Raw genomic sequence first — 53,192 nt, 5'->3', positions numbered from 1 at the left:
CTACCCCGATTCGACGCACTTCAGCCATTCGATCCGCCAGGTCTACGGGCTCAAGCCGAGCGACATCCTGGCCGGCTCGCGCCGCCTGGCGCTGCACGACGCGGCCGGCGGCTTCAGGCACTAGACATACAGAGAGACAGAAGCCGCATGCAGACTCTCCAGCTCCTTCTGTCAGGCATTGCGCAGGGCTGCATCTATGGCCTGATCGCGCTGGGGTTTGTGCTGATCTACAAGGCAACCGAAACCGTGAGCTTTGCGCAGGGCGACTTGATGATGCTCGGCGCCTTTGGTGCATTTGCCGGCATGTCGCTGTTCGGCCTGCCGTTCTGGCTCGCGGCCATCCTCGCGGTGGTGGCCATGGCGGCCTTTGGCGTGCTGCTCGAGCTGGTGGTGATCCGTCCGATCCTCGGGCAGCCGCAGTTCTCGATCGTGATGCTGACCATCGGCATTGCCTACGTGGCGCGCGGGCTCATCACGATGGTGCCGGGCATCGGCACCGACACCCACACGCTGGCCGTGCCCTACAAGGACCAGATCTGGAAGCTGGGCGGGTTGGTGGTCAACCTCGAGCAACTGGCCATCATCATCGCCACCGCCATTCTCTGCGGGCTGCTGTTCGCGATGTTCCGCTATAGCAAGCTCGGCATCGCCATGCAGGCCTCTTCGCAGAATCAGCTAGCCGCCTACTACATGGGCATTCCGGTGAAGCGGCTCAACGGGCTGGTGTGGGGCCTGGCGGCAGCGGTCGCGGCCATTGCGGGCATGCTGCTCGCGCCCATCACCTTCGTGCACGCGAACATGGGCTTCATCGGGCTCAAGGCCTTTCCGGCCGCAGTGGTGGGCGGCTTCGGCAGCCTGCCGGGCGCCATCGTCGGCGGACTGGTGATCGGCATCGTCGAATCGTTTGCGGGGTTTTATCTGCCCGACGGCTTCAAGGACACTGCGCCCTACATCGTGGTGCTCTTGATGCTGATGATCAAACCCAATGGCCTGTTCGGCGAAAAGCTGCGCAAGAAGGTTTAGTCCGATATGCGCTTCATCTTCAAGACCAGCTACGACCAGGACATCCGCCTTGCGCGGCACGGCGGCCATGTGTTCTGGTATGGGCTCCTGGTCGCGTTTCTCATCGTCGCGCCATGGGTGATCGACGAATACTGGCTCGCGCAACTGACCTTCGTGCTGATCTACGGCATCGTCGGTCTGGGGTTGATGCTGCTGGCGGGCTTCACGGGGCAGTTCTCCATCGGCCATGCGGCGTTCCTTGGCGCGGGCGCCTATACGCAGGGCGTGCTGACCAACCTGGGCGTGCCGTTTCCGATCGCGCTGATCGCGGCCGCGGCGCTCTCGGCGGCGGTGGGCGTGGTGGTGGCCTTGCCGGCCTTGCGCGTGAAGGGCATCTACCTCGGCATCGCGACGCTGTCGTTCGGCTTCATCGTCGAGGAAGTGTTCGCGCGCTGGGATAGCGTCACGGGCGGCAATTCGGGGCTGCACGTGAAGTCGCCCCAGCTCTTCGGCTGGTCGCTGGGGTCGGGCAACGGCTTCTACTTTCTGTGCCTGGTGGTGGCGGTGCTCAGCACGCTGGGCATCCTGAACCTGCTGCGCTCGCCGACGGGGCGAGCCTTCGTCGCCATCCGCGATTCGGAAATCTCCGCGCAGAGCATGGGCATTCACCTGGCGCGCTACAAGACGATGTCGTTCGCGATTTCGGCCGCGCTCGCGGGGCTGGGCGGCGCGCTGTATGCGCACAAGCTCAGCTTCATCTCGCCGGACCAGTTCAACATCCTGCAGTCGATCGACCTGCTGCTGATGGTGGTGATCGGCGGGCTGGGTTCGGTGCACGGCGCGTTCCTGGGTGCGATCTTCCTGATCGCGATGCCGCAGTTGATCTCCATGGGCAAGGACTGGCTGCCGCCCGTGATCGGACAGGCACCGGGCCTGCAAGGGCTGGTGTACGGCCTGGTGCTGATCGCCTTCGTGCTGTTCGAGCCGCTGGGGCTTTATGGCCGTTGGCTCAAGATCCGCACCTGGCTGCAGCTCTTCCCGTTCTACCGCAAGGGTTTGTTCAAGCGGCAGAAGTCATTCACCAAGTCGGATCGGCTGAGATGAGCAGCAGCGGCGACATTCTTCTTTCGGCGAAAGACCTGAGCGTGCGCTTCGGCGGCGTGCTCGCGGTCAACAAGGTGAGCTTCGACGTGCGGCGCGGCGAGGTCTTCACGCTGATCGGCCCCAACGGCGCGGGCAAGACGACGGTGTTCAACCTCATCAGCCGCATCTACACGCCGACCATGGGCGAGATCACGTGGCACGGCGAAGCGGCCGGTCCGCTGGCCTTGACGCACCAGGCGCCTCATGCGATTGCCGCGCTCGGCATTGCGCGCACCTTCCAGAACATCGAGCTCTTCGAGCACGCCACCGTGTTGCACAACCTGCTGATCGGCCGCCACACGCACCGGCAGACGGGTTTCTGGAGCGAGGTGTTCTTCACGCCCGCCACGCGGCGCGCCGAAATCGCGGCGCGCGAGAAGGCGGAGCAGGTGATCGAACTGCTCGACCTGCAGCATCACCGCGATTCGATGGTGGCGGGCTTGCCGTATGGCGTTCGCAAGGTGGTGGAGCTTGCTCGGGCCTTGTGCACCGAGCCCAAGCTGCTGCTGCTCGACGAGCCATCGTCGGGCCTCAATGTCGAGGAGACGGCCGACATGGCGTTCTGGATCCAGGACATCCAGCAAGAACTGGGCGTGTCGGTGCTGATGGTCGAGCACGACATGTCGCTGGTGTCGAAGGTGTCCGACCGCGTGCTGGCGATGAACATGGGCGAGGTGCTGGCCACCGGCACGCCGCGTGAAGTGCAGGCGGATGCGCGGGTGATCGAGGCTTATCTCGGGACCGTGGATGACGTGAGCAGCTTGAGGAGGGTGGCGGCATGAACGTCATGTCCGCTGCTTCGTTGGAGGCGCCCGGTGTGCGGCACGGCGCGTTCGCCCCCACTACGCCGGCCCTTCGGGCTCCCTTCCGGTGCTCGCTTTCCGCGGGGTCTCGCCCAAACTCGCTTCGCTCAAACAAGGGCGAGCCCTTATCCGCGGAAAGCTGCGCTCCTCAGCGGCGCAGAGGGGGCGCCCACCCCGCACCGCACACCGGGCTCAAGGAGTGGGGGAAACACCCTGAGCGTATCCACGGCGTTGGGGCCCCTGCCCCGGGCGGGCCGTTGAGGCGCCGCCGAGCAGCGGAGCGACAGGCGGATCAGGGCTCGCAGCTGTTTGAGCGAAGCGAGTTCTGCGAGACCCCGCTTGTCGTGAGCAGCGCAGGGAAGCCCGAAGGGCCGGTGACGTCGGCCCGCCCGGGGCAGGGGCCCCAACGCCGTTCCCCGCCCGGAGCAAGAGGGACAACGCCATGACCGACGTCGTCCTCCAACTGCTCAACGTCGAAAGCGCCTACGGCCCCATCAAGGCCATCCGCGGCGTGAGCCTGAAAGTCAGGCAGGGCGAGATCGTGACGGTCCTGGGCTCCAACGGCGCGGGCAAGACAACCATCCTCAAGACCATCTCGGGAATCATCGACCCCCGAAAAGGCAGCATCGAATTCCAGGGCCGAGACATCACCGCCAAGGACCCGGCCTACATCGTGCAGCAGGGCCTGAGCCACGTGCCCGAAGGCCGCGAAGTGTTTCCGTTGCTCTCGGTGCGGGAAAACCTGCTCATGGGTGCCTACACCCGCAAGGACCGCGACGGCGTGGCGCGGGACATGGAGAGCGTCTACAGCTACTTTCCCATCCTGCGCGAGCGTGCCACGCAGGACGCCGGTTTGCTCTCGGGCGGCCAGCAGCAGATGCTTGCGATTTCGCGCGCCATCATGGCCGCGCCGCATCTCATCCTGCTCGACGAGCCCAGCCTCGGCCTCAGTCCCAAGCTGACGAAAGAGATCTTCGAGATCGTCGTGCGCATCAACCGCGAACGCGGCACCACCATCCTGCTTGTGGAGCAGAACGCCAACATGGCGCTCAACGCTTCGGACCACGGCTACGTGCTCGAGAACGGCCGCATCGTCATGGAAGACACCTGCGAACGCCTGCGCGAGAAGGAAGACATCAAGGAGTTCTACCTCGGCGTCAAGGACGATGGCGTGCGCGGCGAGCGGCGCTGGAAAAAGAAGAAGACCTGGAGATGAGCGAGATGAGCACCACCACCACCGCCTTGCGCCCGCCCGCCGGCCTGTGGGACCTGGCGCACCTGCAGCCTACCCCCGGCGTCGTCGTGCCCGGCGACACCATTCCGGCCGTGTTCTGGAAGGCCGTGGAACTGCGCGCCGACAAGGTCTGGATGCGGCAGAAGGAATTCGGCATCTGGCGCGCCTGGACCTGGCGCCAAACCGCCGAGGCCGTGCGCGAGATTGCGGGCGGCCTGCTGGCGCTCGGCTTCGGGCCGGGCGAATGCGCCTCGATTCTGGCCAACACCGTCATCGAGTGGGTGCTGTGCGACATCGCAGTGCTCAGCTGCGGCGGCGTATCGAACGGCATCTACCCGACCGATGCGGCCTCGCAAGTGCACTATCTTTGCGAGGACTCGCGCACCACCGTGCTCTTCGTCGAGGACGACGAGCAGCTCGACAAGGCGCTCGAAGTGCGCGCCCGACTGCCACTGCTGCGCAAGGTCGTCGTGTTCGACATGGAGGGCCTGCGCGAGCTCGACGACCCCGGCGTCATCAGCCTGGACGCACTGCGCGCGCTCGGCCGGGCGCATCTGCAGGACCATCCGCAGGCGCTGGAGCAGCGCATTGCCGCCTGCCGGCCCGAGGACCTTGCCATCCTCGTCTACACCTCGGGCACCACCGGCAAACCCAAGGGTGCGATGCACAGCCACCGCGGGCTGGTGTACACCATGCGCGGCTACAACTCCCTGCTGTCGCAAGGCGAGGGCGACGAGCGCATGTGTTTTTTGCCGCTGTGCCACATCGCCGAGCGCATGGGCGGCGAATACTTCGCGATGTACACCGGCTCGATCCTCAACTTCGTCGAGAACCCCGAGACGGTGCCCGAGAACGTGCGCGAGATTTCGCCCACGGTGTTCACCGCCGTGCCGCGCGTGTGGGAAAAGTTCTATTCCGGCGTGATGATCGCGCTGAAGGAGGCGAGCCGGCTGCAGCAGGCCGCCTACGGCTGGAGCATCGGCGTGGGCCGGCAGATTGCCGAACGCGTGCTCCAGGGCCAGCCGGTGGGTGCGGGGCTGCGGTTCAAGTTTCGCCTGGCGCGCTGGCTGGCGCTGGACAACGTGCGCAAGCTCATTGGGATCCACCGTGCGCGCTTTCTCGTGACCGGCGCGGCGCCGATCTCGCCCGACCTCGTGCGCTGGTACCTGGCGCTGGGCGTGCCCATGCTCGAGGTGTGGGGCATGACCGAATCGTGCGGCGCCTCCACCGGCGTGCCGCCGTCGCGCATCATGCCGGGCTCCATAGGCCCGGCCACCAGCTACAACGAGGTTCGGCTCGATCCGCAAACCGGCGAGATCCTGGTGCGCGGCCCCAATGTCTTCATGGGGTATCTCAACCTGCCCGAAAAAACCGCCGAGACCATCGACGCCGACGGCTGGCTGCACACCGGCGACGTGGGGACGGTCGACGCGGGAGGGTATTTCCGCATCACCGACCGCATGAAGGACATCATCATCACGGCAGGTGGAAAGAACATCACGCCGAGCGAACTGGAGAACGAGCTCAAGTTCAGCCCCTACATCACCGATGCGGTGGTGATCGGCGACAAGAAACCGTACCTGACGGTGATCGTCATGATCGACCAGGAGAACGTCGAAAAATTTGCGCAGGACCACGATGTGCCTTTCAGCAACTACGAAAGCCTCACGCGCGCGCAAGAGGTGCTGGACCTGATCCAGGGCGAGATCGACCGCGTCAATGCCAAGTTTGCGCGGGTCGAGCAGATCAAGAAATTCTTCCTGCTCGAAACGCAGTTGAGTGCCGAGGACGAAGAGCTCACACCGACGATGAAGCTCAAGCGCAAGCTGGTGCAGACCAAGTATGCCGAGCGCATCGAGGCGATGTACCGCTGACCACCGGCATCGCCGAACCGTTTTTTGTCAACCCGAGGAGACAACGCCATGATGAAGCTCAAGACACTGACGACCTTGGCCGTGCTGGGCCTGATCGTAACGTTCGCGTCCGCGCAGCAGCAACAACAAGGCGTGAGCAAGGACGAGATCCGCATCGGCACGATCCAGGACCTGTCGGGCCCGCTCGCGGGCTTCGGCAAGCAGGCGCGCAACGGCATGCAGCTGCGCGTGGACGAACTCAACGAGCAGGGCAACATCCACGGCCGCAAGCTCAAGCTCTTCGTCGAAGACTCCGGCTACGACCCCAAGAAAGCCGTGCTCGCGGCGCAGAAGCTGGTCAACCAGGAAAAGATCTTCATCATGGCGGGCCACATCGGCACCGCGCAGAACATGGCGGCCATGCCGGTGCAGTTCGAGAAGAACATCGTCAACTTCATGCCGATCACCGCGGCGCGTGAAATGTACGAGCCGCTGAACCGGCTCAAGTACTCGTTCGCGGCCACCTACTATGACCAGATCCGCCTGGCCCTGCCCAAGATGATCAAGGAGAAGGGCGCGAAGAAGGTCTGCACCATCTACCAGGACGACGAGTTCGGGCTCGAAGTGCAGCGCGGTGCCGAGGCCGGCCTGAAGACGGCGGGCCTGGAGCTGGCCGAGAAAACATCTTTCAAGCGCGGCGCCACCGACTTCAGCTCGCAGGTCGCAAAAATGAAGGCCGCCAACTGCGACCTCGTGGTGCTCGGCACCATCATCCGCGAGACCATCGGCACCGTGGGCGAGGCGCGCAAGACCGGCTTCAACCCGACCTTCCTGGGCTCCAGCGCCGCTTATACCGACCTGATCCACAAGCTCGGCGGCAAGGCGATGGACGGCATCTACGCGACCATGACGGTGCAGAACCCCTACACCGACGAGCAGTCGCAGCCGCTGCGCTTCTGGGCCAACAAGTACAAGACCAAGTTCAACGAAGACCCGACGGTGTTCTCGGTGTACGGCTACATCATCATCGATTCGTTCATCAAGGCGGCGCAGAAGGCCGGCCCCAACCTGACGACCGACAGCTTCATCAAGGCGATGGACAGCATGACCTTCGAGCCCGACATGTTCGGCAGCGCCAAGAGCACCTACACCGCCACCAAGCGCCTGGGCAACGACCAGTCGCGCCTGTCGCAAATCAAGGATGGCAAATGGGTCGTGGTTTCTGATTACGTGACGCCGTAAGCAGAGCTCGCCAGTACCGGGGAGGGCGGCTATATTCCCTCGCGAAACTCCTTCGCGAGATTGCCATGCCCCAGTACTGGTTGATGAAATCCGAGCCCGACGAGGTCTCGATCGACGACGCGCTTGCCGCACCCAAGGCCACGGTGGCGTGGACCGGCGTGCGCAACTACCAGGCACGCAACTTCATGCGCGATGGCATGAAGGTCGGGGACGGCGTGCTGTTCTATCACTCGAGTTGCCCCGAGCCGGGCATCGCGGGCATTGCGCGCGTGGCCTCGGGCATCAAGCCCGACCCGACGCAGTTCGATCCCGAATCGCCGTACTACGACCCGGCCTCCAAGGAGGACGATCCGCGCTGGCTGCTGGTCGACGTGCAGGCCGTTCGCAAGACCCGGCTGCTGGCGCTGCCCGAGCTGCGCGCCAGGCCCGAGCTGGCCGACCTCGTCGTGCTGCGCAAGGGCAACCGGCTGTCGATCACGCCGGTCGACCCCACGCACTGGCGGATCATCGAGAAGATGCTGGCCTGAACAGGCGCTAGCCCACGCGCTGCAATATCGGAAACAGCTTGCCCAGGCCGTCTGCCATGACCTCGACCGCGAGCGCCGCGAGGATCAGGCCCATGAGCCGCGTCATGATGTTGATGCCGGTCTTGCCGAGCACGCGCGCAATCGGCTGCGCGAGCGAAAAGGCCAGCGCGGTGGCCAGTGCCACCACCACGCCGTAGCCCACCAGCAGCCCGAGCTCCCACAGGTGCTGCGTCTTGTCGGCGTAGATCACCACGGTTGATATCGTGGCCGGCCCGGTGAGCAGCGGAATGGTGAGCGGCACCACCGCGATGGACGCGCCCATGGAGGCTTTCACCTCGGTCGCGCGCAGCTCCTCCACGTTGGTCTTGCTCTCGGCCGGCTTCGCATTCAGCATGGACAGCGAACTCATGAGCAGCAGCAGGCCGCCGCCCACCTGGAAGCTGGCAATCGAGATGCCGAAGAACGCCAGCAGCTGCAGCCCGATCAGCGCGCTGACCGCAATCACCACGAACGCGCTGAAGGCCGACATGCGCACCGTGTGCCGGCGCTGTGCATCCGAATAGCCCTGCGTGTAGTGGATGAAGAAAGGCACGATGGCCAGCGGGTTGACGATGGCCACCAGCGTGACCAGCGGCTTGATCAGATCCATCGAGGTACTCACTTACCTCCCCCCGGTCACGTCGAGCAGGGCCATGGTGGTGTAGCTGGCCTCTTCGGACAGCAGCCACAGGATGGCGCCGGCAATTTCTTCCGCGCTGCCGGTGCGCTGCATCGGCACGGTGGGCGCCAGCTCGAAGGCGCGGTCGGGCATGCCGCCGGAGGCGTGGATCTCGGTGTCGATCAGGCCGGGGCGCACGGCGTTCACGCGGATGCCCTCGGCGCCGACTTCCTTGGCCAGGCCGATGGTGAAAGTGTCGATGGCGCCCTTGCTGGCCGCGTAGTCGACGTACTGGCCGGGCGAGCCCAGCCGCGCCGCGGCGCTGGAGACATTGACGATGGCGCCGCCCGCGCCGCCGTATCGGGTGCTCATGCGCCGGACGGCTTCGCGCGCGCAGATGAAGCTGCCGATCACGTTGGTGCGGAACATGCGCTCCAGGCGCAGCGCGGTCATTTCATCGACACGGGCCTGCACGTCGACCACTCCGGCGCTGTTGACCAGTGCCGTGAGGCGGCCGAGCCTGGCATCGACTTTCTGGAACATGGCGGTCACCTGCGCCTCGTCGCCCACGTCGGCCTGCACGGCCACGGCGGTGCCGCCGCCCGCGCGGATGGTGCGCACCACCTCGTCCGCGGCGAGCGAGTTGCTCGCGTAGTTGACGGCCACCGCGTAGCCGCGCTTTGCCGCCAGCAAGGCGGTTGCGGCGCCGATGCCGCGGCCGCCACCCGTGATCAAGAGTACCTGGTCCAAATCCGACCTCCTGCACAAAAACTGCGTGTCAGTTAAAACCGTTGGCTTGGATTACATCATCGAGGGCGAGCGCATGAGCCATACGATCGACTATTACTTTGCGCCGCAGAGTCCCTGGACATATCTGGGGCATGCCCGGTTTGCCGCCATCGCGGCCGCGGCGGGCGCCACGGTGCGCGTGCGGCCGGTGGACCTGGGCAGTGTCTATCCGATCTCGGGCGGGCTCCCGCTCGGCAAGCGGGCACCGCAGCGCCAGGCCTACCGGCTGGTGGAACTGGCGCGCTTTTCGCGCCATCTCGATCTGCCACTGAACCTCAAGCCCAAATTCTTTCCGGTCTCGGGCGACGACGCCGCGCGGCTGATCATCGCGGTCGACCTGCACGACGGCACCGACGTGGCCATGCAGGTGTGCAGCGCGGTATTTGCCGCCGTGTGGGTGCAGGAGCGCAACATCGGCGATCCCAAGGTGCTCGAATCGCTGGTCGCCGAATGCGGCCTACCGCCCAAGCGCACGGAACAGTCACTGAGCCAGGCCGTGCAGGAGCGTTACGAGGCTTACACCCAGGAAGCGATCGACATCCAGGTGTTCGGTGCGCCAAGCTATGTCATCGACGGCGAGATATTCTGGGGCCAGGACCGGCTCGATTTCGTCGAGCGCGCGCTGCAGCAAAAACGCTAGCGGCAACCCTTTCATTCGATTCAACTCATTCGCTATCAAGGAGCATGACAACCATGGGTCAATTCATCGATCTCACCGCCAAGGACGGCTTCGTCTTCCCGGCCTACGTGGCCGAACCTGCCGGCAAGCCGCGGGGCGCCGTGGTGGTGGTGCCGGAAATCTTCGGCGTCAACTCGCACATCCGCTCGGTGGCCGACGGCTATGCGGCGGACGGCTACCTGGCCGTCTCTCCCTCGACCTTCCACCGCGTGAAGCCGGGCGTCGAGCTCGGCTACAGCGACGAGGACATGAAGGCCGGCTTCGCCCTGAAGACCGCGGTCGAGGCGCTGCCCGCGCCCGGCGTGCTGCAGGACGTCGAGGCCGCCGTGGCCTACGCGGCCAAGGCCGGCAAGGTGGGCATCGTGGGCTATTGCTGGGGCGGCCTGCTGGTGTGGCGCGCCGCGAGCCTGGTTCCGGGCATTGCCGCCGCGGCGCCTTACTACGGCGGCGGCATGACGACGCCGGAAGAAACCGCGCGCCAGCCCAAGGTGCCGGTGCTGGCGCATTTCGGCAACCAGGACCACTGGATTCCGCTGGACACCATCGAGGCCTTCAAGAAGGCGCATCCCGAGGTTCAGGTGCATGTCTATGAATCGGGCCATGGCTTCAACTGCGACCAGCGCGGTTCGTACAACGCCGAGGCCGCCAAGCTCGCGCGCTCGCGCACGCTCGAGTTTTTTGCCAAGCACGTCGGCTGAACGAGCCTGCGCCAAGCTAAGAAAGCCCGGCCCGCGCCGGGCTTTTCTATTTCTTCTGGGAGCCGGGCCCCTTGCCGACGCGGGTCTGGAGAAAGTCGAGCAGCGCACGCAACGCGGCGCTGTTGTGGCGCCGCTGCAGATAGGCGGCCGAGAGCCACATGTCCTTGCGCGCATAGTCCTGCAGCACCGGCACCAGTTCGCCGTGGTCGATGTGCGACTGCACGAGGATCGACGGCAGGTAGATCACGCCGAAGCCGCGCATTGCGACCCGGATCAGCGGCGCGCCCTCGGTGCAGTCCATGCGGCTCTTCACCGGTACGTCCAGCGGCTGGCCGCCATCGTCGAAGCGCCAGACCGGTTGGGCGCCCAGCAACGAATGCGTGAGCGCCTCGTGACCGGCAAGGTCGCGCGGATGCTCGGGCTTGCCGTGCTTCTTCCAGTAGACCGGCGATGCGCAGACCACCATCTCCATGAGCATCAGCTTGCGCACGATCAGGTTGGCATCCGCGACCGGGCCGCTGCGGATGTCGACGTCGATGCCTTCTTCCGCCAGATCGACCGTGCGGTTGGTCAGCTGCAGGCTGATGCTCACGTCCGGGTAGTAGCGCATGAAGTCGGCCAAAAGGCTCGGAAATTCGCCATTGCCCATGCCGTGCGGAGCCGAAATCCGCAGGCGTCCGCCGGGCTGCCTGGCGCGCTCCTGCAACTCGGCCTGCGTGAGTTCGACCATCTCGAGCACGGGAGTGCTGCGTTCGAGCAGCAATTGGCCGGCGTCGGTCAGGCTCACCGACCGCGTGGAGCGGTTGAGAAGGCGCACGCCGAAGCGCGTTTCGAGTTCCGCCACGTATTTGCTGACGGTGGCTTTCGACATGTCGAGCTTCTTGGCCGCATTCGAAAAGCTGCCCTGCGAAGCAACCTCCCGGAAGGTTCTGATCAGATCGAGACTGTCCATGTCAAAGTGCCCATTGTTTCCGTTCCGGGACCGGCGTGCCTTGATTTTCCGGGAAAGCGGCTTTTGCAGCCGCGAAGCGCTCACTCAATCGGGTGCATGCCTTTGGGTTGTCATTGTTTCAATAGAGGAAACACGGTGTCTCTGTTCCACGTGTTTTGCGGGGCTCTTTCAGCTGGAAACTCGCCGCACAGGTGAGCGAACGAGCGAGCCTGGTGGACGAACCATCCAACCAACACAAGGAACTGAAAATGAAGACCTCGCACATCCTCGCTGCCGCCGCCCTGACCCTGCTGGCCGCCACTGGCGCCCAAGCTGAAAGCTACGATGGCGTGAACACCGCCGTCTCGACCAAGAGCCGTGACGAAGTGAACGCCGAAGCCGTGCGCACCGCAGCGGCTCCGAACCAGAACGTGACCCGCGGTTCGCGCGGCCCGGAAACGGTTGCCGTGTCGAAGGACCGTGCCATCGTGGAAGCCGAAGCGATTCGCACCGCCTACGCACCGGACCAGAACGTGACCGGCGGCTCGCGCGTCAACAGCAAGGTCATCTCGACGATGCCCCACCCGATGGACGCACGCGTTCAAGCCCAGCAAGGCTCGGGCGCCGTCGCCAAGTAAGCCGGCAAGGCAAGCGGGCCCTTCGGGGCTGCTTGAAGAAAGAAAAGCCACGCGAAAGCGTGGCTTTTTTTGTTGGGGCGGGTGGTCAGCGTGTTCGCGCGAGATAGCGCTTGCGCCAGAAAATCACGACCAGCAGCACCGCGATGGTCAACATTGCGCCCATCGCGATCCAGAAACCGTCCGCCTTGTGCACCAGCGGAATGAACTCGAAGTTCATGCCGAAGATGCCGGCAATGAGGTTGAGCGGCAGGAAGATGGCGGTCAGCACGGTGAGCACCCGCATGATGTCGTTGGCGCGGTGGCCCTGGACGCTGAAATGCATCTGCACCGCGGTTTCCGCGTTCTGCTCGAGCCGGCGCACGTGATGCACCACGCGCTCGATGTGCTCGAGCACGTCGCGGCTTCGCACCATGATCAGTTCCCGCTCGCGCTGCTCTGCCTCGCCTTTCGGCGACGGCAAGGTTTCGAGCAAATCGATCCAGTCCTGTATGGCGGCGCGCTGGTCCTCGCAGATTTCGTCCAGGTGGTGCAGCGACTGCCGGGTTTCCATCAGCGCGCCCCAGTTGGTGAAGCGGCTGCGCGGATCGATCAGCTCGGTCTGCCAATGGTCGAGCTGGCGGGTGAGCTCGCGGCGCATGTCCAGGTAACCGTCGACGATCTGGTTGATGACCCGAAGCATCAGGTCGGCAGTGCCGGTCGGCACCCGGGCCGAGGTGGCGCGCACGTCGAGCGCCGGGGCGCCCAGGCCGTCGGGCGACCCGGCCGCCAGCAGCCGGGCGGCAAAGGCGTCGCGCACCGCGCCGTCCTCGGGGTGCACCGAGAGCAGCACGCGGTCGAACACGGCGAAACCCACCGGGCGGGTGTCGACCCGGCGCAGCACCGGCGGGCCGCGGCGCCCGGCAAGGGGCGGCTCGCCGCTGACCGTCCCCTTGCCGTTGCCCGGCGCCGTCTGGCCTGGGCCGCTCGAGAGGCGCCGGAACACCAGCACGTCGTATTTCGAGGTGTAGTCGAAGTGCGAAGGCAACTGGTCGTTGAGCAGGTCGGCCACATGCAGGTCGACCAGTTGGGTGAGGCAGAGCGACTGCAGGATCTGCTGAACTTCCGGCAGCGAGGCGCGAAACTCCTCCCGCGTCAGCGAAATCCAGAGATAGCCTTGCGCGCCGCAGGCGCCCGGCACCGTGAGCGGCGCCAGCGCCTGGTGCTCGCTCACCTGCGAGCGGTTGATTTCAATGATGCGCATGGACCGCCTTGTTGCTCTCTTTCATTGCCGTTCGGGCCCGCCTCCGCGGATCCAGAAGGTGGTGAGCTATTGTTTTTGTAGCAAACGTGCAGCGTCAAGTGCGAAGTAGGTGAGCACGCCGTCGGCGCCGGCGCGCTTGAAAGCGAGCAGGCTTTCGAGCACCACCGCGTCGTGGTCGAGCCAGCCGTTCTGCGCAGCGGCCTTGAGCATCGCGTATTCGCCGCTCACCTGATAGGCGAAGGTGGGCACGTGGAATTCGTCTTTCACGCGGCGCACGATGTCCAGGTAGGGCATGCCGGGCTTCACCATCACCATGTCGGCGCCCTCGGCGATGTCGAGGCCGACTTCGCGCAGCGCCTCGTCGCTGTTGCCCGGGTCCATCTGGTAGACCTTCTTGTTGCTCTTGCCGAGCGTCGCGGCCGAGCCCACGGCATCGCGGAACGGGCCGTAGAAAGCGCTGGCGTACTTGGCGCTGTAAGCCATGATGCGGGTGTGAACGTCGCCGCGGGCTTCCAGCGCGCTGCGGATGGCGCCGATGCGGCCGTCCATCATGTCGCTGGGCGCCACGATGTCCACGCCGGCTTGCGATTGCGCGAGCGCCTGCTTCACCAGGACTTCGACGGTGGCGTCGTTCAGGATGTAGCCGGTCTCATCGAGCAGGCCGTCCTGCCCATGGCTGGTGTAGGGGTCGAGCGCCACGTCGGTCATCACGCCGAGCTCCGGAAAGCGCGACTTGAGCGCCGCGACCACCCGGGGAATCAACCCGTCGGGGTTGAAGGCTTCGTCGCCCGACGGTGTCTTGAGGCTGGCGTCGATGACCGGAAAAAGCGCCATCACCGGAATGCCGGCTTCCACGCACTGCTCCGCCAGCGGCAGCAGCAGGTCGAGGCTCAGGCGGTCCACGCCGGGCATCGAAGACACGGCATCGCGCTTTTTCTCGCCTTCCTGCACGAACACGGGGTAGATCAAATCGTGCGCCGTCAGCGCATGCTCCCTGACCAGGTTGCGGGTGAAGGCATCGCGGCGCAGGCGGCGCGGCCGGCCGGCGGGGTACATGGCAAAGGAGGAGAAGGAGGAGGGCGTCATAAGCGGAAAATTGTGCCTGAAGCGCCAATCCACGTATGAGCCGTCCTGCGAGAAGGCGCTCTGATCACCCCTCGAATCGGTAGCCCGAAGGTTCTCTTTTTTTGCGTGGAAATGTCAAAGAAAGTGGCCGTTTCGCTTGAAACCTTGTTTCGTCTTTGTTAAATTCTAAAGCGGGCGGCTTGCCGCTCCCCGCTTTTCCTCCCTGAGCGGGTGCCTTGATGTGTGACAGCAAAAGGGCTTCCCAGCCCGACGTGCAGACGTCGGGCTTTTTTTTGCCCGCTGCGCCCGTTCCGGCGGGCAAAGGCCGGAAGGGCGCAGCCGACCACTAAACTGCCGGCATGCTCTGGGTCAAATCTTTTCACATCGTCTTCATTGCGAGCTGGTTCGCGGGGTTGTTCTATCTGCCGCGGATATTCGTCAATCTGGCGATGGTGCCGCCGGAGTCCGTTGCCGAACGTGAGCGCTTGCTGCTGATGGCGCGCAAGCTGTTGCGGTTTACGACTTTCCTGGCCATTCCGGCCTTGGGTTTCGGTCTTTGGCTCTGGCTGGGCTACGGCATCGGACGCGGACCGGGCAACGGCTGGATGCATGCCAAGCTGGCGCTGGTCCTGGCCGCCGTCGGTTATCACCATGGCTGCGGCGTGCTGCTGCGCCGCTTCGTGGCCGGAGGCCAGCAGCGCAGCCATCGCTGGTACCGCTGGTTCAACGAACTGCCCGTCCTGCTGCTGCTTTGCATCGTGGTGCTGGTGGTCGTCAAGCCGTTCTGAGCCGCCAAGGTGGAGACGCAGCACAAGACCGCCGCGCTGCCCCTTGCGCTCGCCTATGCGGCGTTGATCGTCTATGCCAGCCTTTATCCGTTTGCCGACTGGCGCGACCAGGGCATTGCACCCTGGGCCTATTTGTCGGCGTCGTGGCCCAAGTACTGGACGGGCTTCGATTTCGCGGTCAATGTCGGCGGCTACGTGCCCTTCGGCTTTCTTTGCGCGCTGGCCGTGCTGCGCACGCGACGCGACGCGAGCGTCTGGCGCGCCATGCTGCGCGCCACGGTGGCCGGCGCAGCGGTGGCCTTTGCGATGGAGACGCTGCAGAGCTATTTGCCGGCGCGCATTCCTTCCAATGTCGACCTGGGGCTGAACACCTCCGGCGCCCTTCTGGGGGCCATGCTGGCGGTGGGCCTGGAGCGCCTTGGCGCGGTGGCGCACTGGAGCCGCACGCGCTCGCAATGGTTCGTCGAAGAGTCTCGCGGCGCGCTGGTGCTGCTGGCGCTGTGGCCCATCGCGCTTTTGTTTCCGGCGGCCGTGACCTTCGGGCTCGGCCAGGTGTTCGAGCGGCTCGAGGTCGCAATCTCGGAGTGGCTGCTCGACACGCCTTTCATCGACTGGATGCCGCTTCGACAGTTCGAGCTCGAGCCGCTGGTGCCCGCCGCCGAACTGCTGTGCGTGATGCTCGGGGCCCTGGTGCCTTGCCTGCTGGCCTTCCTGGTGACGCGCACGGTGGCCCGTCGTGCCGTGCTGCTGCCGCTCACGCTGCTGGCCGGCATTGGCGCCTCGGCGCTGTCGGCGGCCATGAGTTACGGGCCGGAACATGCATGGGCCTGGCTGGGCCTGCCGGTGCAGGTCGGCATTGCGAGCGCCTTGTTCGCAGGCATGCTGCTGCTGGGAGCTCCGCGCCGGCTGTGCGCGGCCTTGCTGCTGGTGGGCCTGGTGATCCAGCTGAGCCTTTTGAACCAGGCGCCCGAGAGCGCGTATTTCGCCCAGACCCTGGCCACCTGGGAGCAGGGGCGCTTCATCCGCTTTCACGGCCTGGCGCAGTGGCTGGGTTGGGTGTGGCCGTTTGCGGTACTGGCCTATGTGGTGGCCGCCCTGTCGCGCCGCGGCCGCCAAGCCGGTTGAGAGGGTGATCGATGGCGCATGGCGGGCGTCACTAAAATCGATGGATGCCCAGTTCCACTCCCGCCGCGCCGCACGGCTACTACGGCCGCCACATCTTCTTCTGCCTCAACGAGCGCAAGAACGGTGAAGACTGCTGCGCCCTGCACAACGCCCAGCAAGGCTTCGACCGCTGCAAGGCAAAGGTAAAGGAAGCGGGGTTGGCCGGCCCGGGCAAAGTCAGGGTCAACAAGGCCGGCTGTCTCGATCGGTGCGCCGGCGGGCCCGTGGCGGTGGTCTACCCCGAGGCGGTCTGGTACACCTTCGTCGATGCCGAAGACATCGACGAAATCGTCGAGTCGCATCTGAAGAACGGCAAGGTCGTCGAGCGCCTCGTGCTGCCTCCCGATGTCGGCCGCTGAACTTTTCCGGAAGTCCCGCGCTCGTACCGTCCACCCAGCCCGCCGCCGCCGGGCCGTTCCATTCCCAGCCCCATGAACTCCCAGACCGAAAAGATCCGCCTCCAGGGCGCCGCCGGCGTCATCGAGGTGCAGCGCGACCAGCCGTCCGCGGCCGACGGCGCGCGCGGCATCGCGGTCATCGCCCATCCGCATCCGTTGTTCGGCGGCACCATGGACAACAAGGTGGTGCAGACCCTGGCGCGTGCATTCGTCGCCTGCGGCTGGACCGCGGTGCGCTTCAACTTTAGAGGCGTGGGCGCGAGCGAGGGCGTGCACGACGAAGGCCGCGGTGAGCGCGAAGACATGCTGAACGTCGTCGAACGGCTCGCCCCCGAGGGCCCGCTGGCCATCGCCGGGTTTTCGTTCGGCGCCTTCGTGGCGAGCTGCGCGGCCGAAAAGCTCTGGGCGTCTCGTGACATTCGGCAGCTCGTGCTCGTTGGAACGGCGGCCTCGCGCTTTTCCGTGGCCACGCTGCCGGCCGAAGCACATGAGCGCACGCTGGTGGTCCACGGCGAAGCCGACGACACGGTGCCGCTGTCGGCTGTCATGGACTGGGCGCGGCCGCAGTCACTTCCTGTCACGGTTGTCCCCGGGGGCGGCCATTTCTTTCACGGACAATTGCCGCTGCTCAAAAGTCTGGTCGTCCGCCATCTGCGCGCGGGCATCGCATGAAAGCCCTGCGGGCTTGTTTTCGTTTTCTCCCAATCTCTCCCATGAATCGTTTTCTTGCCGCGTTTCGCGCCCTGGTGCTGGGCGCCGCCGCTTCGGTCTGCATGATTGCCGCTGCCCAGGTGCCGGCACCGCCGGAAATTGCCGCGCGCAGCTACCTGCTGCTCGACATCACGGCCAACCAGATCCTCGCCCAGAAGGACATCGACAGCCCGGTCGAGCCGGCCTCACTCACCAAGCTGATGTCGGCCTACATCGTGTTCGACGCGCTGCGCGCCAAGAAGATCACGCTGACCCAGACCTTGCCCGTCAGCCAGCGCGCCTGGAAGATGCCCGGTTCGCGCATGTTCATCGACCCGAAGATGCAGGTGCCGGTCGAAGACCTGATCAAGGGGCTCATCGTCCAGTCGGGCAACGACGCCACGGTGGCGCTGGCCGAAGGCGTGGGCGGCACGGTGGAGCATTTTGTCGAACTCATGAATGCGCAGGCCAAGGCGCTGGGCATGAAGAACACTGCCTACAAGAACCCCGAGGGCCTCACGGCGCCCGGCCACACCACCACGGCGCGCGACCTGAGCATTCTTGCGACGCGCCTGGTGCGAGACTTCCCCGAAGAAGCCAAGTACTACGCCATCAAGAAGTACCGCTACCCCGGCACGCCCTCGACCAACGACACCAACCGCAACCTGCTGCTGTTTCGCGACCCGACCGTCGACGGCCTCAAGACCGGCCATACCGAGGCGGCCGGCTATTGCATGATCGCCACCGCCAAGCGCGACTTCCCCAACCTGACCGGCGGCCGCCGCCTGCTGTCGATCGTGCTGGGCACCTCGGGTGAAACCGTGCGCGCCAACGAGTCGCAAAAGCTGCTGAACTGGGGCTACACCGCCTACGACGCCGTCCGCCTGTTCGACGCCGGCCAGCCGGCCGCCACGCCGGCGGTCTGGAAGGGCAAGGCCAACACGCTCAAGCTGGGCCGTCCGGAAGCGATCGTGGTGGCGGTACCGGCGGGTACCGCCAACAAGATCAAGACCCAGGTGGCGCGCCCCGATCCGCTGGTGGCGCCGTTCACCAAGTACCAGCCCGTGGGCTCGCTCAAGGTGACCCTGGACGACCAGCCTTTGGCCGATGTGCCGCTGGTGGCGCTGGAAGGCGTCGAGCAGGCGGGTATTTTTGGCCGCGCCTGGGATGCCGTCCGGCTCTGGATCAAGTGATGCCAGCGCATAGCAATTGCTGACGGCGGGGTGGACTGCTATACTCGTGGGCTTTTCGGAATTTTCCGAAGGGTTTCACGTTTTCGTTATTCCCGGCTTCCTTGAGTCACGACAAGGGCGGTTCACAGCCAAAGCCGGGTTGTTTTGGGACTAATTCATTCATGCCAACCATCAATCAACTGGTGCGTCAGGGTCGAACGGTCGAAAAGATCAATTCGAAGAGCCCTGCCATGCAGAACTCGCCGCAACGCCGCGGTGTCTGCACCCGCGTCTACACCACGACGCCAAAGAAGCCCAACTCGGCGCTTCGTAAAGTTGCCAAGGTCCGTCTGACCAATGGCTTCGAAGTCATTTCCTACATCGGCGGCGAAGGCCACAACCTGCAGGAACACAGCGTCGTGCTGGTTCGCGGCGGTCGTGTCAAGGACTTGCCCGGTGTTCGCTACCACATCGTGCGCGGCTCGCTCGACCTGCAAGGCGTGAAAGACCGCAAGCAGTCGCGTTCCAAGTACGGCGCGAAGCGTCCCAAGAAGGCGTAAGCCTTCCTGTCGTAAAAAACAAACAAATGGTGTTCGGTTGCCTTGGCGGGCACATCGAACGGAGTGACCCAATGTCGGGTCGAGTAAGTGAGAGTCCGGAATGGCTCTCGCGGTGCCGGAAACGGTGCCAACTGAAGCAAAGAGGTTAGTAACATGCCACGTCGTCGCGAAGTCCCCAAACGTGAAATCCTGCCGGATCCCAAGTACGGCAATGTCGAGCTGTCCAAATTCATGAACGTGATCATGGAAGGCGGCAAGAAGGCTGTTGCCGAGCGCATCATTTACGGTGCCCTCGAATTCATCGAGAAGAAGAACCCGGACAAGGACCCCCTCGAGGCGTTCACCGTTGCCATCAACAACGTGAAGCCGATGGTCGAAGTGAAGTCGCGCCGCGTTGGCGGTGCGAACTATCAAGTGCCGGTCGAAGTCCGTCCCGTCCGTCGCCTCGCCCTGTCGATGCGCTGGATCAAGGAAGCTGCCCGCAAGCGCGGCGAAAAGTCGATGGCCTTGCGTTTGGCCAACGAACTGATGGAAGCCACGGAAGGCCGTGGCGGCGCCATGAAGAAGCGCGACGAAGTGCACCGCATGGCAGAAGCCAACCGGGCGTTCAGCCACTTCCGCTTCTAAGAATCAAACTTCGCTTGGGCGTTGGGCGTTGAGTGTCGGGCGATGTCGCCCGGGCTCAGGGCCCAGCGCTCAACGCATTTAACCCGAAAGTAAATCATGTCCCGCAAGACCCCCATCGAGCGCTACCGCAACATCGGCATCTCCGCGCACATCGACGCCGGCAAGACCACGACGACCGAGCGCATCCTGTTCTACACCGGTGTGAACCACAAGATCGGTGAAGTGCACGATGGCGCCGCCACGATGGACTGGATGGAGCAAGAGCAAGAGCGCGGCATCACGATCACCTCGGCTGCCACCACCTGCTTCTGGAAGGGCATGGCGGGCACGTTCGACGAACACCGCATCAACATCATCGACACCCCCGGCCACGTGGACTTCACCATTGAAGTCGAGCGCTCGATGCGCGTGCTGGACGGCGCTGTCATGGTGTACGACGCGGTCGGCGGCGTGCAGCCCCAGTCCGAAACCGTCTGGCGCCAAGCCAACAAGTACAAGGTTCCGCGCCTCGCGTTCGTCAACAAGATGGACCGCACCGGCGCCGACTTCCTGCGCGTGCGCCAGATGATGGTGGACCGCCTGAAGGCCAACCCCGTCGTGATCCAGATCCCGATCGGCGCCGAAGAGCGCTTCCAGGGCATCGTCGACCTGGTCAAGATGAAGTCGATCATCTGGGACGAAGAAAAGGGCGTGACCTTCAAGTACGGCGAAATCCCGGCCGACCTGGCCGAGGTGTGCGCCGAGTACCGCGAAAAGCTCGTCGAAGCCGCTGCCGAAGCGAGCGAAGAGCTCATGAACAAGTACCTCGAAGGCAATGAGCTGACCGAAGCCGAAATCAAGGCTGCGATCCGCCAACGCACCATCGCTGGCGAAATCCAGCCGATGCTGTGCGGCTCGGCCTTCAAGAACAAGGGCGTGCAAGCCATGCTCGACGCCGTCGTCGAATACATGCCCGCACCGACGGACATCCCGCCGGTCAAGGGCATGGACGAAGACGAAGTGCCGACGACCCGCAAGGCCGACGACGACGAGAAGTTCTCCGCGCTCGCTTTCAAGCTCATGACCGACCCGTTCGTCGGCCAGCTGACTTTCGTTCGCGTCTATTCCGGCGTGCTGACCAAGGGCGACAGCGTCTACAACCCGGTGCGTGGCAAGAAAGAGCGTATCGGCCGGATCGTGCAGATGCACGCCAACAACCGCGTCGAAGTGAGCGAAATCCGCGCCGGCGACATCGCCGCCTGTATTGGCCTGAAGGAAGTGACCACGGGCGAAACCCTGTGCGATCCCGCCGCCATCCTGACGCTCGAGCGCATGGTGTTCCCGGAATCGGTGATCTCCCAGGCCGTCGAGCCCAAGACCAAGGTCGACCAGGAAAAGATGGGCATCGCCCTGCAACGCCTGGCACAGGAAGACCCGTCGTTCCGCGTCAAGACCGACGAAGAATCGGGCCAGACCATCATCGCCGGCATGGGCGAGCTTCACCTCGAAATCATCGTGGACCGCATGAAGCGCGAGTTCGGCGTGGAAGCCAACGTGGGCAAGCCGCAAGTGGCCTACCGCGAAACGATCCGCAAGACGGTCGAAGATGCCGAAGGCAAGTTCGTTCGCCAGTCGGGCGGCAAGGGCCAGTACGGCCACGTCATCCTGAAGCTCGAGCCGCAGGAAGCGGGCAAGGGCTTCGAGTTCGTCGACGCCATCAAGGGCGGTGTGGTTCCTCGCGAATACATCCCCGCAGTGGAAAAGGGCGTTGTGGAAGCGCTGACCCAGGGCGTGCTGGCGGGCTACCCCGTCGTCGACGTCAAGGTCACGCTGCACTTCGGCTCGTACCACGACGTGGACTCGAACGAAATGGCGTTCAAGATGGCCGCCATCTTCGGTTTCAAGGAAGGCGCCCGCAAGGCCAGCCCCGTGATTCTCGAGCCGATGATGGCCGTGGAAGTCGAAACGCCTGAAGACTACGCCGGCAACGTGATGGGCGACCTGTCCTCACGCCGCGGCATGGTGCAGGGCATGGAAGACATGATCGGTGGCGGCAAGGCCATCAAGGCCGAAGTGCCGCTGTCGGAAATGTTCGGCTACTCGACCACGCTGCGTTCGATGTCGCAAGGCCGTGCCACGTACACGATGGAGTTCAAGCACTACGCTGAAGCTCCGCGCAACGTTGCCGAAGCCATCGTGGCAGCTCGCGCTAAGTAATGTCTTTGCGGGACAGACCAGGATTTGCGCAGCAAATTTGCTCTGTCCCCAACTGACTAAAAAGAATGTGGGGTCGCGCAGTGCGCGGCTCTCGTTGTCTGCGATCCGGTGCCGCCGCGTTCCCGTGCGAGGCGAACCAGCAATCGGGTGCAGACATAAAACCAATACACGGGAATGCTCTTTCAAGGATTGAAAAATGGCAAAAGGTAAATTCACCCGCACCAAGCCGCACGTGAACGTGGGCACGATCGGTCACGTCGACCACGGCAAGACCACGCTGACGGCGGCCATCGCCACGGTGCTGTCGGCCAAGTTCGGCGGCGAAGCCAAGGCCTACGACCAGATCGACGCGGCGCCCGAAGAAAAGGCCCGCGGCATCACCATCAACACCGCCCACGTCGAGTACGAAACGGCCAACCGCCACTACGCTCACGTCGACTGCCCCGGCCACGCCGACTACGTCAAGAACATGATCACCGGCGCGGCCCAGATGGACGGCGCCATTCTCGTGTGCTCGGCCGCCGACGGCCCCATGCCCCAGACCCGCGAGCACATCCTGCTGGCCCGTCAGGTCGGTGTGGGCTACATCATCGTGTTCCTGAACAAGTGCGACATGGTCGACGACGCCGAACTGCTCGAACTCGTTGAAATGGAAGTGCGCGAGCTGCTGGACAAGTACGAATTCCCGGGCGACGACACCCCCATCATCCACGGCTCGGCCAAGCTCGCCCTGGAAGGCGACAAGGGCAAGCTGGGTGAAGAAGCCATCATGAAGCTGGCCGAAGCCCTCGATACCTACATCCCGACGCCCGAGCGCGCCGTGGACGGCACCTTCCTGATGCCCGTGGAAGACGTGTTCTCGATCTCCGGCCGCGGCACCGTCGTGACCGGCGCCGTCGAGCGCGGCGTGATCAAGGTCGGCGAGGAAATCGAGATCGTCGGCATCCGCCCGACCGTCAAGACCACCTGCACCGGCGTGGAAATGTTCCGCAAGCTGCTGGACCAAGGCCAGGCGGGCGACAACGTCGGCGTGCTGCTGCGCGGCACCAAGCGCGAAGAAGTCGAGCGCGGCCAAGTGCTGTGCAAGCCCGGCTCGATCAAGCCGCACACCCACTTCACCGCCGAGGTGTACGTGCTGTCCAAGGACGAAGGTGGCCGTCACACGCCGTTCTTCAACAACTACCGTCCGCAGTTCTACTTCCGCACGACGGACGTGACCGGCGCGATCGAGCTGCCCAAGGACAAGGAAATGGTCATGCCTGGCGACAACGTCAGCATCACCGTGAAGCTGATCAACCCGATCGCGATGGAAGAAGGCCTGCGCTTCGCCATCCGCGAAGGCGGCCGTACCGTGGGTTCGGGCGTCGTGGCCAAGATCCTCGACATCTAAGCCGGACGCAAAGGAATCATCATGGCTACCAAGCAAAAAATCCGCATCCGCCTGAAGGCGTTCGACTACAAGCTGATCGACCAGTCGGCAGCCGAAATCGTTGATACCGCCAAGCGCACCGGCGCGATCGTCAAGGGTCCCGTGCCCCTGCCGACCCGCATGAAACGTTTCGACATCCTGCGTTCGCCGCACGTCAACAAGACGTCGCGCGACCAGCTCGAGATCCGCACGCACCAGCGCCTGATGGACATCGTCGATCCGACCGACAAGACCGTGGACGCGCTGATGAAGCTCGACCTGCCGGCCGGCGTGGACGTCGAAATCAAGCTGCAATAAGCACCGCGGCCTCGCGCCGCGTTCTTGATGAAGCCCGACTGCAGAAATGCAGGCGGGCTTTGTTTTTTTGTAGCGCCGATGTGGCATCCTCGCCGGGGCGGCGGCCTCTCCATCCATGGGAAGGCACGGGTCAGTGGAAAGGCAAGAGGCAGCACAGCATGAGACAAGGTATCTCTTTTGCGTCGGGGGTGATGGCGTGCATCACGGCAGCAGCGCTGCTGGCCGGTTGCGGTGGTGGGGGCGGCGGAGGCGGCGGTGGTGGTCTGCCCTTCTTGCCGGTAGCGCCCGGCACGTCGAGCGCGGTGACGCTGAGCGGCACGGCCACCTATGAATCCGTTCCGAACCCGAATGGCACGCTGGTTTATGCCAGCGCCACGCCCAAGCCGGTGCGCGGTGCGCTGCTGGAAGTGCTCGATGCGGCAAGCTCCGTGCAACTGGCCGCGGCGACCACCGACGACAACGGTGCCTACTCGGTGTCCGTGCCCGCAAACACGGCGATCGCGGTGCGCGTCAACGCCCAACTGGCCCGTAGCGGTCCAGGTGCGAGCTGGGATGTCACCGTGCGCGACAACGTCCGGTCCGGCACGCTGTACAGCATGCAGAGCCCCGCTTTCTCATCGGGTGCGGTGGCAATGGTGCGCGACATCCATGCGCCCTCGGGTTGGGGTGGCTCAGGCTATACGGGCGATCGGGTGGCGGGACCTTTTGCCATCCTCGACACGGTCTACGCCGCCATGCAGAAGGTGGTGTCGGTCGCCCCGGCCACGGCGTTTCCGGTGCTGCGCGTGTACTGGAGCATCAACAATGCGCCTTCTCCCGGCAGCGTCGCGGCAGGGCAGATCGGCACCACATTCTTCGTCAACAGAAGCAGCGGCCGCGAAATCTATGTGCTCGGCAAGGAAGACGTGGATACCGACGAATACGACAATTCGGTGATCGCGCATGAATGGGGCCATTACTACCAATCGGCCTTCAGCCGCGACGACTCGATGGGCGGCTCCCATTCGCAGGGCCAGCGCCTCGATCGCCGGCTCGCCTTCTCCGAGGGCTGGGGCAACGCCTGGTCGGGCATCGCGCTCGAGCGCCGGAACTATGTCGACTCGGGCGGCCCCCAGCAGTCGGCGGCGCAGTTCAGCACCAACATCGACCTCGCTGCGGGCCCCCCGACCACGCCGGGCTGGTACCGCGAGCCTTCGATCCAGTCGATTTTCTGGAATCTCAACCAGCAGGTCGGTTTCAAGCCGATCCATGACACGCTGACCGGAAGTCAGTTCAGGAGCGGTACTGCCGTCACGTCGATTCATCCGTTCGCGGCGGCCTTCAATGCGACGGCGCCGACGAGCGCCGCATCGCTGGCAACCCTGCTCGCCGGGCAAGACATCCACGCGACGGGCAACGATCCCTATGGCGGCGCGGAGACGAACGATGGCGGAATCCCGATCACGCTGCCGATGTACAGGCTCGCGGCCGTAGGCGGCGCCCCGACCCAGGCCTGCGTTTCCAGTTCGGCCGGTACCGACAACAAGCTGGGCAGCTTCTCCTACCTTCGCTTCACCGCGCCCGCCAGCCGCAGCTACCAGATCGTGGTCAACGGAGGTCCGGCCGGCTCGAATCCCGATTTCGACCTCTTCAGGGGCGGGTTCATCGCTCGAGAAAGCAACGCAGTCAGCCTGTCGTCCGGCGAATACGTTCTTGCCGTGTCGGACCTCAACAATTCCGGAGCGCTGACATGCTTCAAAGTCTCCATCCAGTAGCAGGAAAGGCAAGAAAGGCCGCCATGAACATCCGTTCGAATTCGATGATGGCCATCGCGTGCCTGGCGCTGGCCACGTTGCCGGCGCCGGCCGCGGCGGACGGCGACCCTGCGGCGCGCAGCGCCAAGCCCAGGCATGCGGGGGCACAGCACCGCACCGCGCCCATGACCACCGCACCGCAAAAGCCCGGAAGTTCCGGCGTCAGGCTCCAATACCGCCTCGACGCCACGCCGCAGGTGGGCCGGGCGACGCCCGTCGTGCTGCAGTTCGATGACGTGACCGAGGCTGAAGGCGCCACGGTGCGCCTGAGTGCCGACCGCGGGCTGACGCTCCAGGGAAGCAGCACGCTGACGCTGCCGTCGGGCAAGCGAACCACGGCCACCGTCGTCGTGGTGAGCGAGGCCGAAGGCCTGGCCTACCTCAATGTGTTCATCACCCAGGGCGGGGCGTCGAGCGCGATTTCCGTCCCCATCCAGACCGGAACAGCAACGCCGGCCCAGAAAACCACGGGTGAGATGAAGCGCACGCCGGGCGGTGACGGCATCATCACGATGCCGGTCAAATAGGTAAAAAGCAGCACTTTTCGGGGCTGAACACGCCCCGGGATCGCTTTACAACGCTGCTTGCACTGCGCATGCATAGCGGGCTATAATCGCTGGCTCTGCCCTTGTTGCGTCTATGCGGACGCCATGGGAGTAGAGATTTATCAACCTTCTTTCGCAGGCCGGTGCCCCCAGGGAATCGGCCAAACGCTGTCGCCAATTGAAGTGGCAGCGGCGAAGGGAGCTTCCATTTTTGGAGAAAACAAATGAGTCTGAGCAACTCCCTCGGGTTGCTGGGCCGCAAGGTGGGGATGATGCGTCTCTTCACCGATGACGGGGACGCAGTTCCTGTCACGGTGGTGGATGTGTCCAACAACCGTGTGACCCAGATCAAGTCGCAAGAGACCGACGGCTACGTCGCACTGCAAGTGACGTTCGGTTCGCGCAAAGCATCGCGCGTGACCAAGCCGCAAGCCGGCCACCTCGCCAAGGCGGGTGTCGAAGCTGGTGAAATCATCCGCGAATTCCGCGTGACCGCCGACACCGCTGACCAGCACAAGGCTGGCGGCGTCATCGCCGCGAGCAGCGTGTTCTCGGTGGGCCAGAAGGTCGACGTGCAAGGCACCTCGATCGGCAAGGGCTTCGCCGGCACCATCAAGCGCCACAACATGAGCTCGCAACGCGCGTCGCACGGTAACAGCCGTTCGCACAACGTTCCCGGCTCGATCGGCATGGCACAAGACCCCGGTCGCGTGTTCCCCGGCAAGCGCATGACGGGCCACCTCGGCGACGTCACCAAGACCACGCAGAACCTCGATGTGTTCCGCATCGACGAAGCGCGTCAACTGTTGCTCATCAAGGGCGCGATCCCGGGCGCAAAGGGTGGCTTCGTCACCGTGCGTCCCGCCATCAAGGCCAAGCCGCAAGCGGCCGAAGGAGCGAAGTAATGCAACTCGAACTCCTGAACGAACAAGGCCAGGCCGCGTCGAAGTACGACGCCCCCGAGACCGTGTTCGGCCGTGACTACAACGAAGACCTGGTTCACCAGATCGTCGTTGCATTCCAGGCCAACGCCCGCCAAGGCACGCGCGCCCAGAAGGACCGCGAACAGGTCAAGCACTCGACCAAGAAGCCTTTCAAGCAAAAGGGAACGGGCCGCGCCCGTGCCGGTATGACGTCCTCGCCGCTGTGGCGCGGGGGTGGCCGGATTTTCCCGAACATGCCTGACGAAAACTTCTCGCAGAAGATCAACAAGAAGATGTACCGCGCCGGCATGGCCGCCATCTTCTCGCAGCTCGCTCGCGAAGGCCGTCTGGCCGTGGTGGATTCGCTGACCGTGGATTCGCCCAAGACGAAGCCGCTGGCAGCCCGTTTCAAGGCAATGAATCTCGAGTCCGTGCTCGTGATCGCCGAAGAAGTCGACGAAAACCTGTACCTTGCCTCGCGCAATCTGGTCAACATTCTCGTGGTCGAACCCCGCTACGCCGATCCGGTGTCGCTGGTCCACTACAAGAAGGTGCTGGTCACCAAGGGTGCCGTCGACAAGCTCAAGGAGATGTTCGCATGAGCCGCGTGAACCCTACCGCCGCTGAACGTACGTTCGAAGAAGGCCGCCTGATGGCGGTGCTGGTCGCCCCGATCGTGTCCGAAAAGGCAACGATGGTCGGCGAGAAGTCGAACGCTGTCACTTTCAAGGTGCTGCAAGACGCCACCAAGCCCGAGATCAAGGCCGCTGTCGAACTGATGTTCAAGGTCGAAGTCCAGGGCGTGTCGGTGCTCAACACCAAGGGCAAGACCAAGCGCTTTGGCAAGTCCATCGGCCGCCGCGACAACGTTCGCAAGGCCTATGTGACCCTGAAGCCCGGTCAAGAGCTCAACCTCGTCGGGGAAGGCGCTTAATCATGGCTGTCATCAAGATGAAACCCACTTCGCCGGGCCAACGCGGCGCGGTGAAGATTTCGCGGGACCACCTGTACAAGGGTGCCCCTCACGCGCCGTTGCTCGAGCCGCAGTTCCAGGCTGCCGGTCGCAACAACAACGGTCACATCACGATTCGCCATCGCGGCGGTGGTCACAAGCATCACTATCGCGTTGTCGACTTCGTGCGCAACAAGGACGGCATCCCGGCCAAGGTCGAACGCATCGAATACGACCCGAACCGCACCGCCCACATTGCCCTGGTCTGCTACGCCGACGGCGAGCGCCGCTACATCATCGCCCCACGCGGTCTTGAAGCCGGTGCAACGCTGCTGAGCGGTTCGGAAGCCCCGATCCGCGCCGGCAACACGCTGCCGATCCGCAACATTCCGGTCGGCTCGACGATCCACTGCATCGAACTGCAACCCGGCAAGGGCGCGCAGATCGCGCGTTCGGCTGGCACGTCGGCCACGCTGCTGGCTCGCGAAGGCGTCTACGCCCAGGTCCGCATGCGTTCGGGTGAGGTGCGCCGCATCCACATCGAATGCCGCGCCACCATCGGTGAAGTCGCAAACGAAGAGCACAGCCTGCGCCAACTCGGCAAGGCCGGTGTGAAGCGTCACATGGGTATTCGCCCGACCGTTCGCGGTGTGGTGATGAACCCGGTCGACCACCCGCACGGTGGTGGCGAAGGCAAGACCGGCGAAGGCCGCCATCCTGTCGACCCATGGGGCAACCTGACCAAGGGCTACCGTACCCGTAACAACAAGCGCACGCAGGTCTTCATCGTGTCGCGCCGCAAGAAGTAAGGGATAGCAAATGACTCGCTCTCTCAAAAAGGGTCCGTTTGTTGACCATCACCTCGTGGCCAAGGCCGACAAGGCTGTGACGACGAAGGACAAGAAGCCGATCAAGACCTGGTCGCGCCGCTCGATGGTTCTGCCCGAGTTCATCGGCCTGACCATTGCCGTGCACAACGGCAAGCAGCACGTGCCTGTCTACATCACCGACCAGATGGTCGGCCACAAGCTCGGCGAATTTGCGCTCACGCGCACGTTCAAGGGGCACCCCGCGGACAAGAAAGTCCAGAAGAAGTAAGGAACGACCATGTCTGAAACACGTGCAGTCCTCCGCGGTGTCCGCCTCTCGGTCGACAAGGGCCGTCTGGTCGCTGACCTGATCCGCGGCAAGAAGGTTGATCAAGCGCTCAACGTTCTGCAATTCACGCAGAAAAAAGCCGCTGTGATCATCAAGAAGGTGCTCGAGTCGGCAATCGCCAACGCCGAGCACAACGATGGCGCCGATATCGACGAACTGAAGGTCAAGACCATCTACGTCGAACAAGGTGCCACGCTCAAGCGCTTCACGGCGCGAGCCAAGGGTCGCGGTAACCGCATCAGCAAGCCCACGTGCCATGTGTACGTGACGGTTGGCAACTAAGAACGCCTGGAAGAAATATGGGACAGAAAATCCATCCGACCGGCTTCCGCCTTGCGGTTACCCGTAATTGGTCCAGCCGCTGGTACGCAAGCGACCGCGATTTCGCGGGCATGCTGGCCGAAGACATCAAGGTTCGCGAATACCTGAAGAAGAAGCTGAAGAACGCTTCGGTGTCGCGCGTCATGATCGAGCGTCCCGCCAAGAACGCACGCATCACGATCTACTCGGCTCGTCCGGGCGTCGTGATCGGCAAGAAGGGCGAAGACATCGAGAACCTCAAGCGCGAACTGGGCAAGCAGCTCGGCGTGCCGGTGGCAGTGAACATCGAAGAAGTGCGCAAGCCTGAAATCGATGCCCAGCTGATCGCCGACAGCATCACGCAGCAGCTCGAAAAGCGGATCATGTTCCGCCGCGCCATGAAGCGCGCCATGCAAAACGCCATGCGTCTGGGTGCCCAAGGCATCAAGATCATGTCGGCTGGCCGCCTGAACGGTATCGAAATCGCTCGTACCGAGTGGTATCGCGAAGGTCGCGTGCCGCTTCACACCCTGCGCGCCGACATCGACTACGGCACCTCGGAAGCCAAGACCACCTACGGCGTCATCGGCGTCAAGGTCTGGGTCTACAAGGGCGACACGCTGGGTCGTAACGACCTGCCGGCCGTCGAAACGCCGCGTCCCGACGATGAGCGTCGTCCGCGTGGTCCCCGCCGTGATGGCCGCCCTGGTGGCGACCGTCCGGGTGGCGACCGTCGTGGTCCCGGCCCGCGCGCCGGTGCCCGTGGCCCGATCGGTGGCAACACCGCCCCGGCCGACGGCAGCGACAAGCCCGCAGAAGCCACTGGCGCAGCTCCCGCTGCTCCGGGTGCAGACTCGAAACCCGCCGTTAAGCGCGTCCGCAAAGCCGCGCCAGCTGCAGCAGCTGACGGTGCCAAGACCGAGTGATCGGTCTTAGAACTACGGAGTATTAAAAATGCTGCAACCTGCACGCAGAAAGTTCCGCAAGGAACAAAAGGGCCGCAACACCGGCGTCGCAACCCGGGGTAACTCGGTTGCCTTCGGTGATTTCGGTCTCAAATGCACCGACCGCGGCCGCCTCACGGCGCGCCAGATCGAAGCCGCTCGTCGCGCGATTTCGCGTCACGTGAAGCGCGGTGGCCGTATCTGGATCCGCGTGTTCCCGGACAAGCCGATCTCTACCAAGCCCGCCGAAGTGCGGATGGGTAACGGTAAGGGCAACCCCGAGTACTACGTCGCTGAAATCCAGCCTGGCAAGATCGTGTTCGAGATCGTCGGCGTGCCCGAAGAACTCGCCCGCGAAGCGTTCCGCCTGGCCGCCGCCAAGCTTCCGCTGCGCACGACGTTCGTCGCTCGCCAGCTCGGCGCCTGAGAGGAGAACATCCATGGCAACACGTAAGAAAAAAGAAACCGTGGCTCCGGCCAAGGTGACCAAGGCTGCAACCCTGCGCACGAAGGACGTCGCAGCGCTGCAAACCGAAGTCAAGGAACTGCAAAAGGCCCATTTCGGCCTGCGCATGCAGAAAGCCACGCAACAGCTGTCGAACACCTCGACGCTGCGCGTGACGCGTCGCGACATCGCGCGCGCCAAGACCATTCTTGCTCAGAAGCAGCAAGAAACCCAAGCCGCCAAGTAAGGAGTGAACATGACGGAAGCTAAAAAATCCCTCAAGCGCACCTTGATTGGCAAGGTGGTCAGCGACAAGCGTGCCAAGACCGTGACCGTGCTGGTCGAGCGCCGTGTGAAGCACGAGCTCTACGGCAAGATCGTGGCCAAGACGAGCAAGTACCACGCCCATGACGAAAAGGGCGAGTACAAGCTGGGCGACACCATCGAAATCACGGAAAGCCGTCCGATCTCGAAGACCAAGAACTGGGTCGTGACCCGTCTGGTCGAGAAGGCCGTGCTGGTCTGATCACTGGTTGATCGACCTCGGGAAGCCTCGTGAAGGCAACCCATCCGGAAACGGCCCACAATGTGGGCCGTTTTTCTTTTTCAGGAGCATTCAGATGATCAAAGTCGGCGACACCCTTCCTTCGGCAACCCTGCAGGAGTATTCCGAGGTCGAGGGCGAAGGCTGCAGCATCGGCCCGAACCCGGTGGACGTGAGCAAGGCCACGGCCGGCAAGACCATTGCGCTGTTCGCGCTGCCCGGCGCCTTCACGCCGACCTGCTCGGCCAAGCATGTGCCCGGCTATGTGCAGCACTTCGACGACTTCAAGGCCGCCGGCGTGGACGAGATCTGGTGCGTGAGCGTGAACGACGCTTTCGTGATGGGTGCCTGGGCGCGCGACCAGAAGACCGGCACCAAGGTGCGCATGCTGGCCGACGGCAGCGCCGATTTCGCCAAGGCGACCGGCCTCACGCTCGACCTGACCGGCCGCGGCATGGGCCTGCGCAGCAATCGCTATTCGATGCTCGTGAAGGACGGCAAGGTGGCCTCGCTCAACGTCGAGGCACCGGGCAAGTTCGAGGTCAGCAACGCAGAGACGCTGCTGGCGCAAGCCCGCGGCTGAGGACTGGCGGCCAAAGGGGCGGCTAAAGCTCCGCCTTGAGGTAGTGCGCGCCCGCAATCGGGTTGTGATAGTAGGGCGGCACTTCCGCGAAGCCCAGGTCTTCGTAGAGCGCGCGGGCCGATTCCATGTCGTCCAGCGTGTCGAGCAGCACGCAGGCATAGCCCGCGCTGCGCGCGGCGTCGAGGATGGCTTCGGCGAGTTGCCGGCCGACACCGAGCCCGCGAAAGCCGGGCCGCACGTACAGCCGCTTCATTTCCGCGCAATTGGCGTAGTCGGCATTGTCGAGCGGGCGCAGGGCGCAGCAGCCCGCCACGTGCGCCAGCGTTCCATCGGATCGCAGGAGGGTCGGCGCCTGTTGTCCGGTGGCCTCCTTGATATGGGCCGGATCGACCAGCGCGAGGAGCAGGGCGCCGCGCGGCTCTGCGTAGTCGCCGGGCAGGCCGGCCACTTCCTCGTCGAAATTCTGGAAGCACAGGTCGATGCCCAGCGAAGCGGCGTAGTCGCGAAAGATCGCGCGCGTTGCATCGATCTCGTGAGCTTCGTCGGGCGTCAAAAGCACGACGGCCGGCGTGTCGGCCAGTGGCAGCGGGCGTGAAACCGAGGAACTCATACGCGCAGCGACGCAATCCAATACGCCACGCCTGCGCACACGGCGAACAGCACCAGCGCAAGCCCGCGCGACACGGCGTCATCGCGGCTTGGCGCCACCTGGCCTGCGGCACCGGTCGCGGCGATCAGCTTGTCGCCCGAAACCATGGGCCGCACCAGGCGATGCCGCTTGACCAGCACGTAGAAGAGCACCGCCAGCACGTGCAGGCTCACCAGCGCAATCACGAGCGTCTTGCCTTGCGATTTGTGCCAGCCGGTGGCAAGGCTCACCACGCCGCTCGAAACGAAGCGCGTCAGCGGCCCCGCGGCCGAGACCTCGTCGTCCGCCACCAGCCCTGTGCCTACCTGCACCGCAAGCACCGCAAGCACGGTGAACACCGAGAGGGCGCCCAGCGGCGTATGGCCGATCACATGATGGGGATGGGCCCGCCCGCGCAGATACGCGACGACGGAGCCCGGGCCATAGAAGAACGAGGCAAAACGCGACCAGCGCCCGCCCACGAAGCCCCAGAACAGGCGGAACAGCAGCAAGGCGAGCACCGTGTAGCCCAGGCGGAAGTGCCACTCCATCACGCCGCCGAGGCCGGTGGCGATCAGGCCGACGACTGCGGCGCTCAGCGCCCAGTGAAAAACCCGCGTGGGCAGGTCCCAGATGCGTGCCCGGACGGGGGGATCGGACGCTGCGGCCGGCATGGAGGCCACGGAAGAGTCGGTCATCGAGAAGGCAAGGTGCGCAAAAACTGCGGAAGGCGCAGATTAGCAAAGTCCGGCGGCTCCATGCTTCGGGTTGTTGCTATGCGCGCTGTAACGGTGCCTCTACACTCGGCGCGGCACCGCTTTCGACGGTGCTCCACTACCTACAAGGACCCCCGATGATTCGACTTGCTTCGTTCGCCCTGGCCGCTGCATGTGCCGCGATTTCCCTGCCGGCCGCAGCCCAGTTCGCCAAGCCCGAGGACGCCATCAAGTACCGCCAGAGCGCGCTGTTCGTGATGGGCCAGCATTTCAGCCGTATCGGTGCCATGGCCAACGGCCGCATCCCTTACGACGCGGCCACGGCTATCGCCAACGCCGATATCGTGGCCGAAGTGGCCAAGTTTCCCTGGGCCGGTTTCGCTGCCGGCACGGAAGGCGGCAAGAGCAAGCCCGAGGTCTGGAAGGAAACCGCGAAGTTCAAGGAACACCAGGACAAGATGATTGCCGAGACCGGCAAGCTGGTAGTCGCGGCCAAGGCGGGCAACATCGACGCGCTCAAGGCCCAGTTCGGCTCGACCGCAGGGAGCTGCAAGGCCTGCCACGACAGCTTCCGCAACCAGTAAGCCGTCGCAAAAAGACAGAAGGCGCTCCGTGGAGCGCCTTCTGGTTCACGCTTCGGCGAGCAATTTCTCGATCAGCTTGTGGAGTTCGGCGAAATCGGGCTCGCCCACGTAGCGCTTCACGATCTCGCCCTTCTTGTTGACCAGGTAAGTGGTGGGGGTGAGCTTCACGTCACCCCAGGCCTGTGCCACGCTGCCGGTGTTGTCGATCGCCACCTTGAACGGCAGCTTGCGGGTTTCGGCAAAGTTGACGACGTAGCTCGGCGGGTCGTAGCTCATGGCCACCGCCAGCGTGTCGTAGCCCTTCGACTTGTACTTGTCGTAGGTGGCGATGACCTTCGGCATCTCGGCCACGCAGGTCACGCAGCTCGTGGCCCAGAAGTTGACCAACGTGACCTTGCCCTTGAGGTCGTCCGTGCTCTTCTTGCTTCCGTCGAGCAGCACGAAGGTCGACGCTGGCGCAGCTGTGGCGCCCGACCCCAGGTACACGCCCACGCCGGCGGCCAATGCAAGCGCGACTGCGGCGACGGCGATGTATTTTTTCATGGCAACTGAGAGAGAGGGGCGTCGGGATTTTAGTTCCGCCGGGCGGAACGTGCCGGGGCGTGCCGTGGGCGGCTCGATAATCGCCCTCCGATGCTGTCGTTCGCTTCCCGCTCCTGGCCTCTGCTGCTCGCCGCCACCACCGCCGTCGCCCTGGCCGCCTGCAGCCCCACCTTCAACTGGCGCGAGGTGCCGATTGCCGACGCGGGCCTGGTCGCCCTGCTGCCCTGCAAGCCAGACCGTGCCAACCGTGCCCTGCCGTTCGGTGCCGAATCGGTGAAGGTCGACATGGCTGGCTGCGAGACCGGGGGCGCAACCTTCGCCGTTGCCCATGCATCCGCCGGCAGCCCCGCGCAGGCCGAGGCCTGGCTCGTCGCGTGGCGCGCGGCCACGCGCAATCAGTTGGGCGGCGCGCAGCTGACCGAAGGCCCCGCCGCATTGCAGCGCGCCACCGCGGCCCCCGCGCCAGTGCGGCTCGATGCGCAGCCAGCCCAAAAGGGCGCCGCGCCCGTCCAGGTGCTCTGGTTCGCCCAATCCCAAAAAGACGGCAGCGTCGCGCTCTACCAGGCCACCGTGCTCGGGCGGCCTTCGTCCCCCGAGGCGGCGAAGACTTTCTTCGAAGGCCTGCGCCTTCCGTGAACACGGTGACTTCCCAGGAGCGGCGGCCCGCCGTTCGGAATGCGCGTGCGCGCTCTCGTTTTGATAGCGGGCCCCGCTGTGAGATGCTGGCGGCGATGGCTTTTTGCTCGACCTCGTGGGATCGTTCCACGCGGCCCTGTCCGTTTTGCTGGCCTGCTGCGTTATGTCGTATACCTACTTCCTTTGGGCGCCCCCGCATAATCGGCGCGTAGTCCTCCGACCCGCATGAACAGCATCCTCATCATCGCCCACTCACCGTTCGCGCAGGCGCTGCGGCGGTGCGCGCTGCATGTGTTCCCCGACTGCGAGCAGGCCGTCGTCGCACTCGACGTGCTGCCCAACGTCTCACCCGAAGAAACCCTGGCCGCCGCCCGGATCACCCTGGAGCAGCAGCTCAATGCGCCGCGCTCGCAGGTGCTGGTGCTGGCCGACGTGTTCGGCGCAACGCCCTGCAACGTGGCCCAGAAGCTGGTGGACGGTGTCCGCTCGCGGCTGGTGGCGGGCGTCAACCTGCCAATGCTGCTGCGCGCGGTCACCTACCGCCACGAGCCGCTCGAAACGCTGGTGCAGCGCGCCATCGCGGGCGGCACGGCCGGTGTCATGCAGGTGGCCGTGGCGGCACCCCAGAATCAGGCGAAGAGAAAGCACAGTGATCAAGAAATCCGTGACCATCAGCAATAAGCTGGGCCTGCATGCACGCGCATCGGCCAAGCTCACCAAAATCGCAGGCAGCTTTCCTTGCGAGGTGTGGCTCTCGCGCGGCGACCGCCGCATCAATGCCAAGAGCATCATGGGCGTCATGATGCTGGCTGCGGGCCTCGGCTCGACCGTCGAGCTGGAGACCAACGGCGAGCAGGAGGAAGAGGCGATGGCCGCCATCATCCAGTTGATGAACGACAAGTTCGGCGAAGGCGAATGACTTTCGCAGTCCACGGCCTCCCCGTTGCCCGTGGCATTGCCATTGGCCGCGCGGTGCTGGTGGTGTCCAGCCGCATCGACGTGGCCCACTACTTCATCAAGCCCGAGGAGGTCGACACCGAAATCGACCGGGTGCGCACGGCGCGCAACGCGGTGGCCGACGAGCTCGCCAAGCTGCAGACGAACGTGGCGCTGATGGGCCCCAACGATGCGCCGCACGAACTCGCGGCGCTGCTCGAAGTGCACCAGATGCTGCTGCAGGACGAGGCGCTCACCGGCGGCGTGAAGCACTGGATCACCGAGCGCCTCTACAACGCCGAATGGGCGCTGACCACGCAGCTCGAAATCATCGCGCGCCAGTTCGACGAGATGGAGGACGAATACCTGCGCGAGCGCAAGGCCGACCTCGAACAGGTGGTCGAGCGGCTGCTGCACCGCATGCAGGGCACGGCCGCGGTGCTCGCTCCCAGCCCGCCGCGCCGCAAGCGCCCCACCTCCGACGACGACGACGACCCCACCGCGGGCGACGGCATCGACGCGCCGCTGGTGCTGATTGCGCACGATCTTTCGCCGGCCGACATGCTCCAGTTCAAGAAGAGCGTGTTCGCCGGCTTCGTGACCGACGTGGGCGGGCGCACCTCGCACACCGCCATCGTCGCGCGCAGCATGGACATTCCCGCCGTGGTGGGCGCGCGCACCGCGAGCCAGCTGGTGCGCCAGGACGACTGGGTCATCATCGACGGCGATGCCGGCGTGGTGATCGTCGATCCCTCGCCCATCATCCTGGCCGAATACGGTTTCAAGCAGCGCCAGGGCGATCTCGAGCGCGGCCGGCTTGCGCGCCTGCGCCACAAGCCCGCGGTGACGCTCGACGGCCAGCGCGTCGAGCTGCTCGCCAACATCGAGATGCCCGAAGACACCGTCGGCGCCGTCAAGGCCGGCGCCGTGGGCGTCGGGCTGTTTCGCAGCGAGTTCCTTTTCATGGGCCGCGAGTCGCAGCGACAGACCCGCCTGCCCGACGAGGAAGAGCAGTACCAGGCCTACAAGCGCGCGGTCGAGGGCATGCAGGGCATGCCGGTCACCATCCGCACCATCGACGTGGGCGCCGACAAGCCCATCGACGGCAAGGCGGCCAGCAAGCAGGAGCACCTGAACCCCGCTCTGGGCCTGCGCGCCATTCGCTGGAGCCTGGCCGATCCGGCCATGTTCCTCACCCAATTGCGCGCCATCTTGCGTGCGGCGGCTCATGGCGAAATCCACCTGCTGATTCCGATGCTCGCGCACGCCAGCGAGATCCGCCAGACGCTCTCGCTGATCGACTTCGCACGCACGGAGCTCGACGGCCGCGGAGCTGTCTACGGCAACGTGAAGCTCGGCGCGATGATCGAGATTCCCGCCGCGGCGCTCACGCTCAAGACCTTCCTGAAGTACTTCGACTTCCTGTCGATCGGCACCAACGACCTGATCCAGTACACGCTGGCCATCGATCGTGCCGACGAAGCGGTGGCCCACCTGTACGACCCCGCCCACCCGGCGGTGCTGAAGCTCGTGGCCGACACCATCGCCGAATGCCGCCGCCAGGGCAAGGGCGTGGCCGTGTGCGGCGAAATGGCGGGCGACGTGGCCTTCACGCGCCTCTTGCTCGGCCTGGGGCTGCGCAGCTTCTCGATGCATCCCTCGCGCATCCTCGCCGTCAAGCAGGAAGTGCTGCGCGCCGACACCGGCAAGCTCGAAGCCTGGGCCAAGAGCGTGCTCGAATCGGACGATCCCGCCGCCGCCCTGGCGGGATAGTTAGGTCTTCCGCACTCAATTCGCTCAAAAGCAGGGCGAATCGACATAAAACGAAACACGCCGAAACTGCGGTGAAAGGACTTGTCGCCTCGCGGCAAGCACCATCAGGTCTCCTCTTCAACGACAGAAAGGCCTGATTCATGAAATCTCTCTCCCTCACCCAGATCGTCACCGTCGGCTCCTTCGCCCTGCTGGCCGCGGCCGGTGCCAAGGCTGAATCCTACGAAGGCGTCCAGCCGCTCGCATCGGCGATGAGCCGCGCCGAAGTCAACGCCGAAGCCGTCCGCACGGCCACCGCGCCGGACCAGAACGTGGTGCGCGGCTCGCGCGGCGCCGAGACCATGGCCGTGTCGAGAGACCGCGCGGGCGTCGTCTACGAAGCCATGCGCACCGCCGCCGCACCCGACCAGAACGTGACCTCGGGTTCGCGAGTGAACAGCAAGGTGATCTCGACGCTGCAGAACCCGGTCGATGCACGTGCCGCAGCCGCCGGCAACAGCAGCAGCAAGCTCTAAGACTCACGCCCGCCGCACACGACCCCGGGCCGCAAGGAACATCATGAAACACTGGATCAAACGCACTCTCTTCGGTTTCGCAGGCCTCGCGGTGGTGGCGGGCAGCATTGCCGGCTGCGCCGGCCATCGGCATGGCTGGGGCGGCGGCGACCCTGCCGAGTTCCGCACCAAGATGGTCGAGCGAGTCGGCAGCAAGCTCGAACTCGACACTCTGCAAAAGCAGAAACTCACCGCGCTGGCCGAGAAGCTGCAGGCCCAGCGTGAAGCGATGCGTGGCGCGGGCGGCGCGGGCGATCCGCGTTCGCAGTTCAAGGCACTGTTCGCAGGCAACAAGCTCGACCAGGCGGGCGCCGCGCGGCTCGTCGACGAGAAGACCACGGCCGTGCGCAACGGCAGTCCCGAAATCATCGCGGCCGCCGCCGATTTCTTCGACAGCCTGAATGCCGCGCAGCAGCAGAAGGTGCGCGACTTCATGGACCGCGGCGGACGCCGCTGGGGCCATCGTGGCTAGGCTTGGCTCACCCCCAGTCTTCGCGCACTTCGTGTCGCTTCGCCAACCCCCTGCAAGGGGGCGATACCTGCGGCCCGGCGAAGCCGGTTCCGCGGTATCCCACGACCAGGCAGTGGCAGCGACGGGTGGCGTGCGCACGCTGCTGCGGCTCGAAGGGGTGGTCGTGCTGGGCGCGGCGCTGGCGGCCTATGCGCAGTTCGGCGCCGGCTGGGGCGTGTTCGCGCTGTGGCTGCTCGTGCCCGACCTCTCGATGCTCGGCTACCTCGCGGGCCCGCGCGTGGGCGCGGCGCTCTACAACGCGGCGCACTCGTACGCCGGCGCCGTTGCGCTACTGGTGCTCGGCGTGCTCGCCGCGATGCCATGGGCGGTGGCTGGCGGCTTGATCTGGTGCGCGCACATCGGCCTCGACCGGGCGCTGGGCTACGGCCTCAAGTACGCAGCCGGCTTCGGCGCCACGCACCTCGGCCGCATCGGGCGGGCCGATCCGTGGTGAAGGTCGCACAATGCAGCGCGCCGCGGTGGCCGGCTATCGAAATGACAATGGCGGTGCAATGCCGGCGGGCCTAGTCGTCAGCCAATTGTTCGCCAGGAGGCACAATCCCGCCATGCCGCGCATCCTGCTGATCGACGACGACGAACATCTCGCCGCGCCGCTGACCACCTACTTCGCACGCTTTGGCTGCACGCTCGAAAGCGCCGTGCGTCCGAGCGAAGGGCTCGCCAAGCTGCGTGCCGGCCAGTACGACGCCGCGATCCTCGACGTGATGCTGCCCGAGATGGACGGCTTTGCGCTGTGCCGCGAGATCCGCAAGGAAAGCGACATTCCGATCGTGATGCTCACCGCGCGCGGCGAGGTGATGGACCGCGTGGTCGGCCTGGAGCTCGGCGCCGACGACTACGTGCCCAAGCCCTTCGAGCCGCGTGAACTGGTGGCGCGCGTGCAGACCATCCTGCGGCGCCAGCGCAGCGCGCCCGCCGCGGCGGCCAACGGCAACAGTGCGCAGCACCGCGTGTTCGACGGCTTGTCGATCGATCTCGACCGGCGCCAGGTGCTGCGCCACGGCGAGCGCGTGGAACTCACCGGCACCGAGTTCGAGCTGCTCGCGCTGCTGGCGGCCGAGCCCGGCAAGGTCTTCAGCCGCGACGACATCCTGAACCGCCTGCGCGGCCATGAAGCCGAGCTCTACACCCGCGCGGTCGACATCGTGGTGAGCCGCCTGCGCAAGAAGCTCGAGCCGCTGGACTGCATCAAGACGCTGCGCAATGCCGGCTACGCGCTGGCCGTCGCGCGCAGCGAGTCCGCATGAGATCTTCGAGGAGAGGTTGGCGCAAGGCGTGGCGAGACATGAGCTGCCGGCGTGCGGAGCTGCACAAGCAATGGCATGAACAATGGCACGAGAAGGTGCAGGGCAAGCGCCGCTGGCGCCGTTCGCTGCGCATCCGGCTCGTGATGATGTTCCTGCTGCTGGCGCTGGTGATGGCAGTGGTGTTCATGGGCGGCATGAAGAAGTCCTTCTCTACCGGCTGGGCCGAGGCCGCAAAGCCGATGCTGGTGGACTATGCCGACCGGCTCGTCGCCGAGATCGGCACCCCGCCCGACATCGCGCGCGCGCAGGCGCTGGTGAGCCGGCTGCCGATCACGATCCGCATCGTGGGCCCCAAGGTCAACTGGGACTCCAATCCCGCGGGCTTCAACGGCCGCGGCGGCTGGATGCACCACCTCGACGAGGAGCCGCTGAACGACAAGTGGTTCATCCGTCCAACGGCCGACGGCCACCGCGTCATCTTCGGCTGGGCGCCCAAGCTCTGGCAGCTTGCACCGCGCGCGGCGGGCTGGGCCACGCTCTGCGCGCTGCTGCTGCTCATGGTGCTGGGCTATGTCTATGTGAGCCGCCTGCTGCGGCCGCTGATCGACATTCGCGAAGGCGCCCAGCGCTTCGGCCGCGGCGAGTTCACGCAGCCCATTCCAATCCGCCAGAACGACGACCTCGGCGACCTTGCGGGACACATCAACACCATGGCCGACGACATCCAGGCCATGCTCGATGCCAAGCGCGGCCTGCTGCTGGCGTTGAGCCACGAACTGCGTTCGCCGCTCACCCGGGCCCGGCTCAATGCCGAGCTGCTGCCGGCCACGCCCGAGGGCGCGGCCGAGCGCGAAGCGCTGCTGCGCGACCTGAACGAGATGCGCGACCTGATCAGCGACCTGCTGGAAAGCGAACGCCTCGCAAGCCCGCATGCGGCGCTGCAGCGCGAACCGGTGGACCTGGCCGTGCTGGTGCGCGAAATCGTCGCCGAGATGCCGGGCGCGCAGAACGTGCATCTCGACCTGGCGGAAGGCCTGCCGGCGCACTCGATCGACCGCATGCGTTTTCGCCTTCTGGTGCGCAACCTGCTGGACAACGCCTTGCGCTACAGCACCGACGCGCCGCGGCCGCCGTGCGTGTCGCTGCGCGCGGTGGTGGACGGCAAGGTCCAGGGTGTCGAACTCGAGGTGCGGGACCATGGCCCCGGCGTCGACGAAGCCCAGCTCGAGCGGCTGACCGAGCCCTTCTACCGCACCGACGGCGCGCGCGCGCGTGCCACCGGCGGCGTGGGGCTCGGCATGTACCTGTGCCGGCTGATCGCCGAGGCGCACGGCGGGACATTCGTGGTGCGCAACGCGCATCCCGGCCTGCAGATCGTCGTGCGCATGTAGGGTTCGCTCACGGTGTCTTGCGCTGTCACCTGCGCTACCAGTCGACGCGCAATGCGGGGCTACGATGCGCGTCCGTGCCAGCGCCCGTCAATCAAGGAGACACCATGAGCAGCTCACTCACCAACCACCAGGTCCGCCTCGCCAAGCGCCCAGAGGGCACGGCCACCCGCGAGAACTGGCGCTTCACCACCGAGCCCGTCGGCGAACCGGCCGAGGGCGGGGTGCTGGTCAAGACGCTTTCGCTCTCGCTCGATCCGGCCATGCGCGGCTGGCTCAACGATGCGAAGAGCTACATCGCACCGGTGGCGATCGACGAAGTCATGCGTGCAGGCGGCATTGGCCGCGTGATTGCTTCGAAGAACCCCGAGTTCGCGGTCGGCGCTACTGTCTACGGCATGCTCGGCGTGCAGGAATACATACTGATTCCGCAAGACCAGATCAAGCGCAACGGCCTCGTGAAAATCGACCTCAGGGTCGGCACCATCAACCAGTGGCTCAACGTGCTCGGCATGCCGGGCATGACCGGCTACTTCGGCCTGATGGACGTGGGCCAGCCCAAGCCGGGCGAAACCGTCGTCATCTCGGGCGCGGCCGGCGCGGTGGGGCAGACCGTGGGCCAGCTCGCCAGGATCAAGGGCTGCCGCGTGGTCGGCATCGCGGGCGGCGCCGCCAAGTGCGACTGGGTGGTGAAAGAGCTGGGCTTCGACGCCTGCATCGACTACAAGGCCGGCGCCGCGGCGGTGCGCGACGGCCTCAAGACCCACTGCCCGAAGGGCGTGGACATCTACTTCGACAACGTCGGTGGAGAGATTCTCGACGCGGTGCTGGCGCGGCTCGCACGCAAGGCCCGCGTGATCATCTGCGGCGCCATCAGCCAGTACAACAACGCCAACAGCATGCCGGGCGCCGGTCCGAAGAACTACCTGAGCCTGCTGGTGAACCGGGCGCGCATGGAAGGCATCGTGGTGTTCGACTACGCCGACCGGTACCACATCGCCATCGCCGAGATGGCCGGCTACCTGAAGGACGGGCAGATGAAGAGCAAGGAAGACGTGGTGAAGGGCCTCGATACCTTCCCCGAGTCGCTCAACAAGCTGTTCGCGGGGGAGAATTTCGGCAAGCTGATCCTGCAGGTGGCCGAAGACTGACGCCGGCTCAGGGCTCGCTGGGGCGCATTGGAATGTCGCCCATCGCGTCGTCCTCGCGCAGGCCGTGGGCGGCCTTCAGCGTTTCGATCGACAGGCCGTCGCCGTGGCCGGCAAAGCCCTTGGCAACGCCTTCGAGCGCCGTCGACAGGCCCACGTCGCCGTCGGCGCGGGCGTCCATGCTGATGTTGAGCACCCGGGCCGCCATCTGGCGGTAGCTGACGGCGCCCGCGCTTTCGAGTGCCGCCACCAGGTCGAGGTACAGCGCCAGGTTCAGGTCGAACACCAGCTTGGGGGTGATCTCGAATTCATCGTTCTTGTTCTTCTTATCCATGGGTGATGGCTCCTTTTTTTCCGAAGCCTCCACTCTAGCCACAAACCATGCACCGGTGTCGTCGGACACGGGCGTATTCAGCGGGCGCGTGTGCCCATCACGGCGGCCGAGATGATCAGCGCCGCCGCCAGACCGATGCTCCAGGTGAGCGGGCGCCCGGTCACGGCCAGCAGCAGCGCGGTGGAGCCCAGCGGCGTGACGTAGCTCAGGATGCCGATCTGCCGCGCATCCCCGCGCTTGAGCGCCATGTCCCAGACGAAGAAAGCCGCGCCGAGCGGACCGAGGCCGCACAGTGCGACCAGCAGCCAGTCTTTCGCAGAGAGCATTGCCGGGGTCTCGAGCAGTGCATGGCAGACGAGCGACAACATGCCCGAGACCAGGCCGAACAGGCCGATTGCGGAGGTCGGGAACGCCGCCACGCGCTTTGTCCAGAGCGAATAGCTGGCCCAGATGAACGCCGAGCCCAGCGCCGGCAGGAAGCCCCAGTACCCGGCCGTGGCGCCAGGAATGGACACGGAGCCCTCGCGCGCACCGAGGATCGCGATCGCCGCGCCCGCGAAGCCCAGCGTGGCGGCAACCAGATGCAACGGCCGCAGCGACACGCCCGGCAGCAGCGCCGGCGCCAGCACCACCATGAAGAGAGGCCACAGGTAGTTGACCAGGTTGGCTTCCACGGGCGGGGCATGCCGCAGCGCGATGAACAGCAGAAAGTGAAAGCCGAACAGGCCGTAGATGCCCAGCGCCAGCGTGCGCGGCGGCACGCTCCAGGCGCTGCGGTCGCGCAAGACGAGCGGCCAGCTCGGAATGCTGCCGATGATCAGCGCGAGGCCCGTCAGCAGGAACGGCGGCAGGTGCGAAAGCGCGGTGCCGAGCGAGGCGAGCGTGGCCCACAGCGCGATGGCGGCAAGGGCAAGAAGCGTGGGCGACATTGCACCGAGCTTAAGCGGCGCCGTCGTCGCGCAACGCCGGTGAATCGTCGCGTGACGACGATGTTGCCGTTCAGCTGCCGAGCCTGCGCAATGCCGCCGTGAGCGCCGAGGGCGAACGGTAGCCGGTGCGGCGCGCCGTTTCCGCGACGCCCATGCCGGCCAGGCGCAGTTCGCGGGCATGCGCGAGCCGCAGCATGCGCAGCCAGTGCATGGCGCTCACGCCCTGCTCATCGCGGCAGCGCTGAGCGAACTGGCTGGGGCTCAGGCACGCCACGGCTGCGAGATCGGCAACGCCCAGCGGCTCGTGCCAGCGCGCCCGGGCCCAGGCGGCGAGCGCGGTCCAGTCGATTCGCCGGCTTCGCGCAGGGGCCGGCGCGGCGGCACCCCAGGCTTCGAGCAACAGCGCGGGGCCATGCTGCAGCGTCGACACGAAAGCGTCCGGGTGCTGCGCGCACTGCGCGAGGTACTGCGCCAGGGCCTGCAGCCGCGACGCATTTGCGGGCGCGCTCGGCGCAGCGCGCCCATGCCGGGTGGGTGGTGTCGAGCACGAGGCACCGGCTGCCGCTGCGCGATTCGAAGTCATGCCGGTCGCCGGGCACCACCACCTGCGCCTCACCGGCGCCAACGTGCGCACCGCGGCCTTCCACTTCGAGTTCGAGCACACCGGCCAGGCCGATCAGCACCTGGAAGTGGTCATGCGCGTGGCTGCCGCGCGAAGCGCCGTAGTCGCGCAGCGAAAGGCTGTGCAGTTCGGCGCGCGGGAGCATGGCTGGGGTTCGCATGGGCAGGATCGAATTGTCGTTCCGTGCTCCGCGGCTGTCATCCCAGCCGCAGCAGCAACGCGGAAGCCGCGCACACCAGCAGGAAGGGAATGCTGATGCGGTGAAACTCGCGCAGGCCGTGCGGCAATCTGGCAAGCCGCAATGCGATCAGGTTGGCCAGCGAGCCCAGCACGCACCCGAAGCCGCCCACGCTCACTCCCGCCGCCAGTGCCGGCAGGTCGCGCACATGGCCGTCGAGCAGGATCGCGGCCGGCACGTTGCTGATGAATTGCGAGGTGACGATGGCGGCCAGGTAGGCGCGCCATCCGTCGGTGATGGGCCAATGGTTCATCAGCGCCACGACGGCGGGCAGCTCGGCCAGCTGCCGCAGATCCACGAACATCAACGCGATGATCGCGAGCAGGGCCCAGTCGATGCCGCGCAGCACGCGCGGATACGACACCAGGAAAACGGCGAACACCACGCCCAGGCCTGCCAGCAGCCAATGCCGGTCCAGCGCGATCACGAAGCCGACGAACAGGACCCCCGCCAATGCCAGCAGGCGCGGCTGCACCGGCGTGGCCTCGGCTTCGGGCTTGAGCGCGATGGGCGTGCGCGGCACCAGCAGCCAGACCGCCGCGAAGAGCCAGAACAGCATCACGGCCACGGTCGGCAGCATCATTCCCATGAAGGCGACGAAGCTCTCGCCGGAGCGGTGCCACAGGTAGAGGTTCTGCGGGTTGCCGATGGGCGTGAGCGCCGAACCCGCATTGACGGCCAGCGCCTCGAGCACCACGAGCCGCGCGAGCGGCAGGTGCGCCTGGTTGGCAAGCACGCGCGTCAGCGGCACCAGCAGGAAGAGGCTCACGTCGTTGGTCACCAGCGCGGAGAGCAATGCGGCACTGGCAGTGAGCAGCAGCGCCAGGCTGCGCTGGCTGTGCGTGCGCGCGAGCAGGCGCTGGGCGGCGGCCTGCAGCATGCCGCTCTTTTCCACGCCCTGGGTGATGGCGAGCAGGCCCGCAAGCGCGCCCACGGTCTGCCAATCGACCAGCTTCAGCCAGTCCATGGGCGCACGCGGGCGCAGGAAGGCGAACAAGACCGCCACGGCGGCCAGCAGCCACAGCAGGCCGTTGCCGCCGCCGTGCTCGGACGGCGCCGCTGCCCGCGCTTCAGTGGCCGACGAGTTCACGCAGTTCGCGCTTGAGCACCTTGCCGATGGCGCTGCGCGGCAGTTCGTCGATGAAGCGCAGGCGCGCCAGGCGCTGCGTCTTGCCGAGCTGGGCGTTGGCCCATTGCAGCAGCGCTTCTTCGGTGGTGCCGTCGCCTTCACGGCGCACCACGAAAGCCACCGGCGTCTCGCCCCATTGCTCCGACGGCACGCCGACCACCGCGACGTCGGCCACGGCGGCATGGCCTCGCAGCACCGTCTCGAGGTCGCTCGGGTAGATGTTGAAGCCGCCGCTGATGATCATGTCCTTCTTGCGGTCGAACAGCGTCAGGAAGCCGTCGGCATCGAAGCGCCCGACGTCGCCGGTGCGGATGAAGCGCTTGCCGCTCGCGTCGAACCATTCGGCCTCGCGCGTCTTGGCGGGCTGGCGGTGGTAGCCGGTCATCATGCCGGCCGAATGGCCCACCACCTCGCCGGCCCGTTCGGTGTCGCCGCGCGGAATCTCGTGGTCGTCCTCGTCGATCAGCCGGATGTCGCTGCCCTCGGCCGGGCTCCCCACCGTGTGCAGCTTGTCGGGATGCAGGTGGGCTTCGAGAATGCAGGTGCCGCCGCCTTCGGTCATGCCGTAGAACTCGATCAGCCCGCCGGGCCAGCGCTCGAGCACATTGGCCTTGAGCGCGGCATTGAAGGGCGCGCTGGTGCTGAACTTGAAGCGGAACGACGCAAGGTCGTGTGCGTCGAAGCGCGGATGCGCCATCAGGCGCTGGTACTGCACGGGCACCAGCATCGTGTGCGTCACGCGGTGCTGCTCGGCCAGTTGCAGGTAGCCGAGCGCATCGAACTTCGGCATCAGCACCACGCAGCCACCGAAGGCGATGGTCGGGAAGAAAACCACCAGCGTGGTGTTGGAGTAAAGCGGTGTCGACAGCAGCGTGACCGTGTCCGCGCCGTACCCGTATTTGGCGCCACGCTGCACGTGGGCCCAGCGCATGCCATGGCCCTGCACAATGCCTTTTGGCTCGCCGGTGGTGCCGGAGGAATAGATGATGTTGAAGGGCCAGGAAGGTTGCGTTTCGACCGCGCTCGGCCGTGCACCCACGGGGGCCAGCCAACTCTCGAGACTCTGCCCGGCAGCGGAACCGTCGAGCGCCACGCGCGGAATGCCGCCTTCCTTCGGGGCGCCGACGACCTCGGCCGCCGAAGCGTCGGTGAAGAGGATGCGCGCATCGGCATCCTCGATCATGCGCGCCAGGCTGGCGGTGGTGGAGCCGGGCGCGAGCGGCGCGACCGCGACGCCCGCGCGCAAGGCACCCAGGAACACCGCCGCATAGTTCACCGAAGAAGACGCGCACACCGCGATCGCATCGCCGGGCTTGAGCCCTTCGCGCTGCAGGCTGGCCGCGATACGGTCCATCAGCGCGTCGAGAGCGCCGTAGGTCAGCGTGCGATGGGCGTCCGCGAGCGCGGCATGGTCGGGCGTGTGTTGCGCATGGAGGCGAACCAGATCGGCAATGGCGCCGAACTCGCGTTCCATCGCGGCTTGGATGGCAGGGTGCGTTTGCAAAATCGATCCTTCGTCTTGGCCAGCCGGCAGGATAGCGAAGAAGCCTCGGACCGGGTGAGCTACATGCGACGGCCCACCCGCCTTGCCGCCGACTGCCGCCTTACACGCCGGCGGCGTGCGCCTGCTGGTCCGCGTGATAGCTCGAACGCACCATCGCGCCCACCGCGGCGTGGCTGAAGCCCATCTTGTAGGCCTCTTCCTCGAACATCTTGAAGGTGTCGGGGTGCACGTAGCGGCGCACCGGCAGGTGCGAGCCCGACGGCGACAGGTACTGGCCGATGGTCAGCATCTCGATGTCGTGCGCGCGCATGTCGCGCATCACCTGCAGGATCTCTTCGTCGGTTTCGCCCAGGCCCACCATGATGCCGCTCTTGGTCGGCACATTGGGGTGCAGCGCCTTGAACTTCTTCAGCAGGTTGAGGCTGAACTGGTAGTCGCTGCCAGGGCGCGCTTCTTTGTAAAGGCGCGGCGCGGTCTCGAGGTTGTGGTTCATCACGTCCGGCGGCGCGGCCTTCAGGATGTCGAGCGCGCGGTCGTCGCGGCCGCGGAAGTCGGGCACCAGGATCTCGATCTGCGTCATCGGCGAGAGCTCGCGGATGTTCTGGATGCAATCGACGAAATGCTGGCTGCCGCCGTCGCGCAGGTCGTCGCGGTCGACGCTGGTGATCACCACGTACTTCAGCCGCAGCTTGGCGATGGTCTTGGCCAGGTTCAGCGGCTCGTCCTTGTCGAGCGGATCAGGGCGGCCGTGGCCCACGTCGCAGAACGGGCAGCGGCGCGTGCACTTGTCGCCCATGATCATGAAGGTGGCCGTGCCGTTGCCGAAGCATTCGCCGATGTTCGGGCACGAGGCTTCTTCGCAGACCGTGTGCAGGTTGCTCTCGCGCAGGATCTGCTTGATCTCGTAGAAGCGGGTGGTGGGGCTGCCGGCCTTCACGCGAATCCACTCGGGCTTCTTGAGCACTTCGCCCTGAACCACCTTGACGGGGATGCGCGACAGCTTGGCCGCGGCCTTCTGCTTGGCCAGCGGGTTGTAGTTTTCGGCGCTTTGTGCGTCCCGGACGACTTCGGTAGAGCTCATTGGATGCTAAGGCGCCAGGTAGGTTGTGAGCTTCTGGCTCAAGACCCGGGCAGCGTCTTCCCATGTGGTTTGAATGCCGATTGTAGAAAGATCGACCGTTTGCAGCCCCGCATAACCACACGGATTGATTCGCGAGAAGGGTTCGAGGTCCATGTCGACGTTGAGCGCGACTCCATGATAAGTGGCATGGCGGCTCACCTTGATGCCGAGCGCGGCGATCTTGCCGAGGCCCCGAAACGGGTCGCTGGCGGGCAGCGGGCCGGTCAGTGCCGCATGCGAGAACGGGTCGTCCAGGCGCACGTAGATGCCAGGCGCGCCCGGCACGCGGTGCCCCGTCACGCCGAAGTGGGCCAGCGTGCGCAGCACCGATTCCTCGATGCGGTAGACGTATTCCTTCACGTAGTAGCCCGCCCGCCGAAGGTCGATCAACGGATAGCCGACCACTTGGCCGGGCCCATGGAAGGTGACCTGGCCGCCGCGGTCGGTCTGTACCACGGGAATGTCGCCCGGGTTCAGGATGTGATCCTGCTTGCCTGCGAGGCCTTGCGTGAACACGGGGGCGTGCTCGCACATCCATAGCATGTCGGGCGTTTCCGGCTGGCGCTCGAGCGTGAACTGCTTCATCGCCGCAAAGGTCTCGGCATAGCCGACGCGGCCCAGCCAGCGCAGTGCGAGGGCGGTGCCCGCCGGGTGCTCTGCCAGCGTCATCAGGTCCAGCCTAGAGAACGACCTTGACCGACGGATGGGCCGACAGCGCTCGGTAGAGGTCGTCGAGCTGCTCGCGGCTGGTGGCGGTGACGGTGATGGTCACGCCCAGGTAGTTGCCCGCCTTGCTGTCGCGCAACTCGACCGTGGTGGCGTCGAAGGCCGGATCGAAGCGCTCTGCGATCTGGGTGATCGCATGCACGAGCCCGTCGACCTTGACGCCCATGACCTTGATCGGAAACTGCGAGGGATATTCGATCAGCGATTCCTTGCGCGGATCGGGAATGGGTGTGGTGACTGCGTCGGTGGTGTTCTCGGTCATGCCGGGGCTCCTTGCTTCTCAGCGTTGCGTTGCTTGGCCTCCTGGTAGGCCGCATACAAGCTCTTGTAGATGGGGCCGGGCCGGCCATTCCCAATGTCTTTGCCGTCGAGCGCGACGACGGGCAGCACTTCCTTGCTGGCCGAAGACAGGATCAGTTCGTCGGCACCGAACACTTCATCGCGCGACACGCGACGCAGCGCAAAGGGAATGCCGCCTTCCCGGCACAGGCGTTCGAGCAGGCCATAGCGGATGCCGGTGAGCACCAGGTTGTCCTTGGGTGGGCCGATCAGCACGCCGTCCTTCACGATCCATACGTTGCTCGACGAAGCCTCGCTGAGCCAGTCGCCGCGGAACATGACGGTCTCTGCCGCGCCGGCCTCGACACTGATCTGCCGGGAGAGCACGGCGCCCAGCAGGCTGGTGCTCTTGATGTGGGCCTTCTGCCAGCGGAAGTCGTCTGCAGTCACGCAGGTCACGCCCTTGGCGCGCACCGCATCGGACACCGGTGGCAGCGGGTTCACCATCACGAAGACGGTGGGCTTGAGGCCCTTGACCATCGCATGGTCGCGCGGCGCAACGCCGCGGGTGACCTGGAAGTAGACGGCTTGCGGTGCATCGCCGCCCGGGGCGATCAGGCGCATCACGATGTCGCGCCACTCGGCGAGCGTGAGCGGATCGACAATCTGCAACTCGGCCAGCGAACGATCGAGCCGCGCCATGTGTTCTTCGAAGCAGAAAGGCTGGCCACCATAGGCGGGAACGACTTCGTAGACGCCGTCGCCGAAAATGAAGCCACGATCGAGCACGCTGACCTTGGCATCCTTGACGGCGGTGTATTCGCCGTCGAGATAGCAGAGCGTGGTGGGGAGAGCGGCAGTGAGAGGGTGCATGAAGGAATTATGGTTGCGTGCGCCAAGTCGGGTTCTCGTCAGCTGACGAAGCCTCGATTTGCAACGGCGACAGTTCAAGTGGCCGGACGGGCTGGGTTTTTACTTATAATCAATGGCTTTGTAGAAATTCTGGGTCGTCATCCGGGCTTCATTCGAAATGAAAACAATCGCCCAAAAAGATGAAAGGGTCGCTGAAGACCTCGACACGGAATACAAGCCGTTGACCGCCGATGAGGCGCGTGAACTGCGTGCAAGGCATCCCTCGATTTCCCTTTGGTGGGTCATCGCGGGGCAGTTGGTTGTTGGTCTGCTGGTGGCTTTGGCCGCCTGGGGACTGACGGGGAGGCAAAATCTGGGTTGGTCCGCCGCTTACGGTGCGATCGCGGTGGTCATTCCTGCTGCGGTGTTCGCACGGGGGTTGACCGGCCGGTTTTCTTCCCTGAATCCGGGCACTGCGGTGGTTGGGTTCTTCCTGTGGGAAATGGTCAAGATGGCCTTGTCGCTTGCGATGTTGTTCGCGGCGCCAATGCTGATTACGGCGCTGAGCTGGCCTGCAATGCTGGTCGGTTTGGTGGTGACAATGAAGGCGGCCTGGTTGGCGGTGATGTTTTCGCCCCGGCGCCGGCAACATAGAGACGAGTAACTGAATGGCTGCTGAAAACGCTGCGGAACATGGTCAGACCGCGGGTGAATACATCATTCACCACTTGACGCACCTGCAAAGCTCCAAGCCTGGAGGTGTTGCGGACTTTTCGGTATTCAATTTCGACTCGCTCTTTTTCTCGATCGCGTTGGGCATGCTGGGTTGCTGGCTGCTCTGGCTCGCGGCCCGCAAGGCTACTTCGGGCGTTCCGGGGCGTTTTCAAGCGGCCGTCGAGCTCCTGGTCGAAATGGTCGACCAGCAGGCCAAGGGCATCGTGCACAACGCCACCAGCCGCAAGTTCGTCGCTCCGCTGGCGCTCACCATCTTCGTGTGGATCTTCCTGCTGAACGCAATGGACCTGTTCCCGGTCGATTTGTTCCCGGCAATCTGGGCCAAGATCTTCGGCATCGCCGGTGAAGACCCGCATCACGCCTACCTGCGCGTCGTGCCCACGGCCGACCTCTCGGTGACGATGGGCATGTCGGTTGCCGTGCTGCTGGTCTGCCTGTTCTACAACATCAAGATCAAGGGCCTCGGCGGCTGGGTGCACGAGCTCTTCACCGCGCCGTTCGGCAACCACTGGGCGCTGTACCCGTTCAATTTCGCCATGCAGATGATCGAGTTCGTCGCCAAGACCGTCTCGCACGGCATGCGTCTGTTCGGCAACATGTACGCCGGCGAACTGATCTTCCTGCTGATCGCCCTGATGGGCGGTGCCTTCACGCTGTCGGCCACCGGCATCGGCCTGGCCATCGGCCACATCATCGCGGGCACGGCCTGGGCCATCTTCCACATCCTGATCATCACGCTGCAAGCCTTCGTGTTCATGATGCTGGCGCTGGTCTACATCGGCCAGGCTCACGATCACCACTGATCGTTCGGTTTCGTTTTAGTTTTTTGTTTTCTCTTCAACCAAAGTCCTCTAGGAGTCATCATGGAAGTTATTAGCTTTGTTGCACTGGCCGCCGGCCTGATCATCGGTCTGGGCGCTGTGGGCGCATGTATCGGCATCGGCATCATGGGCAGCAAGTACCTCGAGTCGGCCGCACGTCAGCCCGAACTCATGGGTGAACTTCAAACCAAGATGTTCCTGCTGGCTGGTCTGATCGACGCTGCTTTCATTATCGGCACCGGTATCGCGCTGTGGTTCGCAACGGCCAACCCGTTCCTGGCTCAGATCGCCAACCTGCCGAAGTAAGTCTTTCTCGTCGGACCCGTGACGTCGTTCCCCTCCGTGGAATGGCTTCGCATTCAATCCCAAAGAGAGGGTGAAAAGTGAGCATTACCGGTACCCTGATCGTTCAGATGATCGTGTTCCTGATCCTGGTCGGGTTCACGATGAAGTTCGTGTGGCCGCCGATCGCGAAAGCGCTGGACGACCGCGCTGCGAAGATCGCCGAAGGCCTCGCTGCAGCCGACATGGCCAAGTCCGAGTTGTCCGCCGCCAACAAGCGCGTGGAAGCCGAACTGGGCCAGGCACGCAATGAGTCCGCGCAACGTCTTGCCGACGCCGAACGTCGCGCCCAGGCCATCGTTGAAGAGGCCAAGGCCCGCGCGACCGAAGAAGGCAACAAGATCGTTGCTGCTGCACGCGTCGAAGCCGACCAGCAGGCACTGAAGGCGCGCGAAGCACTGCGCGAGCAGGTTGCCGCACTGGCCGTCAAGGGCGCAGAGCAGATTCTGCGCAAGGAAGTGAATGCAGGCGTCCACGCCGATTTGCTCGCCCGTCTGCAGACCGAACTCTGATAGAAGCCATGGCAGAACTCGCCACCATTGCACGTCCCTACGCCGAGGCGCTTTTCAAGGCGTCGTCGTCCGACGTCGCCGGAACCAGCGCATGGCTCGACAAGGTGGCCGCCATCGCGGCCAGCCCGGAGCTACAGCAGTTCGCCGACAACCCCAAGGCCACGGCCGAGCAGGTTCTCGGTGTGGTCGCCGGCGCCTTCGGTGCACCGCTGACCGCCCACGCCCAGAACTTCCTGGGCGCGCTCCTGGACAACGGCCGTTTCTCGGTGCTGCCGGAAATTGCGAAGCAGTTCCGGGCACTGGCCAACGCGAAGAGCGGCTCGTCCGACGCCGTGGTCTACAGCGCCTTTCCCA

General features: G+C 65.1%; 66 protein-coding genes and 1 pseudogene (2 of these 67 running past the window's edge). 50 read left to right on the top strand and 17 right to left on the bottom strand.

Annotation, left to right across the window (positions count from 1 at the left end; all coding sequences use genetic code 11):
* From ACJ7Z0_RS14170 to ACJ7Z0_RS14135, 8 genes are all read left to right on the top strand, one after another.
* On the top strand, positions 1-124 hold the end of the coding sequence (locus ACJ7Z0_RS14170; protein ID WP_434790335.1) for a helix-turn-helix transcriptional regulator. 704 nt of this gene lie to the left of the window's left edge; 124 of the gene's 828 nt are visible here — the last part of the coding sequence; the start codon falls outside the window, past its left edge; the stop codon is at positions 122-124.
* 23 nt (positions 125-147) lie between these two features.
* Positions 148-1,023 (top strand): branched-chain amino acid ABC transporter permease, encoded by an 876-nt coding sequence (locus ACJ7Z0_RS14165; protein WP_307640600.1) that lies wholly within the window; start codon positions 148-150, stop codon positions 1,021-1,023.
* A gap of 6 nt (positions 1,024-1,029) precedes the next feature.
* Positions 1,030-2,106 (top strand): branched-chain amino acid ABC transporter permease, encoded by a 1,077-nt coding sequence (locus ACJ7Z0_RS14160; protein ID WP_434790334.1) that lies wholly within the window; start codon positions 1,030-1,032, stop codon positions 2,104-2,106.
* Entirely contained in the window at positions 2,103-2,927 is an 825-nt protein-coding gene (locus tag ACJ7Z0_RS14155) for an ABC transporter ATP-binding protein (protein WP_434790333.1), read from the top strand. Before ACJ7Z0_RS14160 ends, ACJ7Z0_RS14155 begins: the two co-directional genes overlap by 4 nt.
* A gap of 463 nt (positions 2,928-3,390) precedes the next feature.
* A complete protein-coding gene (locus ACJ7Z0_RS14150) occupies positions 3,391-4,164 on the top strand; it encodes an ABC transporter ATP-binding protein (protein ID WP_434790332.1) in 774 nt (257 codons plus the stop codon).
* 5 nt (positions 4,165-4,169) lie between these two features.
* Positions 4,170-6,056, top strand: coding sequence for an AMP-dependent synthetase/ligase (locus ACJ7Z0_RS14145; protein ID WP_434790331.1), 1,887 nt, complete (start codon positions 4,170-4,172; stop codon positions 6,054-6,056).
* Between the two features lie 51 nt (positions 6,057-6,107).
* The gene (locus tag ACJ7Z0_RS14140; RefSeq protein WP_434792663.1) at positions 6,108-7,277 is read left to right on the top strand and encodes an ABC transporter substrate-binding protein; all 1,170 of its coding nucleotides are present in this window, start codon (positions 6,108-6,110) and stop codon (positions 7,275-7,277) included.
* A 65-nt stretch (positions 7,278-7,342) separates the two neighbouring features.
* Entirely contained in the window at positions 7,343-7,804 is a 462-nt protein-coding gene (locus tag ACJ7Z0_RS14135) for an EVE domain-containing protein (RefSeq protein WP_434790330.1), read from the top strand.
* Between the two features lie 7 nt (positions 7,805-7,811).
* On the opposite strand, the gene ACJ7Z0_RS14130 is transcribed toward ACJ7Z0_RS14135, so the two are convergent.
* Positions 7,812-8,465 carry a MarC family protein gene (locus ACJ7Z0_RS14130; protein ID WP_015867683.1) on the bottom strand — a complete coding sequence of 218 codons (654 nt, stop codon included), beginning with the start codon at positions 8,463-8,465 and terminating at the stop codon, positions 7,812-7,814.
* On the bottom strand, positions 8,466-9,212 hold the full coding sequence (locus ACJ7Z0_RS14125) for an SDR family oxidoreductase (protein ID WP_307577849.1): 747 nt from the start codon (positions 9,210-9,212) through the stop codon (positions 8,466-8,468).
* A gap of 73 nt (positions 9,213-9,285) precedes the next feature.
* Between ACJ7Z0_RS14125 and ACJ7Z0_RS14120 the strand changes: the two genes are divergently transcribed.
* Both ACJ7Z0_RS14120 and ACJ7Z0_RS14115 read left to right on the top strand, forming a co-directional pair.
* Positions 9,286-9,891, top strand: a complete 606-nt coding sequence (locus ACJ7Z0_RS14120) for a 2-hydroxychromene-2-carboxylate isomerase (RefSeq protein ID WP_431132420.1) — start codon at positions 9,286-9,288, stop codon at positions 9,889-9,891.
* A gap of 53 nt (positions 9,892-9,944) precedes the next feature.
* Complete coding sequence (locus ACJ7Z0_RS14115; protein WP_431126861.1) at positions 9,945-10,628, top strand: dienelactone hydrolase family protein; 684 nt, start codon at positions 9,945-9,947, stop codon at positions 10,626-10,628.
* Between the two features lie 46 nt (positions 10,629-10,674).
* Here the strand turns inward: ACJ7Z0_RS14115 and ACJ7Z0_RS14110 are convergent, their stop codons facing one another.
* Positions 10,675-11,580: a LysR family transcriptional regulator gene (locus tag ACJ7Z0_RS14110; RefSeq protein WP_431126863.1), complete on the bottom strand. Its 906-nt coding sequence runs from the start codon at positions 11,578-11,580 to the stop codon at positions 10,675-10,677.
* Between the two features lie 248 nt (positions 11,581-11,828).
* Between ACJ7Z0_RS14110 and ACJ7Z0_RS14105 the strand changes: the two genes are divergently transcribed.
* The gene (locus tag ACJ7Z0_RS14105; RefSeq protein ID WP_431126865.1) at positions 11,829-12,197 is read left to right on the top strand and encodes a DUF4148 domain-containing protein; all 369 of its coding nucleotides are present in this window, start codon (positions 11,829-11,831) and stop codon (positions 12,195-12,197) included.
* An 85-nt stretch (positions 12,198-12,282) separates the two neighbouring features.
* Here ACJ7Z0_RS14105 and ACJ7Z0_RS14100 read toward each other — a convergent pair whose 3' ends face one another.
* On the bottom strand, positions 12,283-13,437 hold the full coding sequence (locus tag ACJ7Z0_RS14100) for a magnesium transporter CorA family protein (RefSeq protein ID WP_434790329.1): 1,155 nt from the start codon (positions 13,435-13,437) through the stop codon (positions 12,283-12,285).
* 66 nt (positions 13,438-13,503) lie between these two features.
* Positions 13,504-14,493, bottom strand: a complete 990-nt coding sequence (gene hemB / locus ACJ7Z0_RS14095; protein WP_431132423.1) for a porphobilinogen synthase — start codon at positions 14,491-14,493, stop codon at positions 13,504-13,506.
* A 368-nt stretch (positions 14,494-14,861) separates the two neighbouring features.
* On the opposite strand from hemB, the gene ACJ7Z0_RS14090 reads away from it, so the two are divergent.
* The 23 genes from ACJ7Z0_RS14090 to ACJ7Z0_RS13980 all read left to right on the top strand — a co-directional run bounded on the left by ACJ7Z0_RS14090 (position 14,862) and on the right by ACJ7Z0_RS13980 (position 32,010).
* On the top strand, positions 14,862-15,290 hold the full coding sequence (locus ACJ7Z0_RS14090; RefSeq protein ID WP_431126869.1) for a CopD family protein: 429 nt from the start codon (positions 14,862-14,864) through the stop codon (positions 15,288-15,290).
* Positions 15,291-15,299: 9 nt separating this feature from the next.
* Positions 15,300-16,415, top strand: a complete 1,116-nt coding sequence (locus ACJ7Z0_RS14085; RefSeq protein ID WP_431126871.1) for a VanZ family protein — start codon at positions 15,300-15,302, stop codon at positions 16,413-16,415.
* A gap of 44 nt (positions 16,416-16,459) precedes the next feature.
* Complete coding sequence (locus ACJ7Z0_RS14080; protein WP_431126872.1) at positions 16,460-16,813, top strand: (2Fe-2S) ferredoxin domain-containing protein; 354 nt, start codon at positions 16,460-16,462, stop codon at positions 16,811-16,813.
* A gap of 72 nt (positions 16,814-16,885) precedes the next feature.
* Entirely contained in the window at positions 16,886-17,524 is a 639-nt protein-coding gene (locus ACJ7Z0_RS14075) for an alpha/beta hydrolase (RefSeq protein WP_434790328.1), read from the top strand.
* Positions 17,525-17,565: 41 nt separating this feature from the next.
* Complete coding sequence (locus tag ACJ7Z0_RS14070) at positions 17,566-18,735, top strand: D-alanyl-D-alanine carboxypeptidase family protein (protein ID WP_434790327.1); 1,170 nt, start codon at positions 17,566-17,568, stop codon at positions 18,733-18,735.
* A gap of 161 nt (positions 18,736-18,896) precedes the next feature.
* Positions 18,897-19,274, top strand: coding sequence for a 30S ribosomal protein S12 (gene rpsL, locus ACJ7Z0_RS14065; RefSeq protein ID WP_013543948.1), 378 nt, complete (start codon positions 18,897-18,899; stop codon positions 19,272-19,274).
* A gap of 153 nt (positions 19,275-19,427) precedes the next feature.
* Positions 19,428-19,901, top strand: a complete 474-nt coding sequence (gene rpsG / locus ACJ7Z0_RS14060) for a 30S ribosomal protein S7 (protein ID WP_101491328.1) — start codon at positions 19,428-19,430, stop codon at positions 19,899-19,901.
* 96 nt (positions 19,902-19,997) lie between these two features.
* Positions 19,998-22,097 (top strand): elongation factor G, encoded by a 2,100-nt coding sequence (gene fusA, locus ACJ7Z0_RS14055; protein ID WP_093023825.1) that lies wholly within the window; start codon positions 19,998-20,000, stop codon positions 22,095-22,097.
* Positions 22,098-22,293: 196 nt separating this feature from the next.
* A complete protein-coding gene (tuf, locus tag ACJ7Z0_RS14050) occupies positions 22,294-23,487 on the top strand; it encodes an elongation factor Tu (RefSeq protein ID WP_012745744.1) in 1,194 nt (397 codons plus the stop codon).
* 21 nt (positions 23,488-23,508) lie between these two features.
* Complete coding sequence (gene rpsJ / locus ACJ7Z0_RS14045; RefSeq protein WP_007838118.1) at positions 23,509-23,823, top strand: 30S ribosomal protein S10; 315 nt, start codon at positions 23,509-23,511, stop codon at positions 23,821-23,823.
* Between the two features lie 158 nt (positions 23,824-23,981).
* Complete coding sequence (locus ACJ7Z0_RS14040; protein ID WP_434790326.1) at positions 23,982-25,577, top strand: hypothetical protein; 1,596 nt, start codon at positions 23,982-23,984, stop codon at positions 25,575-25,577.
* 23 nt (positions 25,578-25,600) lie between these two features.
* Positions 25,601-26,143, top strand: a complete 543-nt coding sequence (locus ACJ7Z0_RS14035; protein ID WP_434790325.1) for a hypothetical protein — start codon at positions 25,601-25,603, stop codon at positions 26,141-26,143.
* A 242-nt stretch (positions 26,144-26,385) separates the two neighbouring features.
* Positions 26,386-27,066, top strand: a complete 681-nt coding sequence (rplC, locus tag ACJ7Z0_RS14030; protein ID WP_055807931.1) for a 50S ribosomal protein L3 — start codon at positions 26,386-26,388, stop codon at positions 27,064-27,066.
* Complete coding sequence (gene rplD / locus ACJ7Z0_RS14025; RefSeq protein WP_013543942.1) at positions 27,066-27,686, top strand: 50S ribosomal protein L4; 621 nt, start codon at positions 27,066-27,068, stop codon at positions 27,684-27,686. The genes rplC and rplD overlap by 1 nt, the downstream gene beginning before the upstream one ends.
* Entirely contained in the window at positions 27,683-28,018 is a 336-nt protein-coding gene (rplW, locus tag ACJ7Z0_RS14020; protein WP_007838129.1) for a 50S ribosomal protein L23, read from the top strand. Before rplD ends, rplW begins: the two co-directional genes overlap by 4 nt.
* A gap of 2 nt (positions 28,019-28,020) precedes the next feature.
* A complete protein-coding gene (gene rplB / locus ACJ7Z0_RS14015) occupies positions 28,021-28,845 on the top strand; it encodes a 50S ribosomal protein L2 (RefSeq protein WP_055807934.1) in 825 nt (274 codons plus the stop codon).
* A 10-nt stretch (positions 28,846-28,855) separates the two neighbouring features.
* Entirely contained in the window at positions 28,856-29,134 is a 279-nt protein-coding gene (gene rpsS, locus ACJ7Z0_RS14010; RefSeq protein ID WP_007838132.1) for a 30S ribosomal protein S19, read from the top strand.
* Positions 29,135-29,143: 9 nt separating this feature from the next.
* Positions 29,144-29,476 carry a 50S ribosomal protein L22 gene (gene rplV / locus ACJ7Z0_RS14005; RefSeq protein WP_007838134.1) on the top strand — a complete coding sequence of 111 codons (333 nt, stop codon included), beginning with the start codon at positions 29,144-29,146 and terminating at the stop codon, positions 29,474-29,476.
* 17 nt (positions 29,477-29,493) lie between these two features.
* Entirely contained in the window at positions 29,494-30,420 is a 927-nt protein-coding gene (rpsC, locus tag ACJ7Z0_RS14000) for a 30S ribosomal protein S3 (RefSeq protein WP_434790324.1), read from the top strand.
* Positions 30,421-30,448: 28 nt separating this feature from the next.
* Positions 30,449-30,865, top strand: coding sequence for a 50S ribosomal protein L16 (rplP, locus tag ACJ7Z0_RS13995; RefSeq protein ID WP_015867664.1), 417 nt, complete (start codon positions 30,449-30,451; stop codon positions 30,863-30,865).
* Between the two features lie 55 nt (positions 30,866-30,920).
* Positions 30,921-31,130 carry a 50S ribosomal protein L29 gene (gene rpmC, locus ACJ7Z0_RS13990; protein WP_041946241.1) on the top strand — a complete coding sequence of 70 codons (210 nt, stop codon included), beginning with the start codon at positions 30,921-30,923 and terminating at the stop codon, positions 31,128-31,130.
* A 9-nt stretch (positions 31,131-31,139) separates the two neighbouring features.
* Positions 31,140-31,409 carry a 30S ribosomal protein S17 gene (gene rpsQ, locus ACJ7Z0_RS13985; RefSeq protein ID WP_015867662.1) on the top strand — a complete coding sequence of 90 codons (270 nt, stop codon included), beginning with the start codon at positions 31,140-31,142 and terminating at the stop codon, positions 31,407-31,409.
* A 94-nt stretch (positions 31,410-31,503) separates the two neighbouring features.
* Entirely contained in the window at positions 31,504-32,010 is a 507-nt protein-coding gene (locus ACJ7Z0_RS13980) for a peroxiredoxin (protein WP_021012787.1), read from the top strand.
* Between the two features lie 22 nt (positions 32,011-32,032).
* Here ACJ7Z0_RS13980 and ACJ7Z0_RS13975 read toward each other — a convergent pair whose 3' ends face one another.
* Together ACJ7Z0_RS13975 and ACJ7Z0_RS13970 are read right to left on the bottom strand one after the other, a co-directional pair.
* Positions 32,033-32,620 (bottom strand): GNAT family N-acetyltransferase, encoded by a 588-nt coding sequence (locus ACJ7Z0_RS13975; RefSeq protein WP_434790323.1) that lies wholly within the window; start codon positions 32,618-32,620, stop codon positions 32,033-32,035.
* On the bottom strand, positions 32,617-33,336 hold the full coding sequence (locus ACJ7Z0_RS13970; RefSeq protein WP_434790322.1) for a cytochrome b/b6 domain-containing protein: 720 nt from the start codon (positions 33,334-33,336) through the stop codon (positions 32,617-32,619). Before ACJ7Z0_RS13970 ends, ACJ7Z0_RS13975 begins: the two co-directional genes overlap by 4 nt.
* 155 nt (positions 33,337-33,491) lie before the next feature.
* On the opposite strand from ACJ7Z0_RS13970, the gene ACJ7Z0_RS13965 reads away from it, so the two are divergent.
* Complete coding sequence (locus ACJ7Z0_RS13965) at positions 33,492-33,938, top strand: c-type cytochrome (protein ID WP_434790321.1); 447 nt, start codon at positions 33,492-33,494, stop codon at positions 33,936-33,938.
* Between the two features lie 45 nt (positions 33,939-33,983).
* On the opposite strand, the gene ACJ7Z0_RS13960 is transcribed toward ACJ7Z0_RS13965, so the two are convergent.
* Complete coding sequence (locus ACJ7Z0_RS13960; RefSeq protein WP_093017283.1) at positions 33,984-34,481, bottom strand: TlpA disulfide reductase family protein; 498 nt, start codon at positions 34,479-34,481, stop codon at positions 33,984-33,986.
* Positions 34,482-34,571: 90 nt separating this feature from the next.
* Here ACJ7Z0_RS13960 and ACJ7Z0_RS13955 point away from each other — a divergent pair, with 90 nt between their 5' ends.
* The 10 genes from ACJ7Z0_RS13955 to ACJ7Z0_RS13910 all read left to right on the top strand — a co-directional run bounded on the left by ACJ7Z0_RS13955 (position 34,572) and on the right by ACJ7Z0_RS13910 (position 42,698).
* Positions 34,572-35,117, top strand: coding sequence for a hypothetical protein (locus tag ACJ7Z0_RS13955; RefSeq protein ID WP_434790320.1), 546 nt, complete (start codon positions 34,572-34,574; stop codon positions 35,115-35,117).
* A gap of 225 nt (positions 35,118-35,342) precedes the next feature.
* Positions 35,343-35,798: a PTS sugar transporter subunit IIA gene (locus tag ACJ7Z0_RS13950; RefSeq protein WP_055807946.1), complete on the top strand. Its 456-nt coding sequence runs from the start codon at positions 35,343-35,345 to the stop codon at positions 35,796-35,798.
* The gene (locus ACJ7Z0_RS13945) at positions 35,767-36,036 is read left to right on the top strand and encodes an HPr family phosphocarrier protein (protein WP_434790319.1); all 270 of its coding nucleotides are present in this window, start codon (positions 35,767-35,769) and stop codon (positions 36,034-36,036) included. Before ACJ7Z0_RS13950 ends, ACJ7Z0_RS13945 begins: the two co-directional genes overlap by 32 nt.
* Positions 36,033-37,826: a phosphoenolpyruvate--protein phosphotransferase gene (gene ptsP / locus ACJ7Z0_RS13940; protein WP_434790318.1), complete on the top strand. Its 1,794-nt coding sequence runs from the start codon at positions 36,033-36,035 to the stop codon at positions 37,824-37,826. Before ACJ7Z0_RS13945 ends, ptsP begins: the two co-directional genes overlap by 4 nt.
* A gap of 140 nt (positions 37,827-37,966) precedes the next feature.
* Positions 37,967-38,341 carry a DUF4148 domain-containing protein gene (locus tag ACJ7Z0_RS13935; RefSeq protein ID WP_434790317.1) on the top strand — a complete coding sequence of 125 codons (375 nt, stop codon included), beginning with the start codon at positions 37,967-37,969 and terminating at the stop codon, positions 38,339-38,341.
* A gap of 43 nt (positions 38,342-38,384) precedes the next feature.
* Positions 38,385-38,852, top strand: a complete 468-nt coding sequence (locus ACJ7Z0_RS13930; RefSeq protein ID WP_431126898.1) for a Spy/CpxP family protein refolding chaperone — start codon at positions 38,385-38,387, stop codon at positions 38,850-38,852.
* Between the two features lie 112 nt (positions 38,853-38,964).
* Positions 38,965-39,345, top strand: coding sequence for a DUF4260 domain-containing protein (locus ACJ7Z0_RS13925; RefSeq protein WP_434790316.1), 381 nt, complete (start codon positions 38,965-38,967; stop codon positions 39,343-39,345).
* Between the two features lie 112 nt (positions 39,346-39,457).
* On the top strand, positions 39,458-40,159 hold the full coding sequence (locus ACJ7Z0_RS13920; RefSeq protein WP_175543260.1) for a response regulator transcription factor: 702 nt from the start codon (positions 39,458-39,460) through the stop codon (positions 40,157-40,159).
* A gap of 38 nt (positions 40,160-40,197) precedes the next feature.
* Positions 40,198-41,550 (top strand): HAMP domain-containing sensor histidine kinase, encoded by a 1,353-nt coding sequence (locus tag ACJ7Z0_RS13915; protein WP_434790315.1) that lies wholly within the window; start codon positions 40,198-40,200, stop codon positions 41,548-41,550.
* A gap of 104 nt (positions 41,551-41,654) precedes the next feature.
* Positions 41,655-42,698: an NADP-dependent oxidoreductase gene (locus ACJ7Z0_RS13910; RefSeq protein WP_434790314.1), complete on the top strand. Its 1,044-nt coding sequence runs from the start codon at positions 41,655-41,657 to the stop codon at positions 42,696-42,698.
* Positions 42,699-42,705: 7 nt separating this feature from the next.
* Here the strand turns inward: ACJ7Z0_RS13910 and ACJ7Z0_RS13905 are convergent, their stop codons facing one another.
* The 9 genes and pseudogenes from ACJ7Z0_RS13905 to ACJ7Z0_RS13865 all read right to left on the bottom strand — a co-directional run bounded on the left by ACJ7Z0_RS13905 (position 42,706) and on the right by ACJ7Z0_RS13865 (position 50,449).
* Entirely contained in the window at positions 42,706-43,029 is a 324-nt protein-coding gene (locus ACJ7Z0_RS13905) for a hypothetical protein (RefSeq protein WP_431126906.1), read from the bottom strand.
* A gap of 77 nt (positions 43,030-43,106) precedes the next feature.
* Positions 43,107-43,958: a DMT family transporter gene (locus ACJ7Z0_RS13900; RefSeq protein WP_434790313.1), complete on the bottom strand. Its 852-nt coding sequence runs from the start codon at positions 43,956-43,958 to the stop codon at positions 43,107-43,109.
* 70 nt (positions 43,959-44,028) lie between these two features.
* Positions 44,029-44,740 (bottom strand): annotated as a pseudogene (locus ACJ7Z0_RS13895) (AraC family transcriptional regulator).
* 37 nt (positions 44,741-44,777) lie between these two features.
* Positions 44,778-45,908 carry an SLC13 family permease gene (locus ACJ7Z0_RS13890; RefSeq protein WP_434790312.1) on the bottom strand — a complete coding sequence of 377 codons (1,131 nt, stop codon included), beginning with the start codon at positions 45,906-45,908 and terminating at the stop codon, positions 44,778-44,780.
* Positions 45,889-47,421 (bottom strand): class I adenylate-forming enzyme family protein, encoded by a 1,533-nt coding sequence (locus ACJ7Z0_RS13885; protein WP_434792662.1) that lies wholly within the window; start codon positions 47,419-47,421, stop codon positions 45,889-45,891. The genes ACJ7Z0_RS13890 and ACJ7Z0_RS13885 overlap by 20 nt, the downstream gene beginning before the upstream one ends.
* A 130-nt stretch (positions 47,422-47,551) precedes the next feature.
* On the bottom strand, positions 47,552-48,532 hold the full coding sequence (gene lipA / locus ACJ7Z0_RS13880; protein ID WP_434790311.1) for a lipoyl synthase: 981 nt from the start codon (positions 48,530-48,532) through the stop codon (positions 47,552-47,554).
* 6 nt (positions 48,533-48,538) lie between these two features.
* Complete coding sequence (lipB, locus tag ACJ7Z0_RS13875) at positions 48,539-49,240, bottom strand: lipoyl(octanoyl) transferase LipB (protein WP_434790310.1); 702 nt, start codon at positions 49,238-49,240, stop codon at positions 48,539-48,541.
* A 10-nt stretch (positions 49,241-49,250) separates the two neighbouring features.
* On the bottom strand, positions 49,251-49,559 hold the full coding sequence (locus ACJ7Z0_RS13870) for a YbeD family protein (RefSeq protein WP_434790309.1): 309 nt from the start codon (positions 49,557-49,559) through the stop codon (positions 49,251-49,253).
* Positions 49,556-50,449, bottom strand: coding sequence for a D-amino acid aminotransferase (locus ACJ7Z0_RS13865; RefSeq protein ID WP_434790308.1), 894 nt, complete (start codon positions 50,447-50,449; stop codon positions 49,556-49,558). Before ACJ7Z0_RS13865 ends, ACJ7Z0_RS13870 begins: the two co-directional genes overlap by 4 nt.
* Positions 50,450-50,606: 157 nt before the next feature.
* On the opposite strand from ACJ7Z0_RS13865, the gene ACJ7Z0_RS13860 reads away from it, so the two are divergent.
* The 5 genes from ACJ7Z0_RS13860 to ACJ7Z0_RS13840 all read left to right on the top strand — a co-directional run.
* Positions 50,607-51,092 carry an ATP synthase subunit I gene (locus ACJ7Z0_RS13860; protein WP_434790307.1) on the top strand — a complete coding sequence of 162 codons (486 nt, stop codon included), beginning with the start codon at positions 50,607-50,609 and terminating at the stop codon, positions 51,090-51,092.
* Positions 51,093-51,096: 4 nt separating this feature from the next.
* Positions 51,097-51,966, top strand: a complete 870-nt coding sequence (gene atpB, locus ACJ7Z0_RS13855; RefSeq protein ID WP_093017239.1) for a F0F1 ATP synthase subunit A — start codon at positions 51,097-51,099, stop codon at positions 51,964-51,966.
* A 60-nt stretch (positions 51,967-52,026) separates the two neighbouring features.
* Positions 52,027-52,290, top strand: a complete 264-nt coding sequence (atpE, locus tag ACJ7Z0_RS13850) for a F0F1 ATP synthase subunit C (RefSeq protein WP_007830191.1) — start codon at positions 52,027-52,029, stop codon at positions 52,288-52,290.
* Positions 52,291-52,367: 77 nt separating this feature from the next.
* On the top strand, positions 52,368-52,838 hold the full coding sequence (locus tag ACJ7Z0_RS13845; protein WP_055807994.1) for a F0F1 ATP synthase subunit B: 471 nt from the start codon (positions 52,368-52,370) through the stop codon (positions 52,836-52,838).
* A gap of 8 nt (positions 52,839-52,846) precedes the next feature.
* A protein-coding gene (locus ACJ7Z0_RS13840) for a F0F1 ATP synthase subunit delta (RefSeq protein ID WP_055807996.1) crosses the window boundary here: on the top strand, positions 52,847-53,192 show its 5' portion. It continues 185 nt past the right edge of the window; only the first 346 of its 531 coding nucleotides appear in the window; the start codon lies at positions 52,847-52,849; the stop codon falls past the right edge of the window.

The organism is Variovorax palleresanus (assembly GCF_051144945.1).
Classification (GTDB): Bacteria; Pseudomonadota; Gammaproteobacteria; order Burkholderiales; family Burkholderiaceae_C; genus Variovorax; species Variovorax paradoxus_S.
This window is presented reverse-complemented; position numbering and strand designations above follow the sequence as displayed.

Coding starts and splice junctions, on each gene's coding strand:
- ACJ7Z0_RS14155 (WP_434790333.1), top strand. CDS start 2,103: ATGAGCAGCAGCGGCGACATTCTTCTTTCGGCGAAAGACCTGAGCGTG.
- ACJ7Z0_RS13920 (WP_175543260.1), top strand. CDS start 39,458: ATGCCGCGCATCCTGCTGATCGACGACGACGAACATCTCGCCGCGCCG.
- ACJ7Z0_RS14070 (WP_434790327.1), top strand. CDS start 17,566: ATGAATCGTTTTCTTGCCGCGTTTCGCGCCCTGGTGCTGGGCGCCGCC.
- rplB (WP_055807934.1), top strand. CDS start 28,021: ATGGCTGTCATCAAGATGAAACCCACTTCGCCGGGCCAACGCGGCGCG.
- ACJ7Z0_RS13900 (WP_434790313.1), bottom strand. CDS start 43,958: ATGTCGCCCACGCTTCTTGCCCTTGCCGCCATCGCGCTGTGGGCCACG.
- ACJ7Z0_RS13905 (WP_431126906.1), bottom strand. CDS start 43,029: ATGGATAAGAAGAACAAGAACGATGAATTCGAGATCACCCCCAAGCTG.
- rplW (WP_007838129.1), top strand. CDS start 27,683: ATGAGCCGCGTGAACCCTACCGCCGCTGAACGTACGTTCGAAGAAGGC.
- ACJ7Z0_RS14165 (WP_307640600.1), top strand. CDS start 148: ATGCAGACTCTCCAGCTCCTTCTGTCAGGCATTGCGCAGGGCTGCATC.
- ACJ7Z0_RS14120 (WP_431132420.1), top strand. CDS start 9,286: ATGAGCCATACGATCGACTATTACTTTGCGCCGCAGAGTCCCTGGACA.
- lipA (WP_434790311.1), bottom strand. CDS start 48,532: ATGAGCTCTACCGAAGTCGTCCGGGACGCACAAAGCGCCGAAAACTAC.
- ACJ7Z0_RS14040 (WP_434790326.1), top strand. CDS start 23,982: ATGAGACAAGGTATCTCTTTTGCGTCGGGGGTGATGGCGTGCATCACG.
- ACJ7Z0_RS13865 (WP_434790308.1), bottom strand. CDS start 50,449: ATGCACCCTCTCACTGCCGCTCTCCCCACCACGCTCTGCTATCTCGAC.
- ACJ7Z0_RS14080 (WP_431126872.1), top strand. CDS start 16,460: ATGCCCAGTTCCACTCCCGCCGCGCCGCACGGCTACTACGGCCGCCAC.
- ACJ7Z0_RS14115 (WP_431126861.1), top strand. CDS start 9,945: ATGGGTCAATTCATCGATCTCACCGCCAAGGACGGCTTCGTCTTCCCG.
- ACJ7Z0_RS14160 (WP_434790334.1), top strand. CDS start 1,030: ATGCGCTTCATCTTCAAGACCAGCTACGACCAGGACATCCGCCTTGCG.
- ACJ7Z0_RS13885 (WP_434792662.1), bottom strand. CDS start 47,421: ATGGAACGCGAGTTCGGCGCCATTGCCGATCTGGTTCGCCTCCATGCG.
- tuf (WP_012745744.1), top strand. CDS start 22,294: ATGGCAAAAGGTAAATTCACCCGCACCAAGCCGCACGTGAACGTGGGC.
- atpE (WP_007830191.1), top strand. CDS start 52,027: ATGGAAGTTATTAGCTTTGTTGCACTGGCCGCCGGCCTGATCATCGGT.
- ACJ7Z0_RS14105 (WP_431126865.1), top strand. CDS start 11,829: ATGAAGACCTCGCACATCCTCGCTGCCGCCGCCCTGACCCTGCTGGCC.
- ACJ7Z0_RS14110 (WP_431126863.1), bottom strand. CDS start 11,580: ATGGACAGTCTCGATCTGATCAGAACCTTCCGGGAGGTTGCTTCGCAG.
- rpsJ (WP_007838118.1), top strand. CDS start 23,509: ATGGCTACCAAGCAAAAAATCCGCATCCGCCTGAAGGCGTTCGACTAC.
- ACJ7Z0_RS13915 (WP_434790315.1), top strand. CDS start 40,198: ATGAGCTGCCGGCGTGCGGAGCTGCACAAGCAATGGCATGAACAATGG.
- rpsQ (WP_015867662.1), top strand. CDS start 31,140: ATGACGGAAGCTAAAAAATCCCTCAAGCGCACCTTGATTGGCAAGGTG.
- fusA (WP_093023825.1), top strand. CDS start 19,998: ATGTCCCGCAAGACCCCCATCGAGCGCTACCGCAACATCGGCATCTCC.
- ACJ7Z0_RS13975 (WP_434790323.1), bottom strand. CDS start 32,620: ATGAGTTCCTCGGTTTCACGCCCGCTGCCACTGGCCGACACGCCGGCC.
- ACJ7Z0_RS13955 (WP_434790320.1), top strand. CDS start 34,572: ATGCTGTCGTTCGCTTCCCGCTCCTGGCCTCTGCTGCTCGCCGCCACC.
- ACJ7Z0_RS14075 (WP_434790328.1), top strand. CDS start 16,886: ATGAACTCCCAGACCGAAAAGATCCGCCTCCAGGGCGCCGCCGGCGTC.
- hemB (WP_431132423.1), bottom strand. CDS start 14,493: ATGTACCCCGCCGGCCGGCCGCGCCGCCTGCGCCGCGATGCCTTCACC.
- ACJ7Z0_RS13910 (WP_434790314.1), top strand. CDS start 41,655: ATGAGCAGCTCACTCACCAACCACCAGGTCCGCCTCGCCAAGCGCCCA.
- rplC (WP_055807931.1), top strand. CDS start 26,386: ATGAGTCTGAGCAACTCCCTCGGGTTGCTGGGCCGCAAGGTGGGGATG.
- rplD (WP_013543942.1), top strand. CDS start 27,066: ATGCAACTCGAACTCCTGAACGAACAAGGCCAGGCCGCGTCGAAGTAC.
- ACJ7Z0_RS13965 (WP_434790321.1), top strand. CDS start 33,492: ATGATTCGACTTGCTTCGTTCGCCCTGGCCGCTGCATGTGCCGCGATT.
- ACJ7Z0_RS14090 (WP_431126869.1), top strand. CDS start 14,862: ATGCTCTGGGTCAAATCTTTTCACATCGTCTTCATTGCGAGCTGGTTC.
- rpsG (WP_101491328.1), top strand. CDS start 19,428: ATGCCACGTCGTCGCGAAGTCCCCAAACGTGAAATCCTGCCGGATCCC.
- rpsC (WP_434790324.1), top strand. CDS start 29,494: ATGGGACAGAAAATCCATCCGACCGGCTTCCGCCTTGCGGTTACCCGT.
- rpsS (WP_007838132.1), top strand. CDS start 28,856: ATGACTCGCTCTCTCAAAAAGGGTCCGTTTGTTGACCATCACCTCGTG.
- ACJ7Z0_RS14145 (WP_434790331.1), top strand. CDS start 4,170: ATGAGCACCACCACCACCGCCTTGCGCCCGCCCGCCGGCCTGTGGGAC.
- ACJ7Z0_RS14035 (WP_434790325.1), top strand. CDS start 25,601: ATGAACATCCGTTCGAATTCGATGATGGCCATCGCGTGCCTGGCGCTG.
- atpB (WP_093017239.1), top strand. CDS start 51,097: ATGGCTGCTGAAAACGCTGCGGAACATGGTCAGACCGCGGGTGAATAC.
- ACJ7Z0_RS13930 (WP_431126898.1), top strand. CDS start 38,385: ATGAAACACTGGATCAAACGCACTCTCTTCGGTTTCGCAGGCCTCGCG.
- lipB (WP_434790310.1), bottom strand. CDS start 49,240: ATGACGCTGGCAGAGCACCCGGCGGGCACCGCCCTCGCACTGCGCTGG.
- ACJ7Z0_RS14100 (WP_434790329.1), bottom strand. CDS start 13,437: ATGCGCATCATTGAAATCAACCGCTCGCAGGTGAGCGAGCACCAGGCG.
- ptsP (WP_434790318.1), top strand. CDS start 36,033: ATGACTTTCGCAGTCCACGGCCTCCCCGTTGCCCGTGGCATTGCCATT.
- ACJ7Z0_RS13860 (WP_434790307.1), top strand. CDS start 50,607: ATGAAAACAATCGCCCAAAAAGATGAAAGGGTCGCTGAAGACCTCGAC.
- rplV (WP_007838134.1), top strand. CDS start 29,144: ATGTCTGAAACACGTGCAGTCCTCCGCGGTGTCCGCCTCTCGGTCGAC.
- ACJ7Z0_RS14150 (WP_434790332.1), top strand. CDS start 3,391: ATGACCGACGTCGTCCTCCAACTGCTCAACGTCGAAAGCGCCTACGGC.
- ACJ7Z0_RS13960 (WP_093017283.1), bottom strand. CDS start 34,481: ATGAAAAAATACATCGCCGTCGCCGCAGTCGCGCTTGCATTGGCCGCC.
- ACJ7Z0_RS14135 (WP_434790330.1), top strand. CDS start 7,343: ATGCCCCAGTACTGGTTGATGAAATCCGAGCCCGACGAGGTCTCGATC.
- rpsL (WP_013543948.1), top strand. CDS start 18,897: ATGCCAACCATCAATCAACTGGTGCGTCAGGGTCGAACGGTCGAAAAG.
- ACJ7Z0_RS13970 (WP_434790322.1), bottom strand. CDS start 33,336: ATGACCGACTCTTCCGTGGCCTCCATGCCGGCCGCAGCGTCCGATCCC.
- ACJ7Z0_RS13950 (WP_055807946.1), top strand. CDS start 35,343: ATGAACAGCATCCTCATCATCGCCCACTCACCGTTCGCGCAGGCGCTG.
- rplP (WP_015867664.1), top strand. CDS start 30,449: ATGCTGCAACCTGCACGCAGAAAGTTCCGCAAGGAACAAAAGGGCCGC.
- ACJ7Z0_RS13980 (WP_021012787.1), top strand. CDS start 31,504: ATGATCAAAGTCGGCGACACCCTTCCTTCGGCAACCCTGCAGGAGTAT.
- ACJ7Z0_RS13935 (WP_434790317.1), top strand. CDS start 37,967: ATGAAATCTCTCTCCCTCACCCAGATCGTCACCGTCGGCTCCTTCGCC.
- ACJ7Z0_RS14140 (WP_434792663.1), top strand. CDS start 6,108: ATGAAGCTCAAGACACTGACGACCTTGGCCGTGCTGGGCCTGATCGTA.
- ACJ7Z0_RS13870 (WP_434790309.1), bottom strand. CDS start 49,559: ATGACCGAGAACACCACCGACGCAGTCACCACACCCATTCCCGATCCG.